The organism is Pseudomonas sp. p99-361, assembly GCF_003935475.1.
Classification (GTDB): domain Bacteria; phylum Pseudomonadota; class Gammaproteobacteria; order Pseudomonadales; family Pseudomonadaceae; genus Aquipseudomonas; species Aquipseudomonas juntendi.
In genome coordinates this window covers 1-53,521 of sequence record NZ_RHQO01000036.1, presented here as the reverse complement: position 1 = coordinate 53,521, position 53,521 = coordinate 1, and the positions used below count along the sequence as shown (strand labels likewise).

Annotated in this window: 43 protein-coding genes; 23 read left to right on the top strand and 20 right to left on the bottom strand. The window is 63.7% G+C overall.

The features are described from left to right. Positions 1–191 precede the first annotated feature (191 nt). Positions 192–1,256, bottom strand: coding sequence for a 23S rRNA (cytidine(2498)-2'-O)-methyltransferase RlmM (rlmM, locus tag EGJ22_RS16615; protein ID WP_029886189.1), 1,065 nt, complete (start codon positions 1,254–1,256; stop codon positions 192–194). Positions 1,257–1,480: 224 nt separating this feature from the next. Here rlmM and acnA point away from each other — a divergent pair, with 224 nt between their 5' ends. Then, on the top strand, positions 1,481–4,222 hold the full coding sequence (gene acnA, locus EGJ22_RS16610; RefSeq protein ID WP_029886188.1) for an aconitate hydratase AcnA: 2,742 nt from the start codon (positions 1,481–1,483) through the stop codon (positions 4,220–4,222). A gap of 180 nt (positions 4,223–4,402) precedes the next feature. Continuing rightward, the gene (locus EGJ22_RS16605; protein ID WP_029886187.1) at positions 4,403–5,968 is read left to right on the top strand and encodes a PAS domain-containing methyl-accepting chemotaxis protein; all 1,566 of its coding nucleotides are present in this window, start codon (positions 4,403–4,405) and stop codon (positions 5,966–5,968) included. A gap of 67 nt (positions 5,969–6,035) precedes the next feature. Here EGJ22_RS16605 and EGJ22_RS16600 read toward each other — a convergent pair whose 3' ends face one another. The 5 genes from EGJ22_RS16600 to EGJ22_RS16580 all read right to left on the bottom strand — a co-directional run bounded on the left by EGJ22_RS16600 (position 6,036) and on the right by EGJ22_RS16580 (position 9,399). Beyond that, positions 6,036–6,920 (bottom strand): pseudouridine synthase, encoded by an 885-nt coding sequence (locus tag EGJ22_RS16600; protein WP_029886186.1) that lies wholly within the window; start codon positions 6,918–6,920, stop codon positions 6,036–6,038. A 51-nt stretch (positions 6,921–6,971) separates the two neighbouring features. After that, entirely contained in the window at positions 6,972–7,280 is a 309-nt protein-coding gene (locus EGJ22_RS16595; RefSeq protein WP_009683997.1) for a hypothetical protein, read from the bottom strand. A 65-nt stretch (positions 7,281–7,345) separates the two neighbouring features. Then, a complete protein-coding gene (locus EGJ22_RS16590) occupies positions 7,346–7,777 on the bottom strand; it encodes a D-Ala-D-Ala carboxypeptidase family metallohydrolase (protein ID WP_029886185.1) in 432 nt (143 codons plus the stop codon). 108 nt (positions 7,778–7,885) lie between these two features. Next, positions 7,886–8,125 (bottom strand): glutaredoxin family protein, encoded by a 240-nt coding sequence (locus EGJ22_RS16585; protein ID WP_009683999.1) that lies wholly within the window; start codon positions 8,123–8,125, stop codon positions 7,886–7,888. Positions 8,126–8,190: 65 nt separating this feature from the next. Further along, entirely contained in the window at positions 8,191–9,399 is a 1,209-nt protein-coding gene (locus EGJ22_RS16580) for an ammonium transporter (RefSeq protein ID WP_029886184.1), read from the bottom strand. 324 nt (positions 9,400–9,723) lie between these two features. Between EGJ22_RS16580 and EGJ22_RS16575 the strand changes: the two genes are divergently transcribed. From EGJ22_RS16575 to dacB, 8 genes are all read left to right on the top strand, one after another. Then, positions 9,724–10,038, top strand: coding sequence for a YqjD family protein (locus tag EGJ22_RS16575; RefSeq protein ID WP_009684001.1), 315 nt, complete (start codon positions 9,724–9,726; stop codon positions 10,036–10,038). 9 nt (positions 10,039–10,047) lie between these two features. Next, the gene (locus EGJ22_RS16570; protein WP_009684002.1) at positions 10,048–10,422 is read left to right on the top strand and encodes a phage holin family protein; all 375 of its coding nucleotides are present in this window, start codon (positions 10,048–10,050) and stop codon (positions 10,420–10,422) included. Next, the gene (locus tag EGJ22_RS16565; protein ID WP_009684003.1) at positions 10,419–10,748 is read left to right on the top strand and encodes a hypothetical protein; all 330 of its coding nucleotides are present in this window, start codon (positions 10,419–10,421) and stop codon (positions 10,746–10,748) included. The genes EGJ22_RS16570 and EGJ22_RS16565 overlap by 4 nt, the downstream gene beginning before the upstream one ends. Positions 10,749–10,904: 156 nt before the next feature. Next, positions 10,905–12,236 (top strand): deoxyguanosinetriphosphate triphosphohydrolase, encoded by a 1,332-nt coding sequence (locus EGJ22_RS16560; RefSeq protein ID WP_009684004.1) that lies wholly within the window; start codon positions 10,905–10,907, stop codon positions 12,234–12,236. Between the two features lie 284 nt (positions 12,237–12,520). After that, positions 12,521–13,138 carry a response regulator transcription factor gene (locus EGJ22_RS16555; protein WP_009684005.1) on the top strand — a complete coding sequence of 206 codons (618 nt, stop codon included), beginning with the start codon at positions 12,521–12,523 and terminating at the stop codon, positions 13,136–13,138. Positions 13,139–13,146: 8 nt separating this feature from the next. Next, positions 13,147–16,779: an ATP-binding protein gene (locus EGJ22_RS16550; RefSeq protein ID WP_064314451.1), complete on the top strand. Its 3,633-nt coding sequence runs from the start codon at positions 13,147–13,149 to the stop codon at positions 16,777–16,779. A gap of 41 nt (positions 16,780–16,820) precedes the next feature. Continuing rightward, on the top strand, positions 16,821–17,165 hold the full coding sequence (locus tag EGJ22_RS16545; RefSeq protein ID WP_009684007.1) for a YggL family protein: 345 nt from the start codon (positions 16,821–16,823) through the stop codon (positions 17,163–17,165). Between the two features lie 186 nt (positions 17,166–17,351). Next, the gene (gene dacB / locus EGJ22_RS16540; protein ID WP_029887788.1) at positions 17,352–18,809 is read left to right on the top strand and encodes a D-alanyl-D-alanine carboxypeptidase/D-alanyl-D-alanine-endopeptidase; all 1,458 of its coding nucleotides are present in this window, start codon (positions 17,352–17,354) and stop codon (positions 18,807–18,809) included. 75 nt (positions 18,810–18,884) lie between these two features. Here the strand turns inward: dacB and EGJ22_RS16535 are convergent, their stop codons facing one another. Together EGJ22_RS16535 and rlmKL are read right to left on the bottom strand one after the other, a co-directional pair. Continuing rightward, positions 18,885–21,275: a GGDEF domain-containing protein gene (locus EGJ22_RS16535; protein ID WP_029887789.1), complete on the bottom strand. Its 2,391-nt coding sequence runs from the start codon at positions 21,273–21,275 to the stop codon at positions 18,885–18,887. 94 nt (positions 21,276–21,369) lie between these two features. Then, a complete protein-coding gene (gene rlmKL / locus EGJ22_RS16530) occupies positions 21,370–23,562 on the bottom strand; it encodes a bifunctional 23S rRNA (guanine(2069)-N(7))-methyltransferase RlmK/23S rRNA (guanine(2445)-N(2))-methyltransferase RlmL (RefSeq protein WP_029887790.1) in 2,193 nt (730 codons plus the stop codon). 558 nt (positions 23,563–24,120) lie between these two features. Here rlmKL and rmf point away from each other — a divergent pair. Continuing rightward, positions 24,121–24,336, top strand: a complete 216-nt coding sequence (rmf, locus tag EGJ22_RS16525) for a ribosome modulation factor (protein WP_003248687.1) — start codon at positions 24,121–24,123, stop codon at positions 24,334–24,336. A gap of 106 nt (positions 24,337–24,442) precedes the next feature. On the opposite strand, the gene EGJ22_RS16520 is transcribed toward rmf, so the two are convergent. Beyond that, positions 24,443–25,465 (bottom strand): quinone-dependent dihydroorotate dehydrogenase, encoded by a 1,023-nt coding sequence (locus EGJ22_RS16520; RefSeq protein WP_029887791.1) that lies wholly within the window; start codon positions 25,463–25,465, stop codon positions 24,443–24,445. A gap of 158 nt (positions 25,466–25,623) precedes the next feature. On the opposite strand from EGJ22_RS16520, the gene EGJ22_RS16515 reads away from it, so the two are divergent. The 5 genes from EGJ22_RS16515 to cobA all read left to right on the top strand — a co-directional run bounded on the left by EGJ22_RS16515 (position 25,624) and on the right by cobA (position 31,275). Then, positions 25,624–26,838 carry a CmpA/NrtA family ABC transporter substrate-binding protein gene (locus EGJ22_RS16515; RefSeq protein ID WP_064314444.1) on the top strand — a complete coding sequence of 405 codons (1,215 nt, stop codon included), beginning with the start codon at positions 25,624–25,626 and terminating at the stop codon, positions 26,836–26,838. Between the two features lie 12 nt (positions 26,839–26,850). Further along, complete coding sequence (locus EGJ22_RS16510) at positions 26,851–27,426, top strand: ANTAR domain-containing response regulator (RefSeq protein WP_009684013.1); 576 nt, start codon at positions 26,851–26,853, stop codon at positions 27,424–27,426. Positions 27,427–27,615: 189 nt separating this feature from the next. Next, positions 27,616–28,827 carry a NarK/NasA family nitrate transporter gene (locus tag EGJ22_RS16505; RefSeq protein WP_029887899.1) on the top strand — a complete coding sequence of 404 codons (1,212 nt, stop codon included), beginning with the start codon at positions 27,616–27,618 and terminating at the stop codon, positions 28,825–28,827. Positions 28,828–28,836: 9 nt separating this feature from the next. Next, positions 28,837–30,507 (top strand): bifunctional protein-serine/threonine kinase/phosphatase, encoded by a 1,671-nt coding sequence (locus EGJ22_RS16500; RefSeq protein ID WP_029887898.1) that lies wholly within the window; start codon positions 28,837–28,839, stop codon positions 30,505–30,507. Positions 30,508–30,534: 27 nt separating this feature from the next. After that, positions 30,535–31,275 carry a uroporphyrinogen-III C-methyltransferase gene (gene cobA / locus EGJ22_RS16495; protein ID WP_029887897.1) on the top strand — a complete coding sequence of 247 codons (741 nt, stop codon included), beginning with the start codon at positions 30,535–30,537 and terminating at the stop codon, positions 31,273–31,275. Between the two features lie 81 nt (positions 31,276–31,356). Here cobA and EGJ22_RS16490 read toward each other — a convergent pair whose 3' ends face one another. From EGJ22_RS16490 to ppsA, 8 genes are all read right to left on the bottom strand, one after another. Beyond that, positions 31,357–32,394 (bottom strand): OmpA family protein, encoded by a 1,038-nt coding sequence (locus EGJ22_RS16490; RefSeq protein WP_009684019.1) that lies wholly within the window; start codon positions 32,392–32,394, stop codon positions 31,357–31,359. Between the two features lie 111 nt (positions 32,395–32,505). Continuing rightward, positions 32,506–33,072 (bottom strand): RNA polymerase sigma factor SigX, encoded by a 567-nt coding sequence (gene sigX / locus EGJ22_RS16485; protein ID WP_016500791.1) that lies wholly within the window; start codon positions 33,070–33,072, stop codon positions 32,506–32,508. A gap of 113 nt (positions 33,073–33,185) precedes the next feature. Beyond that, positions 33,186–34,010, bottom strand: a complete 825-nt coding sequence (locus tag EGJ22_RS16480) for a mechanosensitive ion channel domain-containing protein (protein WP_029888071.1) — start codon at positions 34,008–34,010, stop codon at positions 33,186–33,188. 2 nt (positions 34,011–34,012) lie between these two features. Beyond that, the gene (locus tag EGJ22_RS16475) at positions 34,013–34,285 is read right to left on the bottom strand and encodes a hypothetical protein (RefSeq protein ID WP_009684021.1); all 273 of its coding nucleotides are present in this window, start codon (positions 34,283–34,285) and stop codon (positions 34,013–34,015) included. 112 nt (positions 34,286–34,397) lie between these two features. After that, positions 34,398–35,393, bottom strand: coding sequence for a zinc transporter ZntB (locus tag EGJ22_RS16470; RefSeq protein ID WP_029888070.1), 996 nt, complete (start codon positions 35,391–35,393; stop codon positions 34,398–34,400). Positions 35,394–35,420: 27 nt separating this feature from the next. Beyond that, positions 35,421–35,912 (bottom strand): ribonuclease E activity regulator RraA, encoded by a 492-nt coding sequence (rraA, locus tag EGJ22_RS16465; RefSeq protein ID WP_009684023.1) that lies wholly within the window; start codon positions 35,910–35,912, stop codon positions 35,421–35,423. A 219-nt stretch (positions 35,913–36,131) separates the two neighbouring features. Continuing rightward, positions 36,132–37,124 (bottom strand): alpha/beta fold hydrolase, encoded by a 993-nt coding sequence (locus EGJ22_RS16455; protein WP_029887869.1) that lies wholly within the window; start codon positions 37,122–37,124, stop codon positions 36,132–36,134. A 101-nt stretch (positions 37,125–37,225) separates the two neighbouring features. Continuing rightward, entirely contained in the window at positions 37,226–39,601 is a 2,376-nt protein-coding gene (ppsA, locus tag EGJ22_RS16450) for a phosphoenolpyruvate synthase (RefSeq protein WP_029887870.1), read from the bottom strand. Between the two features lie 191 nt (positions 39,602–39,792). On the opposite strand from ppsA, the gene EGJ22_RS16445 reads away from it, so the two are divergent. Further along, positions 39,793–40,611 carry a pyruvate, water dikinase regulatory protein gene (locus EGJ22_RS16445; RefSeq protein WP_012271263.1) on the top strand — a complete coding sequence of 273 codons (819 nt, stop codon included), beginning with the start codon at positions 39,793–39,795 and terminating at the stop codon, positions 40,609–40,611. A gap of 149 nt (positions 40,612–40,760) precedes the next feature. Here the strand turns inward: EGJ22_RS16445 and EGJ22_RS16440 are convergent, their stop codons facing one another. Beyond that, the gene (locus EGJ22_RS16440; RefSeq protein WP_029887871.1) at positions 40,761–45,626 is read right to left on the bottom strand and encodes an NAD-glutamate dehydrogenase; all 4,866 of its coding nucleotides are present in this window, start codon (positions 45,624–45,626) and stop codon (positions 40,761–40,763) included. A gap of 273 nt (positions 45,627–45,899) precedes the next feature. Between EGJ22_RS16440 and EGJ22_RS16435 the strand changes: the two genes are divergently transcribed. Beyond that, positions 45,900–46,253 carry a hypothetical protein gene (locus tag EGJ22_RS16435; protein WP_009684028.1) on the top strand — a complete coding sequence of 118 codons (354 nt, stop codon included), beginning with the start codon at positions 45,900–45,902 and terminating at the stop codon, positions 46,251–46,253. A 28-nt stretch (positions 46,254–46,281) separates the two neighbouring features. Here the strand turns inward: EGJ22_RS16435 and EGJ22_RS16430 are convergent, their stop codons facing one another. After that, a complete protein-coding gene (locus EGJ22_RS16430; protein WP_029887872.1) occupies positions 46,282–47,187 on the bottom strand; it encodes a LysR family transcriptional regulator in 906 nt (301 codons plus the stop codon). 132 nt (positions 47,188–47,319) lie between these two features. Between EGJ22_RS16430 and lysA the strand changes: the two genes are divergently transcribed. Next, complete coding sequence (gene lysA, locus EGJ22_RS16425) at positions 47,320–48,552, top strand: diaminopimelate decarboxylase (protein WP_029887873.1); 1,233 nt, start codon at positions 47,320–47,322, stop codon at positions 48,550–48,552. A gap of 15 nt (positions 48,553–48,567) precedes the next feature. Here lysA and EGJ22_RS16420 read toward each other — a convergent pair whose 3' ends face one another. Further along, entirely contained in the window at positions 48,568–49,476 is a 909-nt protein-coding gene (locus EGJ22_RS16420; protein WP_156326592.1) for a LysR substrate-binding domain-containing protein, read from the bottom strand. A 199-nt stretch (positions 49,477–49,675) separates the two neighbouring features. On the opposite strand from EGJ22_RS16420, the gene EGJ22_RS16415 reads away from it, so the two are divergent. The 4 genes from EGJ22_RS16415 to EGJ22_RS16400 all read left to right on the top strand — a co-directional run bounded on the left by EGJ22_RS16415 (position 49,676) and on the right by EGJ22_RS16400 (position 53,353). Then, entirely contained in the window at positions 49,676–50,497 is an 822-nt protein-coding gene (locus EGJ22_RS16415) for an AraC family transcriptional regulator (protein ID WP_029887875.1), read from the top strand. Positions 50,498–50,568: 71 nt separating this feature from the next. Then, entirely contained in the window at positions 50,569–50,949 is a 381-nt protein-coding gene (locus EGJ22_RS16410; RefSeq protein ID WP_029887876.1) for a cupin domain-containing protein, read from the top strand. A gap of 171 nt (positions 50,950–51,120) precedes the next feature. Then, positions 51,121–51,831: a helix-turn-helix transcriptional regulator gene (locus EGJ22_RS16405; protein WP_029887877.1), complete on the top strand. Its 711-nt coding sequence runs from the start codon at positions 51,121–51,123 to the stop codon at positions 51,829–51,831. 103 nt (positions 51,832–51,934) lie between these two features. Continuing rightward, positions 51,935–53,353, top strand: a complete 1,419-nt coding sequence (locus EGJ22_RS16400) for an efflux transporter outer membrane subunit (protein WP_220464479.1) — start codon at positions 51,935–51,937, stop codon at positions 53,351–53,353. Positions 53,354–53,521: the final 168 nt, after the last annotated feature.

Here is a 53,521-nt window from a genome sequence, read left to right as displayed (position 1 = left end):
CTTTTTGTCGCGTTTGACAAAAAGTGACTCGCCGTAAGGGCGAAAAGGTGACTATGCGTCGCTATCGCAGCTGGAGTGATCGCGCCACCAAAAACCAGCGCCCAGGATTCCAAGCTCTGCACCAGTGTGGGCGTTGAAACCGCATAGGTATTCGTTGCCATCGGCCCCACCCTCAAGCACCAACCACCGATTCAACGAGGTTTCAGATCAAGCCGCCGCAAATGGCATGTCACTTCCTCACGGTCGTGATACAGCTGCTTGCACGCAATCGAAACCCGTACCTTGCGCGCCTTGAACGTCGCCTCCATGCGCTCGAGCAGCCGCCGTACCTCGGCATAACGCTGCTTCATCGGCAACTTCAGGTTGACCACCGCCTCCCGGCATAGCCCCTCACCCAACCAGGTTTCGATCAGCGAAGTCGTCCGCGCCGGCTTCTCGACGATATCGCAAACCATCCAGTCCACCGGTTGCCTGGGTTGCCAGGTAAAGCCATCGGCCATCAGGTGCTGGACCAGGCCGGTATCCATCAGGCTCTCGGCCATCGGCCCATTATCGATAGCCGTCACCAACATGCCACGACGCACCAGCTGGTAAGTCCACCCCCCCGGCGAAGCCCCCAGGTCGACGCCGGTCATATCATCGCCCAAGCGCTGCTCCCACTGCTCACGCGGGATGAAATGGTGCCAGGCCTCTTCCAGCTTGAGGGTCGAACGGCTGGGCGCCTCGCGGGGGAACTTGAGACGCGGGATACCCATGGGCCACAACGCGCTGTTGTTGGCCGCAGCGATACCCGCAAATACCCGCCGGCCACTGATGAAGGTCAGCAGCAAGCGTGGGCGGCTGGCGTCGTCAACCAGGCGCCCGGCCTTTTCCAGGGCCTTGCGCAAAGGCACTTCGAACTTGCGGCAGAACGTCGATAACGCCTTGCCCTCGTTGCTGTCCAGCACTTCCAGCCACAGGCTGCCGAACACCGGAAAACCAGGCAACTGCGCCAGCAGCACACTGATACGGTCACTTTCCGGCAGCTCGACAAACGCACCCCGGGCCCATTGCCGCGGGAAGATCAGCTGATTGAAACGCAGCTCCCCCATCAACCGCTCGGCACCGCCCTCCTCGCTACAGACAAACTCGGCGCTGGCACTTTGCGGCTTGCCTTTGGCATAGCCCGCGACACCCAGGCGGGCGGCATGTTCGCTGATCTCGGCGCACACCTCACCCTCGAAACCGGGCCGGCAATGCATGAACAGGGTATTCATCTCTCACTCCACTACGGCGGGCGCGTCACAGGCGCCGGCAGGGCGGCGATGATAAAGGAAGTTCGGAACCTGCGACACGCCCCGCCGGTCCAGAAAAGGGTCAGGTGGCTTAAACCGGTCTAACCTGACCTTTCAGCCAGGTCCGTGCCGTGCGGGCCGATACATAACGGTGCTACCGGCAAACCGCAATTCAATGCCGGGCACCGGCGCAGAAGGAGTTGGCAATGCCCTCGCTCGATAGCCTGAACACCCTCAAGCCGCTCAAGGTCGGCGACCAGACCTACCACTATTTCAGCCTCACCGAAGCCGCCCGCCAGCTGGGTGACCTGCAACGCCTGCCCATGTCCCTGAAGGTGCTGCTGGAAAACCTGCTGCGCTGGGAAGACGGCAAAACCGTGACCGGCGACGACTTGCGCGCCCTCGCCCAATGGCTGGGCGAGCGGCGCTCCGATCGCGAAATCCAGTACCGCCCCGCACGCGTACTGATGCAGGACTTCACCGGCGTACCGGCAGTGGTCGACCTGGCCGCCATGCGCGCCGCCATGGCCAAGGCCGGCGGCGATCCGCAACGCATCAACCCGCTGTCACCGGTCGACCTGGTGATCGACCACTCGGTGATGGTCGACCGCTACGGCACAACGCAAGCCTTCAGCGAGAACGTGGAAATCGAAATGCAGCGCAACGGCGAGCGCTATGCTTTCCTGCGCTGGGGCCAGAACGCCTTCGACAACTTCAGCGTGGTACCGCCGGGCACCGGCATCTGCCACCAGGTCAACCTGGAATACCTGGGCCGCACGGTATGGACCCGTGAAGCCGATGGCCGCACCTATGCCTTCCCCGACACCTTGGTCGGCACCGACTCGCACACCACCATGATCAACGGCCTGGGCGTGCTCGGCTGGGGGGTCGGCGGTATCGAGGCCGAGGCGGCCATGCTCGGCCAGCCCGTATCGATGCTGATCCCGGAAGTGATCGGCTTCAAGCTGACCGGCAAGCTGCGCGAGGGCATCACTGCGACCGACCTGGTGCTGACCGTGACCCAGATGCTGCGCAAGAAAGGCGTGGTCGGCAAGTTCGTCGAGTTCTATGGCGACGGCCTGGCCGAGCTGCCGCTTGCCGACCGCGCCACCCTCGCCAACATGGCCCCGGAGTACGGCGCTACATGCGGGTTTTTCCCGGTCGATGACGTCACCCTGGACTACCTGCGCCTGTCTGGGCGGCCAGAAGCGACCGTGCAACTGGTCGAGCAGTACTGCAAAACCCAAGGCATGTGGCGCTTGCCCGGCCACGAGCCGCTGTTCAGCGACACCCTGGCGCTGGACATGCACGACGTCGAAGCCAGCCTGGCCGGGCCCAAGCGGCCGCAGGACCGGGTCGCACTGGGCCAGGTCAGCCAGGCCTTCGACCACTTCATCGAACTGCAACCCAAGCCGCTGGCCAAGGAAGTCGGCCGCCTGGAAAGTGAAGGGGGTGGCGGCGTGGCCGTTGGCAATGCCGACCAGGCCGGCGAGATCGACTACAGCCACCAAGGCCAGACCCACACCCTGCGTGATGGCGCCGTGGTGATCGCCGCCATCACCTCGTGCACCAATACCTCCAACCCCAGCGTGATGATGGCTGCCGGGCTGGTAGCCAAGAAAGCCCTGGAAAAAGGCCTGCAACGCAAACCCTGGGTGAAAAGCTCGCTGGCACCGGGCTCCAAGGTGGTCACCGACTACTTCCAGGCCGCCGGGCTCACGCCATACCTCGACGAACTGGGCTTCGATCTGGTTGGCTATGGCTGCACTACCTGCATCGGCAACTCCGGCCCGCTGGATGAAGCCATCGAGAAAGCCATTGCCAGCGCGGACCTCACCGTAGCCTCGGTGCTGTCGGGCAACCGCAATTTCGAAGGGCGCGTTCACCCGCTGGTCAAGACCAACTGGCTCGCATCGCCGCCGCTGGTCGTGGCCTATGCGCTCGCCGGCAGTGTGCGCGTGGACCTGACGCGTGACCCGCTGGGTACGGGCAAGGACGGCCAACCGGTGTACCTGCGCGATATCTGGCCCAGCCAGCAGGAGATCGCGGCGGCCGTGGCCAAGGTCGACACGGCCATGTTCCACAAGCAATATGCCGAAGTGTTCGCCGGCGATGCCCAGTGGCAGGCCATCGAGGTACCCCAGGCCGCTACCTACGTGTGGCAGGCCGACTCCACCTATATTCAGCACCCTCCCTTCTTCGACGACATCGGCGGGCCGCCACCGGCCATCACCGATATCCGCGGCGCCCGCGTGCTGGCGCTGTTGGGCGACTCGGTGACCACCGACCATATTTCGCCTGCCGGCAACATCAAGGCCGACAGCCCAGCGGGGCGCTACCTGCGCGAAAAAGGTGTGGAGCCACGCGACTTCAACTCCTATGGTTCGCGGCGCGGCAACCATGAAGTGATGATGCGCGGTACGTTCGCCAATATCCGAATCCGCAACGAAATGCTGGCGGGCGAGGAAGGCGGCAACACCTTGCACGTGCCCTCGGGTGAAAAACTGTCGATCTATGACGCAGCCATGCGCTACCAGCAGGACGGAACCCCGCTGGTGGTGATCGCCGGGCAGGAATACGGCACCGGCTCCAGCCGCGACTGGGCGGCCAAGGGCACCAACCTGCTGGGCGTGAAGGCAGTGCTGGCGGAAAGCTTCGAGCGTATCCACCGCTCCAACCTGGTGGGCATGGGCGTGCTGCCGCTGCAGTTCACGGCCGGGCACGACCGCAAGGCGCTGGGGCTGACCGGCAAGGAGCAGATCGACGTGCTGGGGCTGGACGGCGCACCGATTCACCCCGGCATGCCGCTACAGGTGCGCATCACCCGCGAGGATGGCCAGCAGGAACAGATCGAGGTGCTGTGCCGGATCGATACCGTCAACGAGGTGGAGTACTTCAAGGCAGGCGGGATTCTGCATTATGTGCTGCGCCAGCTGATTGCGGGTTGAGGGCGCAGCCGCACTGGAAAACCTGCGACACCTGCCAATCGAGCGCCGCCCACACGGCGTTCGATTGCTCAGGCACCCTTGCACCAAAATCGAACACCTTTTGTCACGCATGTTAAATAATCACTCAATAATCCCGGTGGCTTGCCGATACCCATCCAAAGCCCTGCGGACTATCACCCCATGCGTAACAACCAGCCGATTACCCAGAGAGAACGGACTTTCCCTGCCCAGCAGCGGTTGATCTCCACCACCAACGCCAAGGGCGTGATTACCTACTGCAATGATGCCTTCATCGACATCAGTGGGTTCACCCGCGAAGAACTGACCGGTGCGCCGCACAATCTGGTGCGCCACCCCGACGTGCCGCCTGCTGTGTTTGCCCATATGTGGCAAACCCTCAAGCAAGGCCAGCCGTGGATGGGTATCGTCAAGAACCGCTGCAAGTCGGGCGATCACTACTGGGTCAACGCCTACGTCACACCGATTTTCGACAACAACCAGGTGGTCGGCTTCGAGTCTGTGCGGGTCAAACCCACCGCCGAGCAGATCCGCCGCGCCGAGGCGCTGTACCAGCGCATCAACCAGGGCAAGCCGCCGGTACCGCGCCGTGACAAGTGGCTGCCGGTGCTGCAGGACTGGTTGCCGTTCATCCTGATCAGCCAGGCGGGCTTCCTGATTGGCAACTGGCTGGGCCATTCCTGGGGCTTCGCGTTGGCCGCCGCGCTTTCCGTACCGCTTGGGCTGATCGGCCTGAGCTGGCAGCAACGAGGCCTCAAGCGCTTGCTGCGGCTGGCTGAACAGACCACCTCCGACCCGCTGATCGCGCAGATGTACACCGACAGCCGTGGCGTGCAGGCCCGCCTGGAAATGGCCATGCTCAGCCAGGATGCGCGCATGAAAACCTGCCTGACCCGCTTGCAGGACAGCGCCGAGCACCTCAGCGACCAGGCGCGGCAGTCCGACGCCCTGGCACACAAGAGCTCTTCGGGGCTGGAACGCCAGCGGGTCGAAACCGAACAGGTCGCCGCCGCCGTCAACCAGATGGCTGCGACCACCCAGGAAGTTGCCAACCACGTGCAACGCACAGCCGATGCCACCCAGGAAGCCAACCGCCTGACCAGCCAAGGCCGGCAGATTGCCGGGGAAACCCGCGAGGCCATCGAACGCCTGTCGACAGCAGTGGGCGAAACCGGCCAGACCGTCACGCAACTGGCCAAGGACAGCGACGAAATTGGCGGTGTCGTCGATGTGATCAAGGGCATTGCCGACCAGACCAACCTGCTGGCATTGAATGCCGCCATCGAGGCGGCGCGGGCTGGGGAAATGGGCCGTGGCTTTGCCGTAGTGGCCGACGAAGTGCGCCAGCTGGCTCAACGCACCGCCGAGTCCACCGGGCAGATCCACAGCCTGATCGCCAAGCTGCAGCAAACCGCCAGCAACGCCGTACTGACCATGGAAACCGGCCACCGTCAGGCGCAGGAAGGCGTTGATCGTGTGATGCAGGCTGACGAAGCGCTGGTCGGCATCAGCGAAGCGGTCGCCAACATCACCGACATGGCGACCCAGATTGCCGCCGCGACCGAAGAGCAGACCGCCGTGGCCGATGAGATCAGCCGTAACATCAGCACCATCGCCGAACTGGCCGACCAGACCGCCGAGCAGGCACAGCACTCGGCGCTGTTGAGCGAAGAGCTGACCACTACGGCCGGGAGCCAGTACTCACTTGTGGAGCGCTTCAACCGCTGACCGCAGACCTGCGCGCCGCGAGGGGTTGCACAGCAGCCCCTGGCTGGCAACGCATGCCCAGGCAGGGTTACCAGTCCAGGCTCAAGCGGCTCTCGAAATAGCGCTCTTCGCCGCTCAACGGGTCGGTGAAACGCAGGCTCTGCGCCAGCAGTTTCAATGGCCGCTGGTAATCGTCTGCGGTGTCGAGCAACTGCGGATAGAACGGGTCATTGCTGATGCCCGCGCCCAACGCAGCCATGTGCACCCGCAACTGGTGGGTCTTGCCGGTGACCGGCGACAACCCGTACCGCCACAGCGCTCCACGCTTCTCCAGCACCTCGGCCAGGGTTTCACTATTGGCTTCACCCTCTACCTCATGCATGCGGAAAAAGGGCTCGCCATGCACCAGGCGGCTTTTGTGCACCAACGGAAACGCGTGTTGCGGCAAAGCGGCCGCGATGGCCTGGTAGCGCTTGTCGATACGTCGCTCGGGGAACAGCCGCTGATAAGCGCTACGCGTATGCGGGTTGGCAGAGAACAGCACGAGCCCGGCGGTATGCCGATCGATGCGATGCAACGGCACCAGGTGAGGGTTATCCAGCCTGCGGATCAGGCGGCGCAGCAAGGTGTGCTCAACGTACTCGCCAGTCGGTGTCACCGGCAGGAAATGCGGCTTGTCCGCCACCACCAAGTGCTCGTCCACGTGCAGCACGTGCTCCTGCACCGGGATCGGTCGCTCGTTCGGCACTTCGCGAAAATAGTGCAAGCGCATGCCCGGTTTGTAAGGCAGCTCGGCAGCCACTGCCTGCCCCTGGGCGTCCAGCACCCGCCCCCTGGCAAAGCGGTCGAGCCACTGGGCACGGTCGATGGCCTTGAAATGGTCACACAGGCAATCGAGCACCGTTGCCCAGTGACCGGGTGGCAGGCACACGGTGCTGGCTTGCTGGCGGGCGGGGTCGAAAGGCGTGGACATGGCAGGGCTCGGAACAGAAACGGCCGCGCATTATCACCCAACCCCGCCCCATCAACCAGCCTGGGCCAGCGCCTCGCTGCGTTCCTTCAACCAGCGCAGCACCTGCACAGGCTCCCAGCGGCCAGGGTCGTAAAGTGCGTAGAGCGCCCCTTGGTACCCGACCACATCGAGCCCACGGTGGTAGCCGGCCCGCTGGAACAAGGCTTCGATCTCGGCAAAGCAGGTATTGAAGTGCACCTTGCCGAAGGGGGTGCGGTCATCGGTCACCAGGCCCTCGAGGCGCAGTTCCAGAACGGCGTCGGCCACCCGCTCCACAGGCATGCGGTTGACGCTGTACTTGAGTTGCTCGACGTTGAGCATGGCTTTACCTCGATACTGTATTTATATACAGCATACGAACATCCTCGCGTCGCAGTCAATGCGCTTCATTGCAGCCCCGCCAGATAGCCGCTGCCCTTGCGGATGGTCAACACCTGGCGCCGCGGGGTGCCCCGCGCCACCGACAGGTGCACCCACTTGTCGAATTCCAGGATGAGTTGATCGAAGGGCACCGTACTTTCGCTGATCCGTTGCACGGTCTCGCGCGGGCTGACCTCGATGACCGTGAAGTCAGCCGCCAGCCCTTGTACATGCTGGCTGTTGGCGGCACCGCCAATCAAGCGGTTGACTTTCTCGCTACGGTAGCCACTGCTGACAATGATGGGCACGCCGAACAGCGCGCGCACCTGCTCCAGGGCACAACACAGCAATTGCAGGTTGGCCCTGGCTTCAGGTGGCGGGGTGTTGTCGAACCCATCCCTGGCCGCGAGCTGGGAAACGGTCAGTTCAGCGAGGGTGAAATGTGGTGTGATCAACATGGCAAGCGGTTCCGATGATGGCTAGGGGCACCGGCACTGGTGCGCCGGCGCCTGATCATCAGCGCGCATCACCTGCCATGGAGCAGGGTTGTACCTCCCCTGTCGGTGTCATTGCCCCAGGAACGCCACCACCTGCTCGGCATCGAACGGCCAGTGCAACTCGGCACCGTTGTCACAGCGCCGGAGCACCGGAATGACCAGCCCATAGCGTTCGAACAAAGGCTGGCTTTCGGCAACATCGACCAGCTCCACCAGCAGGCCATGATCGACGAAGGGCATCAGCACCGACTCGGCCACTTCACACAGGTGGCAGCCGAGGGTGCCGAACAGTTGGCATTCAGGCAGCATGGGGCGGGTCCCGATGTGGCATGCAGAGAAACCTATTCTAGGACCACCACGGCCATCGTGCACCTTCAATCCTGGCTGGTGGCGCCGATACGGTGCAGCGACAGGTCAGCGCCCTGGAATTCCTGCTCATGGCTCAGCCGCAGGCCATGCACGGCGCGCAGCGCACCATACACGGCAAAACCACCGGCGAGTGCCACCACCACCCCCATCAGGCTCCCCAGCAACTGGCTGACCAGGCTCACGCCGCCCATGCCGCCCAGTGCCGCCTGGCCGAAGATGCCGCAGGCAACCCCACCCCACACGCCACACAGACCATGCAACGGCCAAACACCCAGCACGTCGTCGATTTTCCAGCGGTTCTGGGCCGCGGTGAACGTCCACACGAACAGCCCGCCCGCCACCAGGCCGGTAGCCAGCGCACCGATCGGGTGCATCAGGTCAGAGCCGGCGCAAACCGCCACCAACCCGGCCAACGGCCCGTTATGCAGGAAGCCAGGGTCGTTGCGCCCGGCCAGCAACGCCGACAACGTGCCGCCAACCATGGCGAGCAGCGAGTTGATCGCCACCAGGCCACTGAGCCCCTCCAAGGTCTGGGCGCTCATCACGTTGAAACCGAACCAGCCAATGATCAGGATCCACGAGCCCAGGGCGAGAAAGGGAATGCTCGAGGGCGCAAAAGCCACCAGCCGACCATCGCGATAGCGACCGCGGCGCGGGCCGAGCAGCAGCACCGCCGCCAGCGCCAGCCAGCCGCCCATGGCATGCACCACTACCGAGCCGGCAAAGTCATGGAACGGCGCGCCAAAGCGGTCCTGCAACCAGGCTTGCAGGCCCAGGTTGCCGTTCCATACCACGCCCTCGAAGAAGGGGTAGACGAATGCCACGATCAGTGCGGTGGCACACAGTTGCGGCACGAAACGCGCACGCTCGGCGATGCCCCCGGAAATGATCGCCGGAATGGCTGCAGCGAAGGTCAACAGGAAGAAGCACTTGACCAGCGCGTAGCCATGGTCGGCAGCCAGCGTTGCAGCAGGCTGGAAGAAGTTGACCCCATAGGCGATCCAGTAGCCTATAAAGAAATACACCAGCGCCGAAATGGCGAAGTCGCTGAGGATCTTCGACAAGGCATTGACCTGGTTCTTGTGGCGTACGGTGCCCACTTCGAGAAACGCGAAGCCGGCATGCATGGCCAGCACCAGAATGGCGCCCATGAGAAGGAACAGGGTGTTGGAACCGTGGACCAGGGAGTCCATCGCGCTGTGCATGTTATCCATGAAATAGGCAGACCTGCTGAAAAAGGCACCAGGACAGTTCAAGAACCTGCATCCCTGCACCGAATCGGTGCCAGCCATCACCCTGTTTCAGTTGCGTGGGCGCGACCTGCGTGGTTTTTTCTTGGGTTTGTCGAGGATTGCGTTAAGGTTTATCGATATTCGCCGCGTGGGCGCCCCGAATCGGCGCAAGAACAGCCCGAGGTGCCCCGCAACGTGGCAAACACATAGCAAGGCGCATACCAGCACACGCGGGTGTACGGTCACTTGAACCTTCCGCGCCTGCTATCACTCGAACTACCAACATTCATCGACAGGGAGAGACACATGGCCAGCAATTCGGCAAAGACTGCACAAGAGATATTGATGGCTGACTTCCAGGCTTTGGTGCGCGACACCGAAAAGCTGCTGGCCGACACCGCCAACCTGGCAGGCGACCAGGCCGAGGAGTTGCGCGGGCAGATTCACGAGCGCCTGGCCCAGGCCCGCGAAACCCTGCAGTTGACCCAGGAGTCGGTACGCGACCGCGGCCAGGCTGCGCTGGGCAGCGCCGAGCAGTACGTACAGGAAAACCCATGGCAGGCCATCGGCATCGCTGCCGGCGTCGGCCTGTTGATCGGCCTGCTGGCCAACCGGCGTTAAGGGGTTCCCATGGAGAACGAAGCCAACGGCGCCGGCGCATCGGGCAGGCGCCTGGGCGCAGCCGCGCTGGGGCTGCTGCACAGCCATATCGAGCTGTTCGGTATCGAGCTGCAGGAGCAGAAAGGCCGCACGCTGAGGTTGCTGTTGTTCGCCGGCCTGGCACTGGTGTTCGCCCTGCTGCTGCTCACTGCACTGTCGGGCTTGCTACTGGTGCTGCTGTGGGACAGCTATCGACTTGCCGGCATCATCGGCCTGTGCGTGTTCTATAGCCTGGCTGCACTGTATTGCGGTGTACGGTTGAAGGCAGCGGTGTTCGACGAGTCATCTCCCTTCAACGCCACCCTCGAAGAACTCGCCAAGGACCGGGAGCGCTTGTTGCCATGAACCTGCCACAACTGCCGAACACACGAAACCCACGCGAGCTGCGCAAGGCGTTGCTGCGCCTGCGCATGGAAATGCACCGCCAGGAGATCCGCCACGAATCCGGGCAACTGCTGGCACCTTTGCAGCGCATGCGCGGCATGGGCAGCTCGCTGCACGACGGCTTGGGCATCAAACACGCGCCGCTGTGGGGCATTGGCGCTGTGGTAGCCCTGGGCTTCATGACCGGCAAGGGCGTGCGCAGCGGCAACCTGGGCAGGCTTGTGCGCCTGGGCACCAGCCTGCTGCCGCTGGTGCGCCTGTACCTGCAAGGTAGCCGTCGCCGCTGAAGGCGGTGCATGGGCGCAGGCTCGACCGCGAATGTGTCGGTGCCGCCACCGGCCATTCGCGGGTAATGCATGCCAGCGGCCAGCGTTGCCCCTGCCACTTGCGCGCAGGCACAGCACACCAGAAGCTATAGCCTTTGACCCCCTGGAGACCGCGCCTTGGACTGGCACACCCTGCTCACCCGCGAACGTCTGGGCAAAGCCCTGTATAGCGCCGAAGAACTCGGGCGCAGCCCCTTCCACAAAGACCACGACCGCATCATTTTCTCGGGCGCCTTTCGCCGCCTGGGGCGCAAGACCCAAGTGCACCCCGTCACCAGTAACGATCACATTCACACGCGCCTGACCCATTCGCTGGAAGTCAGTTGCGTGGGGCGTTCGCTGGGCATGCGCGTGGGTGAAACCCTGCGCGAAAGCTTGCCAGACTGGTGCGCGCCCAGCGACCTGGGGATGATCGTGCAGTCGGCCTGCCTGGCCCACGACATCGGCAACCCGCCATTCGGCCATTCTGGCGAAGACGCCATACGTCACTGGTTCCAGCAGGCGGCCGGGCGCGGGTGGCTGGACGACATGGGTGATGACGAGCGTGCCGACTTCCTCAATTTCGAGGGCAATGCGCAGGGCTTCCGCGTGCTTACGCAACTGGAGTACCACCAGTTCGACGGTGGCACCCGGTTGACCTATGCCACCCTCGGCACCTACCTCAAATACCCCTGGAGCGCCCGCCATGCCGACGCCCTGGGCTACAAGAAGCACAAGTTCGGCAGTTATCAGAGCGAGCTGCCACTGCTGGAACAGATCGCCCGCAAGCTCGGCCTGCCACAGCTGGAGCACCAGCGCTGGGCGCGCCACCCGTTGGTGTACCTGATGGAAGCGGCCGATGACATCTGCTACGCGCTGATCGACCTGGAAGACGGCCTGGAGATGGACTTGCTGCAATACGGCGAAGTCGAAGCCTTGTTGCTCGACCTGGTCGGCGACGATCTGCCAGAAACCTATCGCCAACTGGGCCCCGGCGATTCCCGCCGGCGCAAGCTGGCCATCCTGCGTGGCAAGGCCATCGAGCACTTGACCAACGCTGCCGCCCAGGCTTTTGTCGAGCAGCAGCAAGCGTTGCTGGCCGGGCAACTGCCAGGCGACCTGGTCGAACACATGCACGGCCCGGCCAAGCGCTGCGTGCTGCAGGCCAAAGACATGGCGCGCAACAAGATCTTCCAGGACAAGCGCAAGACCCTGCACGAAATCGGCGCCTACACCACACTGGAAATCCTGCTCAATACCTTCTGCGGCGCGGCGCTCGAACAACACGGCGGGCGCACACCCTCGTTCAAGAGCCGGCGCGTCATGGACCTGCTCGGCAACAGTGCACCAGACCCACACGGCTCGCTGTACAACGCGTTCCTGCGCATGATCGATTTCATCGCCGGCATGACCGACAGCTACGCCAGCGAAATGGCCAGGGAAATGACCGGGCGCTCGGGCCCGGGCTGAGCCATGGCGGTGCAGACCGGCCAGCGTGCCGTTGCTGCACCTGGGTTACAGGAAACTTCCTACATATACCGAGGGCAAATTAAACAACACGTTTAATTTGCCAACGAAAAGTTACCAAATGCACTTTGACATTGGGTCGCGCACGATTATCTCGTAGCCCGTTTTGCTTTATCTTGTAAGCCATTTCCCATATGGGGCAAACAGCCCTTCCTTGCATGCCCGTTGACTTCCAACTGCGATAAGGTGCCGCCTGTCACCCACAATTGACCGCAGGCAAGTTGAACATGCATTCCATATTTATTGTTGACGATCATCCGGTCATCCGCCTTGCCGTCCGCATGCTGCTGGAAAACCAGAATTACAAGATTGTCGGTGAGTCGGACAATGGCGTGGACGCGATGCAGATGATCCGCGAGAGCCACCCCGACCTGGTCATCCTCGACATCAGCATCCCCAAGCTAGACGGGCTGGAGGTGCTTGCGCGCTTCCAGGCCATGGCGCTGCCCATGAAAGTGCTGGTGCTGACTGCCCAGGCCCCGGCGTTGTTTGCCGTGCGCTGCATGCACTCGGGTGCTGCCGGTTATGTGTGCAAGCAGGAGGACCTCGGTGAACTGCTGAGTGCAATCAAGGCCGTGCTGGCCGGTTATAACTACTTCCCCAGCCAGGCAATAAAGCATGACCAGGTAACCACGAGCGACCTGCAACTTTTCCGCCAGGTAAATGATCGCGAACTGATGGTGCTGCAACTCTTCGCCCAAGGGCGCAGCAACAAGGAAATTGCCAAGGGCATGTTCCTCAGCAGCAAGACCGTGAGTACCTACAAGAAGCGCCTCATGCAAAAGCTGCAGGTCAGTACGTTGGTCGACCTGATCGAGATGGCCAAGCGCAACGCGCTGGTCTGAGCATGTTCATGGCCCGCCCTTTCGCCCGCCTGCTGCTCGCGCTGCTGCTGTTCAGCAGCGCGGCACTGGGCACCCACCACGAAACTGCATCGTACACGCTCCTGGCGCGTTCATCGGCCAGGCCAGCGCCACCGCAACTCACCGCCGAGCAACGGCAATGGCTTGCAGGGCGCCAGGAACTGGTACTGGGAACATCGGCCCCCGACTACCCGCCATTCGACATCTCCAGTGGCGGCCATGACTACCAGGGGCTCACCGCCGAATATGCAAACCTGATCGGTACGGCCCTGGAGTTGCCGGTACGCGTGCTGCGTTTTCCCAGCCGCCAGGCCGCTGTAGAATCACTCCGGCAAGGCGACATCGACCTGCTGGGCAGCGCCAATGGCTACGAAGCGGCCAGCGACGGCCTGGCCCTGTCGCACCCCTATGCCGTTGACCAGCCGGTGCTGGTCACGCGCGAAGACGAAACGCGGGCACTGGACACAGGCCTGGCCGGCATGCGCCTGGGCATGCTCTATCACTACCTGCCCGAGGCAGAAATGCTCAACGCCTACCCCAAGGCCGAGCTGCTGACGTTCGAGTCTTCAAGCCAGGCGTTGAACGCCGTAGCGTTCGGCCAGGCCGACGTGTTCATCGGCGACACCATTTCCACCCACTACCAGCTCAACCGCGGCCACCTGCCACGCCTGCGCATGGCCAACTTCGGCAAGCACGAAGCCATCGGCTTCGGCTTTGCCCTGCGCCAGCAGGACACCGTACTGAGGGAACTGGTCGATACCATCCTCGATAGCCAGCCCCCCGCCATGCGTGCCAGTATCTTCAAACGCTGGAGCGCCGGCAGCGACCTGCTGTTGACCGACCGCAACCTGCAATTGAGCGCAACAGAGCAACAATGGCTGCAACAGCACCCCGTGATGCGTGTGGCCATTGACGACACCGCTGCGCCCTTGTCCTACTTCGATGGCTCGGGGCATTTTCGCGGCATCACTGCTGACCTGCTGGAGCTCATTCGCCTGCGCACCGGCTTGCGCTTCGAGGTACAGCGGGCCAGTGGCATTGCCGACATGATCGCCCGCTTGAAGGATGGCCGCGCAGACGTGATCGCCGCCCTGGCCATCGCCGGGTTGGTCGACAAGGACCTGCAGATCAGCCGGCCGTACCTGGAAAGCGCCTATGTTCTGGTTAGCCGCAAGGACAAACCGGCCCCAGGGTCCCTGGAGCAGTTGCAGGGCCACCGCATCGCCTTTACCCGCCACAGCGCCATGCATGCCACGTTGCCGCAGCATTATCCGCACATTGGCTGGGTCGAGAGCGCCAGCGCGTTCTATTCCATGGCGTTGCTCAACAGCGGCGCCGTCGATGCGGTGATCACCACCCTGATCGATGCCAACCACGCCCTGGCCAGCAACCCCGACCTGGTCATCCGCACCTCGGTCGGCGGCGAGCCCGCCAACTACGCCATGGCCACCAACGCGTCTTCACCGGCTTTGGCCTCGATTCTCGACAAGGCCCTGCAGAGCATTTCGCCCGAGGAACTGGGGGTCATCAACAACCGCTGGCGCAGCTTTGGCCCGCACGAAGACAGCAAGAGCCAGAGCTACCGCCGGCTGGCGCTGCAGGTGGTACTGGCCACGGCGGTGCTGCTTCTGCTGGCGTTGCTCTGGAACGCCCGCCTGCGCTTGCAGATTCGCCAGCGCCAGCGCGCCGAAAGGGCGCTGAACGACCAACTGGCATTCATGCGCGCACTGCTCAACGGCACCCCTCACCCCATGTACGTGCGCGACCGCGATGGCCGCCTGCAAAGCTGCAACTACAGCTACCTGGAGGCGGTGCAGGCCCGCTCCGAGCAGGTTATCGGCAAACAGCTGAGCGCCAGCCTGTTCGCCGACGCCGAACAGACCCGGCAGATCCAGGCGGATTACCACAAAGTGATGGCTGCCGGCTCCCCCCTGATCATGGACCGCCCGTTGCGGATCAAGGGCCGGGAGATGACCATCTACCACTGGATCCTGCCCTACCGTGATTCGCTGGGTGAAGTGCAGGGCATCATCGGCGGCTGGATCGACATCAGCGACCGCCGCCAGCTGGTCACGGAACTGCGCCAGGCCAAGCAGCAGGCCGACAATGCCAACCGCGCCAAAAGCACCTTCCTGGCCACTATCAGCCACGAAATCCGCACCCCCATGAATGCCGTCATCGGCATGCTCGAACTGGCGGTCAAACGCGCCGATCAAGGGTGGGTGGACCGCAGCGCGCTGGCCTTGGCGCACCATTCGGCCAAAGACCTGCTGGGCCTGATCGGTGACATTCTCGATATCGTGCGCATCGAATCCGGGCATCTCTCTCTGGCCCCCGAGGTGGTCGACCTGGCAGCGTTGGTCGAGTCGGTGGGGCGCATGTTCGATGGCCAGGCACGGCAAAAAGGCCTGGCGCTGGAAGTGATCATCGAACCGGCCGCACGTTGCCACGCGTTGCTCGACCCCCTGCGTTTCAAGCAAGTGCTGTCCAACCTGGTGAGCAACGCCATCAAGTTCACCGAGCATGGCCAGGTACGCATCTGCGTCAGCCTGCTGGACGAAGCCCCTGGCAGGCCTGCAATGCTGGACCTGGAGGTGCGCGACAGTGGTATCGGCATCCATCCCGACGACCTGGAACGCCTGTTCAACCCGTTCATCCAGGCCAACCCGCACAGCCAGGGTGCCCGCGCGGGCACCGGGCTCGGTCTGGCCATCTGCCGCAACCTGTGCGACATGATGGGGGGGAGCCTGACCATCAAGAGCCTGGAGGATGTCGGCACCCAGGTGCGCCTGAAGATGCCGTTGCAACGGGTCGATGCTGCAGCGCAACCCGCCCAGTTGCCGGAATGCCTGGACGTTCCCGACCCCGGTCTGCGCGTGCTGGTGATCGACGATCACCCGGCCAACCTGGAACTGATGGCGCAGCAGCTCGGTTACCTGGGCCTGCAGCATGCCAGCGCCCGGGATGGCCGGGAAGGCCTGGCCGCCTGGCGCGCCGGTGATTTCGACGTGCTGGTGCTGGACTGCAACATGCCGCACATGAACGGCTACCAGCTGGCAACCGCCGTGCGCACCGAAGAACGCCATGGCCAGCGGCCGCGCTGCACCATCCTGGGTTATACCGCCAACGCCCAGCCAGAGGTCCGCCGCAAGTGCCTGAGCGCCGGCATGGACGACTGCCTGCTCAAGCCCATCAGCCTGAGTACGCTCAGCCAGTGCCTGGCGGGCATTCACCCGCGCCGCCAGCAATGCCCCCCGGGCAGGTTGTACGAACTGGACGGCCTGGCGGCCGTGACCGGGCCAGCACCCGACGACCGCCAGCGTTTTCTGCAAGCGCTACTGCAGAGCCTGCAGGCCGACCTGCTCAGCTTGATGGCGCTGGACCCGCAGCACGACAGCACGGCCATCGCCGACCAGGCCCACAAGGTGCTGAGCGCCGCACGCATGCTCAAGGCACCCGCCCTGATGGCGGCATGCGAAGCGCTGGAAGCCGGCACCCTCACCCCTGCCCAGCTACGCTTGAAGCGCCAGGCACTGGCACGCCACATGCGCCGGGTGGAGCGCGCCCTGGCCAGGGAGTTGGCGCCACCCGCCGACACTCAGGCAGGCAGCCACGCGTGTTAACTGGTAGACTGCGCGGCGTTATTACCTAAGAGGATTGTTTCATGGCCACAAACCGCTCCCGTCGTCTGCGCAAGAAGCTGTGTGTCGACGAGTTTCAGGAATTGGGCTTCGAGCTGAACCTGGAATTCAAGGAAGATCTGGATGACCAGGCAATCGATGCTTTCCTCGACGCGTTCCTGGCTGAAGCCATGGACGCCAACGGCCTGGATTATGTAGGCGGTGACGATTACGGCCTGGTGTGCTCGGTCAAACGCGGCTCGGTCAGCGAAGAACAACGCGCCGCCGTCGAAGCCTGGCTCAAAGGCCGCAGCGAACTGACCAAGATCGAAGTCAGCCCGTTGCTGGACGCCTGGTACCCGGAAAAGCCGATCAACAAGGCTGAGTAACCCTCAGCCCGGTTCGATCGAAGAAAGGCCACCTCTCGAGGTGGCCTTTTTATTGGCGATGGTTTTCCGTCGAACGTGGCGCATCGTCGCTACGCTTGGGGCATAATGCGGTTTCTTTAGCTCGTGGGGCCATCATCGCTTACAGCCCCAATGTCCTTTTCCCTCGCTGCAGGGTATTTGCTCACCATGATCAAAACGCTTCGTCCCCTCGTACTCGCCGGCCTGCTATTGCCCTTCGCCTTGCCCAGCCAAGCCGCAGCCGTCAACACCACCTTGCCTGCCAAAGTGCAGCAGGCGCTCAAAGCCAACAAACTGCAAGACACCGCACTGTCGCTGGTCATGCTGCCCCTGGATGGCCCCGGTGTTCCCACCGTGTTCAATGCCGACGTGTCGGTAAACCCGGCCTCGACCATGAAACTGGTTACCACCTACGCAGCCCTCGAGCTGCTTGGCCCGACCTTTCAGTGGAAGACCGAGTTCTACACCGACGGCACCCTGAGCAACGGGGTGCTCAACGGCAACCTGTACCTCAAAGGCGGCGGTGACCCCAAGCTGAACATGGAAAAGCTGTGGCTGCTGATGCGTGACCTGCGCGCCAATGGTGTGCGCACCGTCACCGGTGACCTGGTACTGGACCGCAGCCACTTCGTGCAACCCAACCTGCCCCAGTTCAACGACGACGGCGGTGACGAAAACAAGCCGTTCCTGGTCAAGCCCGACTCGCTGCTGGTCAACCTCAAGGCCCTGCGCTTTGTTGCCCGCAACGATGGCGGCAAGGTCACCATTGCGGTGGAGCCACCGATTGCCAGCATCCGCATCGACAACCAGGTCAAGCCTGTGGCCTCGAAACAATGCAGTGGCGATGTGCGCTACAACCCAGTGCCTCAGGCCAACGGCATCAGTGTGACGGTCAGCGGCCAACTGGGTGACGGTTGCAACTCGCAGACTTACCTGGCCCTGCTTGACCACCCGACTTACGCGGCCGGTGCCGTACGTGCCATCTGGAACGAGCTGGGCGGCACCATCCAGGGCGGCGACCGTGTCGAGAACGTGCCCAAGAGTGCCCGCCTGCTGGCACGTGCCTTCTCCCCAGACCTGGTCGAAGTGATCCGCGACATCAACAAGTACAGCAACAACACCATGGCCCAGCAGTTGTTCCTCAGCCTTGGCGCACAGTTCCGCACCGATGCCGATGGCGACGATGCGCGTGCCGCACAGCGCGTGGTACGCCAGTGGCTGGCGAAAAAAGGCATTACCGCGCCGCACCTGGTGATGGAAAACGGTTCTGGCCTGTCGCGAGCCGAGCGCGTCAGCACCCGGGAAATGGCCGAGATGCTGCAGGCAGCCTGGAAGAGCCCCTACGCTGCCGAATACATGAGTTCGATGCCGCTGGTGGGCATGGATGGCACCATGCGCAAGCGCCTCAAGCGCACCGCCATGGCCGGTGAAGGGCACATCAAGACCGGCACCCTGAACACGGTGCGCGCAATAGCCGGTTTCAGCCGCGACAGCAATGGCCACACCTGGGCAGTGGCGGCGATCCTCAACGACCCGAAACCATGGGGTGCCTCGCAGGTGCTGGACCAGGTGCTGCTGGACCTGTACCGCCAGCCGAAGCTGGCCGGCAGCACCGCTGCCAATTGATGCATCGAGCGCCGCCCGCGCGGCGCTCGATCTCACAGGCGCTGAAGATGCAGTGGCCAGCACCTGGCAGCGCGGTCAGGCAGACTCCCCCTCAACCCGGTCCCGCCCGGCCTGCTTGGCCGCATAAACCCCGGCATCGGCGCGCAACAGCAACGCGTCGGCGCCCTCCCCCGGCCGCCACCCGGCCACGCCGAAACTCGCGGTCACTTGGCCCACGCCGTCTACCGGGTCATTGCGCACGCCTTGCCAAAGCTCCAGCGCCAGCACACGCGCCTGCTCGGCATCAGTGCCCGGGCACAACACCATGAACTCCTCCCCGCCCAGCCTGCAGAACACATCGGTACGCCGCAAGCGCTGGCCGATGCGCTGGCACAGGCTACGCAGCACCCGGTCACCGACCGCATGGCCGAAACGGTCGTTGATGCGTTTGAAGTGATCAATGTCGAGCATGATCACCGCCAGCGCCTGGCCACCTCGCTGGGCACGCTCCAACTCGCTCTTCAGCCGTTCCTGGAAGTAACGGCGGTTATGGATGCCGGTCAGTGAATCGGTCACCGACAGCCTGCGCAACTCGTGTTCCACACCCTTGAGATCGGAAATATCGGTCAGGTAGCCATGCCACAAGGTGCAGCCCTGCTCGCCCACTTCCGGCGTTGCCTCGCCACGCACCCAGCGCAAGCCCGCCCGGGGCAGGCACACGCGGTACTCCTCGCGCCATGGCGTCAGGTGCTCGGCCGAGTAGCGCACCGAACGGCTCACCCGCTCCAGGTCATCAGGGTGAATGCGCTCGTACACAGCGGCGGCATCCTCGCGCAGCTGCTGCAGGTCAAGCTCATAAATGTCGTACAGCCCCTTGCTGGCATAGGGGAAACACGAATGGCCGTTTGCATCCAGCCTGTACTGGTAGATGCCGCCCGGTACTTCGGCACTGAGTTTTTCCAGCAACCGGTCACGCGCAGCCAATGCCTCATGTACCCGACGCCGCTCAGTGACGTCGATGCAGATGGCCAGGTAACCCACCCATAAACCCTGGTCGTCCAGCATGGCGGTCACCAGCATGTTGGCTACCAGTTGGCTGCCGTCGGCGCGTACCAAGGTCCACTCACCTGGCTCGGCGCCCTGTTCGTATACGGTTTCGGCAAACAGTGCATGGCCCCCCGCAATGGCGCGGCCAAAGCGCAAACTCAAGGCATGCGCACGCTGGCTCAGCTCCTCGGCCAGCACCAGTTGCTCAAGGCGCAGGCGGCCAATGGCTTCACTGGCCGGGTAACCGAGCATGCTTTCGGCACCGGCATTGAAGGTGCTGACCACCCCTTTGAGGTTGGTGGCGATGATCGCAACCTGGGTCGCGGCATCCAGCACGCTGCGCAGCTGGTTGTGGGTGCCACGCAGCGACTGTTCGCTGACCTGCAGCGCTGCGGTGCGCTGTGCAACCAGGGCCAAGGCCCGTTGACGCTGGCTGAACAGGTTGAACAACAGCACGCTCAGCAGCAGGCTCAACAAACCGCCCAGTGCACCGACTGCCAGCACCGCCGAAGAACGGTTGGCCTGCAGGAATGCCAGGCTGGGGCGGATACTCAGCAGCAGCTGGCGGTCCGCCAGGTGCAACACCTGATCGCTGACCAGCGACAGGGGCGCCACGGGGTTGTTGGAGTCGTACAGAACTTCTGGGCCCTGCCGCCCGGACGGGTCAACCAGGCGCGTTACCAGGTTATCGTCAGGCGCCACTGGCCGGCCATCGCCGATCAGCTCAGGCATGCTCAACAGGGCCAGCACATAACCCGCTGCCACGCCGTGGGGCGTGGCAACGGCGAATACCGGGGCCACCATCATCAGGCCGCGCACGCCCGGTTCGCTGGCATTCAACTTCAGCGGCTGCGACACCGCCATGCTCCCCGGCACCAGCGCCCGCGCAAGCACTGCCCGGGCCGCATCCTGCGCAGCCAGGTCGAGACCAGATGGCAGCCCCGGCAAGGTGCCTGACGCGCTATACAGCACGGGAAAATACTGGTCGCGCGCGGGGGCGCGGCGCCACTGCCCCTGCGGGCCCTGATCGCGAATCATAAAGCCTGGGCCAGCAAGGGTGCTGGCCTGGCGTTCGAATATGGCGCGCTGCGCGGCCTCTACACGCGGGGCCCAGGCATAGGCCTGGGTACGGTGCAGCAGCGGCCGGGCATAACCGGCAAATTCCCGGGGGGTTATTTCATCGGAATAGCTGAAAAACCAGCGCAGCCCATCCAGGCGCTGCTGCTGTTCGGCAAAACGCTCGGCGATGCGGCCAAAGCGCTCGCCCGCCAGCAACTCGAAGCGCTGGCGCAGCTGCTGGTTGTACAACGACTGCGTGGCCAGGGCCAGGGCGGCCGTCAGCAGGCCGCCGGCCAGCAGCGCAATCAAGGCCATCACCCAGGCGGACATCGCCTCTGCGCGCAGGCCAGGCACCCGCGCAAGCACGCCACACTTTGACATACACACGTCTCGTCACGTCAGCGTCCTGCGGATTATCCAGCCATGAACCAAGTTATAGCTATTGGCCACTACCCGCGCAATGTACCCCGTCGGCTCAGCGCAGCTGCAAGCGCCAGGCGCGGTGGATGCGGTTGTTGCGGGCGAAATCCGGGTCCAGGGTCTGGGCCGTTATGTCCTCCACGGCGTAGCGCGCCATCAGGTGTTCGTCCAGCTGGAACTTACGGAAGTTGTTGGAGAAATACAGCACGCCACCGGGCGCCAGGCGGGCCATGGCCAAGTCCAGCAACTGCACATGGTCACGCTGCACGTCGAACACACCTTCCATCCGCTTGGAGTTGGAGAAGGTTGGCGGGTCGATGAAGATCAGGTCGTAGCTGTCGCGGTTACCCTCCAGCCAGGCCATGACATCACTCTGCTCCAGCCGATTACGCTCGGAATAACCATTGAGCGCCAGGTTGCGTCGCGCCCAGTCCAGGTAGGTTTTCGACAGGTCGACGCTGGTGGTGCTGCGCGCCCCACCCTTGGCCGCGTGCACGGTGGCCGTGGCGGTGTAGCAGAACAGGTTGAGGAAGCGCTTGCCGGCTGCTTCGCGCTGAATACGCATGCGCATCGGACGATGGTCGAGGAACAGGCCGGTGTCGAGGTAATCGGTGAGGTTGACCAACAACTTCACGCCGCCTTCGTTGACTTCCTGGAAACGGCCCTCGGTAGCCTGACGCTCGTACTGGCGGGTACCGCTTTGCCGCTCGCGGCGCTTGAGCACCACGCGCTGCGGGGCAATGCCCAATGCCTGCGGAATGGCCGCCAGGGCATCGAGCAGGCGCGCCTGGGCCTTGTCCGGGTCCACCGAGCGTGGTGCGGCATATTCCTGCACGTGTACCCAGTCGTGGTACAGATCGACTGCCAGGGCATACTCAGGCATGTCGGCATCGTACAGGCGATAGCAGTCGACCTGCTCGCGTCGGGCCCATTTGCCCAGTTGCCTGAGGTTTTTCTGCAGGCGGTTGGCAAACATCTGTGCCCCTTCCGACAGGCGTGCCGGCTCGCTGGTGACGGGCACCTGCTGGCCGACCTCACGGGTGTCGGCCGGTGCCTCGCGGCGCTCACCGGTGACGAACTGGTCAGGCTGCACCTTGAACAACAGCAGCTTGCACGGCAACGCGCCGTTCCAGAACGCGTACTGCTTGTGGCTGCGAATGCCCATGCGCTTGCCCAGTTGCGGCGCCCCGGTGAATACCGCAGCCTCCCAACCCATGCACGCCTGGCGCAGACGCTCACCCAGGTTCTGGTAGAGGTACAGCAGGCTGGCTTCGTCGCCCAGGCGCTCACCGTAGGGCGGGTTGCTGATGACCAGGCCTTTCTGGTTCTGGTCCGGGCGCGGCTCGAAGGTGCTGACCTCGCCCTGGTAGATTTTCACCCAGTCACCCAGGCCTGCGCGCTCCACGTTGTTACGGCCCGGCTGAATCAGCCGCGGGTCGGCCTCGTAGCCACGGATCCACAGCGGGGGTTTGGCCAGGCCAGCCTGGGCCCGTGCCTGCGCTTCTTCATGCACCTTGCGCCAGAGCGCCGGCACATGCCCGAGCCAGGCGCTGAAACCCCAGCGTTCACGCTTGAGGTTGGGCGCAATGTCGGCAGCAATCATGGCGGCTTCCACAAGGAACGTACCTACACCGCACATCGGGTCGGCCAGCGCGCCACCTTGCGCGGCAATACGCGGCCAGCCGGAGCGGATCAGCACAGCGGCCGCCAGGTTTTCCTTGAGCGGCGCGGCGCCCTGCTGCAGACGATAGCCACGCTGGTGCAGGCTGTGCCCGGACAGGTCGAGGGACAGGATCGCCTCGCCGCGCTCCAGGCGCAGGTGCACGCGAACGTCAGGATCGATTTTTTCCACCGACGGGCGCAGGCCTTCGCGGTTGCGCAGCTTGTCGACGATAGCATCCTTGACCTTCAACGCACCGAAATGGGTGTTGTCGATGCCCGAGCCATGGCCGCTGAACTCGACCGCCAGGGTGCCATCGGCCGCCAGGTGGTCCGCCCAGTCGACGGCGTGCACGCCGTCGTACAGGTCGTCGGCGTTCTTCATGGAAAAACGCTTGAGCACCAGCAGCACACGGTTGGCCAGACGCGACCAGATGCACAGGCGGTAGGCGGTTTCCATGTCGGCGGCGCCGCGGATGGCCGAGGTGTGCTCACGCACTTCGTCCAGGCCAAGGCTTTTGGCCTCTTCGGCAAGCAGGCCTTCAAGGCCTTTGGGGCAGGTGAGGTAGAGTTCGAAACGGTCCGACATGAATATTCCAGAGCCTTGGGCTATTGACTGACGAGGCGACGCATCGCCCCGCGATGTTTGCCCGCACGCCTTTCCAGCAGGCGTGCAGGTGGCCGGTTGGGCACAACGTGTGCCGCAGCGGGCCGGGCCACCTGACAGATCTGCACTTTGCCGGGTGGCAAAGACAGCTTAGATCATCAGGCAGTACGAAAAATTCTGGCGACGTAGAGCCCTGTGTAACCCTTCGTCGCATTTCAAATTATTTCTCTGTTCCTTGAGTGACGCTGGCAAAATGACGTCAATGATCGGCAAACCCCGATCGTAGCGGGCTCAACGCTAAACAAGGTTGAGTCGCATTTCTTTACTTATCCCCACACCCTCACAAACGTTACGTCCTTATGACAAATCGATCATTCACACCGTGACTCGCATTCGATAGAACTGGTCTCAGGCCGCTTCGCAACGAGGCGGCACATTCAGCTCGCGACGCCGGCAGCGAGCGCAAACCGGCAGAAAGACTCTGCCCGGCCTCGGAGAGGCCGACGGGACATTACAGTCAACAAGTGAGGGCAACACCCTATGAGAAGACTTAAGCGTGATCCGTTGGAAAGAGCATATTCACGTGGCTACCAATACGGGGTCACCGGCAAATCCCGCGAACTTTGCCCGTTCAATCTTCCTTCTGTTCGCCAAGCCTGGATCAACGGCTGGCGTGAAGGTCGCGGCGATAACTGGGACGGAATGACTGGCACCGCTGGCATCCATAGACTCAACGAAAATCACGCCGTAGGCTGATCGAGGACACTGAATTCGATTTACATGCACGCCCCAATCGGGCGGCGGGCGTAGGCCCAGGGGCCCCTTCAAGGGGCCCTTTTTAATGGGCTGGCAAAGCGCCAAACTAGCGCGGCATCGCCGCGATAGCATCCACCGCTTCGCGAATCAGTGCCGGCCCCTTGTAAATGAAGCCCGAATAGATCTGCACCAGGCTCGCCCCGGCAGCGATCTTCTCGGCAGCGTGGCGCCCTTCGGTGATGCCACCGGCGGCAATGATCGGCAACTTGCCACCCAGCTCACCCGCCAGCACCTTGACGATATGGGTGCTCTTCTCCAGCACCGGCGCGCCTGACAGGCCACCTGCCTCGCCCCCATACGGCAGCGCTTCGACACCCTCACGGCCCAGCGTGGTGTTGGTGGCAATCACCGCATCCATGCCCGACTCCATCAATGCAGCCGCCACCAGGGCGGTTTCTTCGTCGCTCATGTCCGGGGCGATCTTGATCGCCAGCGGCACGCGCTTGCCATGTTCAGCAGCCAGCTGCTCACGGCGCTCGGCCAGGGCATCGAGCAGTTGCTTGAGCGAATCGCCGAACTGCAGGCTGCGCAGTCCCGGGGTGTTCGGCGAACTGACGTTGACCGTGATATAGCTGGCAGCGGTGTACACCTTGTCCAGGCAGATCAGGTAGTCGTCGACCGCGCGCTCGACCGGGGTGTCGAAGTTCTTGCCGATGTTGATACCCAGCACACCGCTGCAGCGCGACGCACGAACACGACCCAGCAGGTGGTCGACACCCAGGTTGTTGAAGCCCATGCGGTTGATGATGGCGGTGGCTTGCGGCAGGCGGAACAGCCGAGGCTTGGGGTTCCCCGGCTGCGGGCGCGGCGTGACGGTGCCGATTTCGACGAAACCGAAGCCCAACTGGGCAAAGCCGTCGATGGCCGCGCCATTCTTGTCCAGGCCGGCGGCCAGGCCGACCGGGTTGGCGAAGTTCAAGCCCATGACCGAAACCGGCAACGCCGCCGGTTGCTTGCACAGCATGCCGTTGAGGCCAAGACGGCCACCGGCACCGATCAGGTCCAGGGACAGGTCGTGGGAAGTTTCCGGGGAAAGCTTGAACAGCAGCTGGCGGGCCAGGGTATACATGGGCGGGCAAGGCTCAGGGTGAGTGAGGGGGCGATTATAGCCAGCGCGGCGCCGGCATGACAGCACATCGTGGGGCCATGGGGCGAGGTGGTCGCGTAAATGGCACATCGGTTGCACCCCAACTGCCCACAGCCTTATCAGTATGGGCGAGGAACCTTGTGAACACTGCACCCCGAGCAACGCCCCTGGCCTGGGTCAACGGCAGCGACGCGCCGGAGAAACCCAGCCTCAACATCGGTTTCATGGGCCTCACCGACTGCGCCTCGGTCGTGGTCGCCGCCACCCAGGGCTTCGCCCAGCAGCACGGCCTGACCCTCAACCTCAAGCGCCAGGGCTCGTGGGCCGGCCTGCGGGACAAACTGGTCAGTGGCGAACTGGACGCCGCGCACTGCCTGTATGGGCTGGTCTACGCCGTGCACCTGGGCATCGGTGGCGTGCCGGGCAGCGACATGGCCGTGCTCATGGGGCTGAACCAGAACGCCCAGGCCATCAACCTGTCCCCAACCCTGCAACGCAAAGGCGTGACCAACCCTGAAGCACTGGCGCGGCTGGTGCACCAACATGGCCCACGGCTGACCTTTGCCCAGACCTTCCCCACGGGCACTCACGCCATGTGGCTGTATTACTGGCTGGCCAGCCAGGGCATCCATCCATTGCGTGACGTCGACAGCGTAGTCGTACCGCCTGCACAGATGGCCGCACACATCCAGGCCGGGCGCATCGACGGCTTCTGCGTCGGCGAGCCGTGGGCCGCTGACGCGGTCGCCAAAGGGCAGGGCTTCACCCTGGCCACCAGCCAGTCGATCTGGCCCGACCACCCGGAAAAGGTCCTGGCCTGTGCCCGCGCCTTCGCCGAACAATACCCCAACAGCGCGCGCGCATTGATCAAGGCGATCCTCGCTGCCAGCCGGTTCATCGAGCAAAACCCGGACAACCGCCGCAGCGCCGCGCAACTGCTCAGTGGCAGCGCCTACCTGGACACCGCGCTGGCCAGCATCGAGCCACGCCTGCTCGGCCACTATCAGGACGGCCTGGGCAACCACTGGCAAGACCCGCACGCCCTGCGCCTGTTCGACCAGGGCCGAGCCAACTTCCCCTACCTGTCCGACGGAATGTGGTTCATGACCCAGTTTCGCCGCTGGGGCCTGCTGCGCGAAGACCCGGATTACCTCCAGGTCGCGGGCCAGGTCCAGCACCTGGCGCTGTACACCGAGGCCGCCCAGAGCCTGGGCGTGGCATGCCCGGCGCACCCCATGCGCAGCAGCCTGCTGATAGACGGTGGCCGCTGGGACGGCAGCGACCCCTACGGCTATGCCCGTAGATTCAGCCTGCATGCGTTGGGCGAGCTGCCCGACGCCCAGCTTGGCAGGTAAGGGGGGACGACCATGCTGCGCATCCTGCTGATCGACGACACCCAGAGCAAACTAGGCCGCCTCAAGGCCGCTTTGACCGAGGCCGGCTTCGACGTCACCGAAGCCCCAGGCCTGACCATCGACCTGCCCGCCTGCGTCGAAACGGTGCGCCCGGACGTGGTGCTGATCGATACCGATTCACCGGACCGCGATGTGATGGAGCATGTGGTGCTGGTCAGCCGTGACCAACCCCGACCGATCGTGCTGTTCACTGACGAACACGACCCCGGGGTGATGCGCCAGGCGATCCAGGCAGGGGTCAGTGCCTATATCGTGGAAGGTATCCATGCGGCGCGGTTGCAGCCGATTCTGGACGTGGCCATGGCTCGCTTCGAGAGCGACCAGGCCCTGCGCGCCCAATTGCTGGCACGCGACCAGCAACTGGCCGAACGCAAGCGTATCGAGCAAGCCAAGGGCCTGCTGATGAAAATGAAAGACTGCAACGAAGAACAGGCCTACACCCTGATGCGCCGCCAGGCCATGAGCCGCCAACAGAAGCTGATCCAGGTGGCCGAGCAGATCATCGCCATGCACGAGATGCTCGGCTGAGGGGCCGGTGCACTGCCTGGCCACCCTGCCCAGGCACAGTTGGCCCATCTCTTGCTGAACAAAACGCACCGGTAACCAACGGCGGTTGCCCCACTTAAATTCCGACAAAGACGTCGCTCACCCCTCCACAGCCGTGGAGCGGGTGGCGGCGTCTTTTTCGTTCCGTTGCATGACCGAGTGAGGTGTTCGATGAGTACCAGCTTCTGGAAATCCGGGCATGTGCCCACGCTGTTCGCCGCGTTCCTGTACTTCGACCTCAGCTTCATGGTCTGGTACCTGCTGGGCCCGCTGGCGGTGCAGATTGCCGCCGACCTGCAATTGAGCGCACAACAGCGGGGCTTGATGGTGGCGGTGCCGATCCTGGCCGGCGCCATCCTGCGCTTTGCCATGGGCGTGCTGGTGGACCGCCTGTCGCCCAAGACTGCCGGGCTGATCGGCCAGGTAGTGGTCATCGTCGCGCTGGCCGCTGCCTGGCGCCTGGGCGTGCACAGCTATGAACAGGCACTGCTGCTGGGCGTGTTCCTCGGTTTTGCCGGCGCCTCGTTCGCCGTGTCGCTGCCACTGGCTTCGCAGTGGTACCCGCCACAGCATCAAGGCAAGGCCATGGGCATCGCCGGGGCCGGCAACTCGGGCACGGTGTTCGCGGCCCTGCTCGCCCCGGCACTGGCAGCCGGCTTTGGCTGGAACAATGTCTTCGGCTTTGCACTGCTGCCACTGTCGCTGGCGCTGGTGGTCTTCGCCTTGCTGGCACGTAACGCCCCACAACGGCCCAAGCCCAAAGCCATGGCCGACTACCTCAAGGCACTGGGCGACCGCGACAGCTGGTGGTTCATGTTCTTCTACAGCGTCACGTTCGGTGGTTTCATCGGCCTGGCCAGCGCCCTGCCCGGCTACTTCAGCGATCAGTACGGCCTGAGCCCGGTCACCGCCGGCTACTACACGGCGGCCTGCGTGTTCGCCGGCAGCCTGATGCGCCCGCTCGGTGGCGCCCTGGCCGACCGCTTTGGCGGCATCCGCACGCTGCTGGGCATGTACAGCGTAGCGGCCGTCTGCATTGCTGCCGTCGGCTTTAACCTGCCCTCCGCGGCAGCCGCCCTGGCCCTGTTCGTCAGCGCCATGCTCGGCCTGGGTGCCGGCAATGGCGCAGTGTTCCAACTGGTGCCGCAACGCTTCCGCCAGGAAATCGGCGTGATGACCGGGCTGATCGGCATGGCCGGTGGTATGGGTGGCTTCCTGCTGGCGGCGGGGCTGGGCACCATCAAGCAGCACACTGGCGATTACCAACTGGGGTTGTGGCTGTTCGCCAGCCTGGGCCTGCTGGCCTGGTTCGGCCTGCACGGCGTGAAACAACGCTGGCGCACCACCTGGGGCTCGGCGGCCGTGACCGCAGCGCGGGTCTGAGGCCCACCCATGAGCCTGCAATTGAGCTTTGCCCAGGCCAGCGCCACCGGGCCGCGCGCGGAAAACCAGGATGCCTTGCGCCTGGTCACCCCGGCCCCGGAGCTGGCCGCCAGCAAAGGCTACCTGTTCGCCCTGGCCGACGGGGTCAGCCAATGTGCCGACGGCGGCCTTGCCGCGCGGGCCAGCCTACAGGCGCTGGCCCTGGACTACTACGCCACGCCGGCCACCTGGGGCGTGGCCCAGGCCCTCGACCGCCTGCTGCTGGCACAGAACCGCTGGCTGCGCGCCCAAGGGAATGGCCAGCCGTTGCTGACCACCCTCAGCGCGCTGGTGCTGCGCGGGCGGCGCTTCACCCTGGCCCACGTAGGCGACTGCCGGGTGTATCGCTGGCACGCCGGCCAGCTGCAGTGCCTGAGCGAAGACCATGTCTGGGATCAGCCCGGCATGCAGCATGTACTCAAACGCGCGCTGGGCCTGGACCAGCATCTGCTGGTGGATTACCTGGAAGGCGAATTGCAGCCGGGTGAATGTTATCTGCTGGTCAGCGACGGTGTGTGGGCCAGCCTGGGCGACCAGCACATCCAGGCGGTGCTGCGCGAGCAACCCGACCTGCAGCTGGCCGTGGACACGTTGGTTGCCAGCGCCCACCTCAACGGTAGCCAGGATAACGCCAGCGCCATGCTGGTGCAGGTCGAACAACCGGGCACGGCGAACCTTGGCGACACCTTGGCCCAACTGCAGCACTGGCCCGTGCCCGAGCCGTTACGGGCAGGCCAGTCGATCGATGGCTGGCAGGTCGAACAACTGCGCGCACACAGCCGTCAGTCGTTGTTGTACCGGGTGCGCGATGGCCAAGGCCAGGCGTGGCTGCTCAAGACCTTGCCGCCCGAGCGGCGGCAGGAGCCTGGTGCGGCGCAGGGCCTGCTGCTCGAAGAATGGTTCATGCGCAGGGTCGCCGGCCGGCACTTTCCCGAGCTGCACGCCTGCAGCCAGCGCCAGCAGTTGTACTACGTGATGCGCGAATACCCGGGCCAGAGCCTGGCCGCGCTGCTGGCCGAAAATGGCCCACTGCCGTTGGCCCAGTGGCTGGAGCTCGCCCGGCAGTTGCTACAGGCGGTGGGGGTGCTGCACCGGCGCAACCTGCTGCACCGCGACATCAAGCCCGACAACCTGCACCTGGGCGGCGATGGCCAGTTGCGCCTGCTGGACTTCGGCCTGGCGTACTGCCCCGGGCTCTGCGAAGACCCGCAACATGCCTTGCCCGGCACCCCGTCCTACATCGCCCCTGAAGCCTTCGACGGCCAGCCGCCCAGCCCCCGCCAAGACCTGTATGCCGCAGGCGTGACGCTGTATCACCTGCTGACCGGGCACTACCCCTATGGGGAAGTGGAAGCCTTTCAGCGGCCGCGCTTCGGCCAACCGGTCAACCCGGCGCGCTACCGGCCCGACCTGCCGGAGTGGCTGCAGCACAACCTGCAGCAGGCCGTGGCCGCCGACCCGGCGCAGCGCTTCGAAACCGCCGAACAGTGGTTGCTGCTGCTCGAACGGGGCGACCGCCAGGAATTGCCCGGCCGCCCGCGGCCATTGCTGGAGCGCGAGCCACTGATAGTCTGGCGCACCCTGGCCGTGCTGTCGTTACTGATCAACCTGATATTGCTGCTCACCCTGCTCAAGGGCTGAATGCACCTTGCCAATGAGGAAACGCGAATGAATGCAAAAGTGTGGCTGGTCGGTGCCGGCCCGGGTGACCCGGAACTGCTCACCCTCAAGGCTGTACGCGCCTTGCAGGAAGCGGCAGTGGTGATGATCGACGACCTGGTCAACCCGGCAGTGCTGGAGCATTGCCCGCAGGCGCGGGTTATTGCAGTGGGCAAGCGTGGCGGCTGCCGCTCGACGCCGCAGGCGTTCATCCAGCGCCTGATGTTGCGCCACGCCCGCCAAGGGCGCTGTGTGGTGCGGCTCAAGGGTGGCGACCCGTGCATCTTCGGCCGCGGCGGCGAGGAGGCCCTGTGGCTGCAGGGGCATGGTATCGAGGTGGAAATTGTCAACGGCATCACCGCAGGCCTGGCAGGCGCCACGCAGTGCGGTATTTCCCTGACCTCGCGGGGCGTTAGCCGCGGGGTAACGCTGGTGACCGCGCATACCCAGGATGACAGCGCACTGAACTGGGCAGCATTGGCCCAGGCTGGCACCACGTTGGTGGTGTACATGGGCGTGGCCCGGCTGGAGCAGGTCCGCCAAGGGTTGCTGGACGGGGGGATGGCACCCGGCATGCCGGTGGCCATGATCGAGAATGCCTCGCTGCCCGAGCAACGCGAGTGCAGGAGCGATGTGCAGGGGATGGTCGAGGATGCGCGTGGGTTCGCCTTGCGTAGCCCGGCGATCCTGGTGATTGGCGAGGTGGTTGGGGCGCAGGTGGCTCAGCAGTGGGTGGCCGCTACCGGCTGACAGCCACGGCCCGCCGGCCGGTAAAACCCAGCCAAAGAAAAACCCGGCCGAGGCCGGGTTTTTCGTGAAGCTTCAAACCAATTACTTGGCCTGAGCTTCTACCTGAGCTTCAACGCGACGGTTGATAGCACGGCCTTCTTCGGTGGCGTTGTCAGCAACCGGACGGGTTTCGCCGTAGCCAACCGAGTCAACACGGCTGGATTCTACGCCGTACTGCTGGGTCAGGACTTGCTTGACAGCGTTGGCACGACGCTCGGACAGCTTCTGGTTGTAAGCGTCTGGACCCACGGAGTCAGTGTGACCTTCAACCACGGTGGTGGTTTGTGGGTACTGCTTCATGAAGTCAGCCAGGTTCTTGATGTCGCCGTAGCTGTTTGGCTTGACGACCGACTTGTCGAAGTCGAACTTCACGTCCAGCTCAACACGAACGACTTCGGCAACAGCCGGGCAGCCGTCGGCGTCAACGGTAACGTTGGCCGGGGTGTCTGGGCACTTGTCGACGTTGTCGCACACGCCGTCGTTGTCGGAGTCGGAGCAAACTTCAGCAACAGGTGCTGGAGCAGGGGCTGCGGTTTGCTTCGGGCTACCGCCGAAGTTCAGACCAACACCAACGCTTGGGGCCCACTCGGTGTCGCCCTGGTCGATGTTGTACTGGGCTTCAACGCCAGCACGGGCGTAGAACATGTCGGTGATGTACCACTTGGCACCAGCGCCAACGTTGGCGAAGGTGGAGTGGTCACGACCGCCACGGCCGGTCTGGCCCAGCGACTGGTGGGAGAAACCAGCGGAAACGTACGGACGGATAGCGTCGTACGGGTTGTTGAAGTGGTAAACGGCGTCCAGGGCGGTGTTCGAGCCCTTGATGTTCTTGCCGTCATCGCCACGAGCGTTGTGCACTTCGTCGTAGCCCAGACGCAGTTCAACGTCGTCGGTCAGGAAGTAACCGATCGAACCGCCGAACAGGTTGCCGTCGTTCTTGAAGTCGCGCTGGCTGTCGAAGAATTCTTTCTTGTAGAAGATTTCAGTCTCGACGGCGCCTTGACCTTGTGCCATAGCGCCAATCGAGGTGGCGGCTACGAGCGAACCAATGGCCAAGCCCAAGGTGTTTTTCAATTTCATCCGTTAAATCCCCATCTGGTGATAGTTAAGCAGTCCCACCATAAACAAGGGGGACAACTCGACGGCAAGTCTAGCAGAACTCGCCGATTCGTTAGAGATATTTGCAGACGACTAAGTTTCATCGAGGCCCGCAAATTTCTCACGAAGCTTGTCTAGCGCACGCTTGTATCGCATCTTCGTCGCGCTCAGGCCCATGTGCATGATGTCGGCGATCTCCTGGAACTCCAGCTCTGCGACAAAACGCAGCACCAGGATCTCGCGGTCGATCGGGTTCACATGCACCAGCCACTTGTCCAGCCCGCCTTTTTCTTCCGGCTTCGGTGCCTTGTCCTCGGACGCCTCTTCAATAGGGTCAAGGCTCAGGGCATCCATCAACCGCCGTTTGCGGCGCTCCTTGCGGTACTGGGTAATGCACTCGTTGTAGGTGATGCTGTAGAGCCAGGTCTTGAACTTGGATTTACCCTCGAAGTTCTTCAGGCCATATAGCACCTTCAGCATCACTTCCTGACAGACATCGTCCGCGTCACGGTCGTTCCCTAAATAACGTGCACAAACGTTGAACAGGGTCCGCTGGTAGCGCCGCATGAGCTCCTCATAGGCGCGGGTGACGTGGTACAGCTCCTCATGCGAACGCGCCACCAACTCTTCGTCGGTGAGCTCGCGAGGGTCATAACGCATGGGCGGCGTAGGAACTTTATTCAAAACGGATCTGGCCGACAGTCAGGTCAATGTCGCCGCGCGACCCCTTGGGTCGAATTTCGCGGCGGCATACATTAACAGCTTTCACGCGGTTAGCGGCTATTGACTCGCTGTTCCAGCAGCTCGCGGTTGGACAACGACACCAGCTCCCCCTCATCGGTCAGCAGGGTGGTTTTCACCGTGCCGATTTCCTCGATGAGCCCTTCGACCTCTCCAATCCGCACCTGCTGGCCTACCTGGTACAACTCGCGAACATAAATGCCGGCCAGAATCTGCCCGGCAATTTCGCGGCTGCCCAGGCCCATGGCCAGGGCAACCGCCAGACCAACGGTAATCAAGCCGATGACGATCACATGGTTGAGCAGGTCGGTTTTCACCTCCAGCTGGCTGATGGCCACCGAAATGCTGATGATGATGACCAGCCCTTGCGCGATACGCCCCAGGCCTGCCGAATACTCCAGGCCAATGCCTTCTGCAGCACCGCGCACCAGGCCATTGGCCACCTGTGCCAGCAGCACGCCGGCCAGCAACACCAGGGCCCCGCCGAACACCTTCGGCAAGTACAGGGCAAGCATGTCGAGGGTCGCCGAAACCCGCTCCAGGCCCAGCGATTCAGCGGCGGAAACCAGGAAGATGAGCAGTACGAACCAGTAGACGATCTTGCCGATCAGGGTGGAAATGGGCACCTGTATGCCGACCCGGCCCAGCATTTTGGTCAGGCCGGTACCGGCCATGAGGCGGTCCAGGCCGAATTTGGCCAGCAGTTTGGACAGCAGTGTATCGAGCAGCTTGGCTACCACGAAACCGAGCAGCACCACGACCAGTGCGCCGAACAGGTTAGGGATGAAGTTCGCCACTTTGGTCCAAAGGGCGGTCATCGCGGTGACCAGGCTCTGGGTCCAGAGATCGAGTTCCATATTCAATCGGCCTTATCTGCTTTGCTGCCAGTGGCAGCGTTGCGGGAAGTGTGTCGACGCACCGGCGCGACATGCGCCGAGCCATTGTTCACGGCAATCAGCAGCGCCTGGCTCCAGCGGCCAAGCAAGCTGAACAGATCACCCGCACCGACCTGGCGGTTGGCGGTTTTCAGCACGCGGCCCAAGCAGGCAGCGTCATCCCGGTCGTCCCGGTCGTTGCCGGAGGGTGACGCCTTGAGCAGGTCGCGCAGGGATTCTTCAAACGGATCGTGCATGTGCACCTCGCGCAGTGTCAGCTAGAGACGAGATGGCCCGGCGATGGGTCACACATCCGATTGGCACGAATGTTTCGAATGGTGTGATGTTCGCCTGCAGCCCACCCACGCGTCATACCCACCGCAACCGGCGGAACAACCACCACTGCCCCACCGCCAGCCCCAGCACCACAATGCAGGCGAACAGGAAGCCGTAGGGGTTTTGCGCCCCCGGAATGCCACCGACATTGATGCCCAACAGCCCGGTGATGAAGCTCATCGGCAGAAAGATGCAGGTGATGATGCCAAAGCGGTACATGGTGCGGTTCATCCGCTCGCTACGGCGCCGGTCTTCGCTCTCCAGCACCAGCGCGGCGCGCTCGCGGGTCAGCTCCAGCTCCTCCAGGTAGCGGATCAGGCTGTTGTTAAGCTCGTTCCAGTAATCGGCATCGGCATAGGCGAACCAGCCCCACTTGCTGCGTGACAACTGGGCATAGATTTCCCGTTGCGGGGCCAGGAACCGGCGCAACCCGGCGGCCCGCCGACGGATCTGCTGCAGGCTGCCTTGTTCGGGTGTATACCGTTCGTCGGATTCAACCTTTTCTTCTTCCAGGTCGACCAGTTCGGCGAGATCACTGACCAGGCCCTGCACCTTTTCGGTCAGCAGCTCCCCCATCAGCAGCAGCAGTTCGGATGCGGATGTGGGCCCCCTGCCCTGTTCCAGTAGCTGGAGCACCTCGTCGCTGGCGCGCAGGGGCCGCAAGCGCAGCGAGATGACCCGCTGCGCCTCGGCGAAAATGCGCACCGAGACCATGTCTTCCGGCTCGGCACCCGGGTTCAGGTTGACCCCACGCAAGAACAGCAGCAGCTGTTCATCGGCCATGGGCAGCAAGCGCGGGCGGGTGTTTTCCTCCAGCAGCAGCTCGCAGGCGAACTCGCTGAGGCCGCTTTCATTCAGCAGCCAGGTACGGGTTTGCGGGTGGCTGCGGTCCCAGTGCAGCCACAGGCTCTGCTGGGGCTGCAATTGCAGGTCGGCCAGTTCGGTACGGGCAATCGAGCGCGCGCCGCCTTTGCCATCGAGCACCAGGGCATGCACCAGCCCCCACTGCGCGTTGTCTTCCTCGAACATCAAAGCTCCATCAGCGCGTGCGGCGCATCACTCCGGCATTTTCAACGGGCTTGGCGACACCAGCACGCCATTGTTGTCGGCGTACACATACTCGCCCGGGCGGAACGTCACGCCGGCGAAGGTCACTGCCACGTTGAGGTCGCCGATGCCGCGCTTGTCGGTCTTCATTGGGTGGCTGGCCAGCGCCTGCACGCCGACGTCGGTCTGGATCAATACATCGACGTCGCGTACGCAGCCGTAGATCAACAAGCCTTCCCAGCCGTTCCTGGCAGCCTTTTCGGCAAGCATGTCACCCAGCAATGCGCGACGCAGCGACCCACCGCCATCGACTACCAGCACCTTGCCTTTGCCGTCGAGTTCGACCTGCTCCTTGACCAGCGAGTTGTCCTCGAAGCACTTGATGGTGACGATCTGGCCGCCAAACGAATCACGGCCACCGAAGTTGCTGAACATCGGTTCCAGCACCTGAACCAGGTCCGGGTAGGCGTCACACAGGTCGGGCGTTACGTAATGCTGCATGGGAAGCTCCTGTCAGTCACAACGAAAGCGGGTATCGGCCAAGGCTACACCGTAGAGCCCATTGCAGTCATCCGGGACTAGGTAGTCATGTGTGTTTTGCCTGTGCCGGCCCTATCGCCGGCAAGCCGGCTCCCACAGGATTGTCACAGGTTCGCAGGCTTGTGCAGTACCTGTAGGAGCGGGCGCGCCCGCGAAGAGGCCAGCACAGGCGACGCAAACTCAGCTGACCGGCACAGGCTCTGCAACCACTGTGGACGCATGCACCGGCAACAGCGGGTTACGCAGCCAGCGCTCCACCAGCGGCCACACTTGCACCTGCGCAGCCTTGCTCACCAGCATGTCGACATGCCCGAAGGCTTCAAAACCTTCTTCACGCCCCAGCCGCAGGAACTGCTTGCGCTCGCCCCCCACCTGCTCGAACAGCTTGCGGCAGGCCCACACCGGGTCCTGGAAGTCACCGGCGCCGGCCACTGCCAACAGCGGCACATCAACCTCAGCCAGCCCTGCCCACCAATCCTGCTTCTTGTCGCCAAAACGCCCGAACAAGCCATGCCAGCGCAGGCTTTCCAAGGCCAGCCCCAGGGGTTCGTCCTCTGGCCCACGCTTGAAGCGCGGCCCGGAAATCTGCCCCCAGCGCTTGAGCAGCCACTTCGCGCCCCAGGCCACTGGCGGGACTTTCAACGGCCAGTACACGCGGCTGACCTGTGTGCCGAACAGTGCCACGCTCGCGACCTGGTCGGCGGTCAGAAAACCGCCACCCAAGGCTGCCACCAAGGTTGTTCCACCCAGTGAGTGGCCCACCCAGTGCGGCGCCTGGCCGGCTTTTTCGCGCACGAAGGCGTTGATGGTTGGCAGGTCGTCACGGGCGTAGCCGGCTACGCTGTTGTGTCGCCAGGCTGCATTGCGTGGCGACAGGCCGTGGCCACGCATTTCCGGGATCCATACGTCGAAACCGGCCCGAGCCAGATAGGCCCCCAGGCCGATGCCCTTGGGCGAATACCAGAAACGCCGGTTGGAAAAACTGCCATGCAGCAGAATCACCGGCACGCCCTGGGCGTGCTCCTGGTCGGCCAGCCCCAGGCGGGTAACGGCCAACTCCACACTGGGATCAGGGCTGTTGCCGGCCTTGATCCGGTACACGTCTTCACTGAGGTCGCCGCGGCGCTCGGCACTGAGCAAGGCCACGGGAAATAAACGGCTACTGCTTTGCATAAGGTTGCTTGGTGCACAAAAAAGGGCGGGATCCATTGCTGGAACTCGCCCTGGAAAAAACCAGGCGGGGGCACGCCAGACGCCCCCCGCGTTTTATTGCGTCAGGCTGCGCCCTGGCCTTCGGCGAGGAAGAACCAGGTTTCGAGTACCGAGTCGGGGTTCAGCGACACGCTTTCGATGCCCTGCTCCATCAGCCACTTGGCCAGGTCCGGGTGGTCCGAAGGGCCCTGGCCGCAGATGCCGATGTACTTGCCAGCCTTGTTGCACGCGGCAATGGCGTTGGCCAGCAGCTTCTTCACGGCCGGGTTACGCTCGTCGAACAGGTGGGCAATGATGCCCGAGTCACGGTCCAGGCCCAGGGTAAGCTGGGTCAGGTCGTTGGAGCCGATCGAGAAGCCGTCGAAGTACTCCAGGAATTCCTCGGCGAGAATGGCGTTGGACGGCAGCTCGCACATCATGATCACGCGCAGGCCGTTGTCGCCACGGGCCAGGCCGTTTTCGGCGAGCAGGTCGACGACCTGGCTGGCCTCGCCCAGGGTACGCACGAAGGGCACCATGATTTCGACGTTGGTCAGGCCCATCTCGTTGCGTACGCGCTTGAGCGCGCGGCACTCGAGTTCGAAGCAGTCACGGAACGACTCGCTGATGTAGCGCGAGGCACCGCGGAAGCCCAGCATCGGGTTCTCTTCTTCCGGCTCGTACAGCTTGCCGCCGATGAGGTTGGCGTACTCGTTGGACTTGAAGTCCGACAGGCGCACGATGACCTTTTTCGGGTAGAAGGCCGCGGCCAGGGTGCTGATGCCCTCGACCAGTTTCTCGACGTAGAAGCCGACCGGGTCGTTGTAGCCGGCAATGCGCTTGTCGACACTGTCCTTGAGGTCGGCAGGCAGGCCTGCGTAGTTCAGCAGTGCCTTGGGGTGCACGCCGATCATGCGGTTGATGATGAATTCCAGGCGCGCCAGGCCCACGCCTGCGTTGGGCAACTGGGCAAAATCGAAGGCCCGGTCCGGGTTGCCGACGTTCATCATGATCTTGAACGGCAGCTCGGGCATGGCATCGACCGAGTTCTGCTTGACGTCAAAGCCCAGTTCACCCTCGAAGATGAAGCCGGTGTCGCCTTCGGCGCAGGAAACCGTGACGCCCTGGCCGTCTTTGAGCACCTGGGTGGCGTTGCCGCAACCGACCACGGCCGGAATACCCAGCTCACGGGCAATGATCGCCGCGTGGCAGGTACGCCCACCGCGGTTGGTGACAATGGCGCTGGCGCGCTTCATTACCGGTTCCCAGTCCGGGTCGGTCATGTCGGAAACCAGCACGTCGCCTGGCTGCACCTTGTCCATTTCCGATACATCGTGGATCACGCGGACCTTGCCGGCGCCGATGCGCTGGCCGATGGCACGGCCTTCGACCAGTACCGTGCCCTTTTCCTTCAGCAGGTAGCGCTCCATGACATTGGCGCTGGAGCGGCTTTTCACGGTTTCGGGGCGGGCCTGGACAATGTACAGCTTGCCGTCGTCACCGTCCTTGGCCCATTCGATGTCCATCGGGCGCTGGTAGTGCTGCTCGATGATCATCGCCTGCTTGGCCAGTTCGCTGACCTCGGCGTCGCTCAGGCAGAAGCGCGCACGTTCGGCGCGGTCGACTTCCACGGTTTTCACCGAACGGCCGGCCTTGGCTTCATCGCCATAGACCATCTTGATCGCCTTGCTGCCCAGGTTGCGGCGCAGGATAGCCGGGCGGCCAGCCTGCAGGGTGTTCTTGTGCACGTAGAATTCGTCAGGGTTGACCGCACCCTGTACCACGGTTTCACCCAGGCCATAGGCGCCGGTGATGAACACCACGTCGCGGAAGCCCGATTCGGTATCGAGGGTGAACATGACACCGGCGGTGCCGGTTTCGGAACGAACCATGCGCTGCACACCGGCAGACAGGGCGACCAGTTTGTGATCGAAGCCCTGGTGCACGCGGTAGGCAATGGCACGGTCGTTGAACAGCGAAGCGAACACTTCCTTGGCCGCGCGGATCACGTTGTCCACGCCGCGGATGTTGAGGAACGTTTCCTGCTGGCCGGCGAACGAGGCGTCCGGCAAGTCTTCAGCAGTGGCAGAGGAGCGCACGGCAACGGCCATGTTGTCGTTGCCAGCGGCCATTTCGGCAAACGCCGTACGGATTTCCGAATCCAGACGCGCCGGGAAGTCGGCTTCCATGACCCACTGGCGGATCTGCGCGCCGGTCTTGGTCAGGGCGTTGATGTCATCCACGTCGAGGGCGTCGAGCGCCGCATGGATTCGATCGTTGAGGCCACTCTGCTCGAGAAAATCGCGGTACGCCTGCGCCGTAGTGGCAAAGCCGCCCGGCACCGATACACCAGCACCGGCAAGGTTGCTGATCATCTCGCCCAGGGATGCGTTCTTGCCCCCCACATGCTCCACATCATGGACGCCGAGCTTATCGAGGGAAACTACGTACTCTACCAAGGTGATCTCTCCACTAACTGTGTTGGAAAAGCTCAAAGGGCGCCCGCCTGTCCGCTATGACTTGGCCGGGCGTTTGTGGCCTGTACCTGGAAAATAGGCTTTGCAAATGTGGCAGAATGTCGACAGCCGCATTCGGCAAACCGAACTTATCATATCCAAGAATCTTCATCAGCTTAAGGCCCAGGTCGCAAATGAAACGAACCGCGTTCTTCATCTCCGATGGCACCGGTATCACAGCCGAAACCCTGGGCCAGAGTCTGCTCGCGCAATTCGAGAGCATCCCGTTCAACAAATTCACCCGGCCGTATATCGATTCGCCCGACAAGGCGCGGACCATGGTCCAGCAGATCAATGCCGCGGCCGAGCGTGACGGGGTGCGCCCGATCATCTTCGACACCATCGTCAACCAGGACATACGTGAGATCCTGGCCACGTCGAATGGCTTCATGATCGACATCTTTTCGTCGTTTTTATCCCCACTTGAGCAGGAATTGACCGCCCATTCGTCGTATTCCGTGGGTAAGTCCCATTCGATCGGCGGCAATTCCAACTACATGGAACGCATCGAGGCGGTGAACTTCGCCCTGGACAACGACGACGGCGCGCGCACGCACTACTACGACAAGGCCGACCTGATCCTGGTGGGTGTGTCGCGCTGCGGCAAGACCCCAACCTGCCTGTACATGGCCATGCAGTTTGGCATCCGCGCCGCCAACTACCCCCTGACCGAAGACGACATGGAACGCCTGCAGTTGCCGGCAGTGCTGAAAAAGCACCACAACAAGCTGTTCGGCCTGACCATCGACCCTGACCGCCTCACGGCCATCCGCCACGAGCGCAAGCCCAACAGTCGTTACTCAAGCTTTGCCCAGTGCGAGTTCGAGGTGCGCGAGGTGGAGAGTTTGTTCCGCCGGGAGAACATTCCCAACATCAATTCCACGCATTTTTCGGTGGAAGAGATTTCGGCGAAGATCCTGGTGGAGAAAGGCGTGGAGCGGCGGTTCAAGTAGGAAAGCTTCAAGCTTCAAGCTTCAAGCTTCAAGAAAAAGCGGGGGCTGTGTACGCGATCTAAACAGTGCTAAAGCCAGAAGCTGCAAGCGAAACCAGTGAGCTCCGCTTGCAGCTTGTAGCTTGTAGCTTGCAGCTTGCAGCTTGCAGCTTAAGAAGGCACCACCGCGGCCTGCCCGCTCATGGCCAGGTCGACCAGCTCGCGGTTGGCCACCGCATACATCGCATAGTCGTTGCCGCTGGCATTGCGCAGGTCATCGAGCATCGCGCGCCAGCGCTCTACCATCACCCGGTGCTGCTCGGCCCACAGCGCCACACGGGCGTCCATGTCTTGCGGCCCGTCGGCCATTTGCAGGACCGAAATGGTGATCGCCCGCTGCTGCAAGTCGATGTCGTCACGGAAGGCCTCGCGGGCCAGCGCCTGCCAGTTGTTTTCCACCGGCAGGTTGCTGATTTCCTGCAGGTACCAGGTCAGGTCCAGCGCGCTGCCCACGGCGAAGAACGCCTTGGCCACCTGCGCCGGCTCATGCCCGGTAACGTCAGCCGCTTCGATGATCGGCAGCAACGTGTACAGGTGGCTGGTACCCGCCACCATGCGCGCCAGCAGTTCCGGCACGCCAGCCTCGACGAAGCCCTGGTAGCGCACCATCCAGCGTTCGCGGGTCGGGCCTTCGAGCAACTCATCGAGCTTGAGCCCGAGCTGCGCGATTTTCGGCCCGAAGTGCGCGGTGTCGCGCCCGGCGTCCTGCTCGTTGCGGCGGCTGCGCAGGAACCAGCGGGTTGCACGGCGGCCCAGGCGCATCAGCTCGTCCATCAAGGTCAGCTGGACCTCCGCCGGCACCTGGTAGTCGAGGGCCTCGATCTGGCGGAACCAGTGCGGCAGGTGGAAGATGTCGCGCACGATCACGTAAGCCCCGGCCACGTTGGCTGGGCTCATGCCAGTCGACTCCTTCAGGCGCTGGACGAAGGTGATGCCCATATTGTTGACCAGGTCGTTGGCGATCTGGGTGCTGACGATTTCACGCTTCAGGCGGTGGCGGCGCATGGATTCGGCGAACTTGCTGACCAGCGACGGCGGGAAGGCGGTTTCCATGTCGCGGGTCAGGTAGTCGTCGTCGGGCACCTGCGACTTCAGCAACTGCTCCTTGAGGTCGATCTTGCTGTACGAGATCAGCACCGACAGCTCGGCACGGGTCAGGCCATGGCCGGCGGCCAGGCGTTCGGCCAGTTGCTCCTCGGACGGCAGGAACTCGATGGCACGGTCCAGTTTGCCCCGCGCCTCCAGGTCAGCCATCAGGCGCTTGTACTCGGCAATGCGTTCACGGGCGCGGCGGGCGGCCAGCGACAGCGCCTGGGTCTGCTTGTAGTTGTTGCCCAGCACCAGGCTGGCGACTTCATCGGTCATGCTGCCAAGCAGCTGGTTACGCTGCTTCTCGGTCATGTCGCCACCCTGCACCACTTCATTGAGCAGGATCTTGATATTGACCTCGTGGTCAGAGCAGTCCACGCCGCCGGCGTTGTCGATGAAGTCGGTGTTGGTCGCCCCGCCGTGCAGGCCGAACTCCACCCGGCCAAGCTGGGTCATGCCCAGGTTGCCACCCTCGCCCACCACCTTGCAGCGCAGCTCGTTGCCGTTGACCCGCAGCGCGTCGTTGGCCTTGTCGCCGACGTCGGCGTGGCTTTCGCTGCTGGCCTTGACGTAGGTGCCGATCCCACCATTCCACAGCAGATCGACCGGGGCCTTGAGCAACGCGTTCAGCAACTCGGTCGGGGTCAGGCGGTCGGCTTCGATGGCGAAGCGTTCCTTCATCTGCGGGCTGATGGCAATGCTCTTGGCGCTGCGCGGGAAGATGCCACCGCCTTCGGACATGATGCTGGTGTCGTAGTCGGTCCAGGCCGAGCGCGGCAGGTCGAACAGGCGCTTGCGTTCGGCGAAGCTGGAAGCCGGCTCGGGGTTGGGGTCGATGAAGATGTGCAGGTGGTTGAACGCGGCCACCAATTGCAGTTTGTCGGACATCAGCAGGCCGTTGCCGAATACGTCGCCGGCCATGTCCCCCACACCGATGACGGTGATCGGGTCTTCCTGCACGTTGATGCCGCGCTCACGGAAGTGCCGCTGCACGCCGACCCAGGCGCCGCGCGCAGTAATGCCCATTTTCTTGTGGTCGTAGCCGGCCGAACCGCCCGAGGCGAAGGCGTCGCCCAGCCAGAAACCGTAGTCGATGGCAATGCCGTTGGCGATGTCGGAGAAGGTCGCGGTACCCTTGTCGGCCGCCACCACCAGGTACGGGTCGTCATCGTCGTGGCGCACCACGTTGGCCGGCGGAACCACGCCGCCATCCTTGAGGTTGTCGGTAATGTCGAGCAAGCCGGAAATGAAGATGCGGTAGCACGCCACGCCTTCGGCCGCGATCTCGTCACGGCTGCCACCCAGCGGCAGGCGCCGCGGCAGGAAGCCGCCCTTGGCACCCACCGGCACGATCACCGAGTTCTTCACCTGCTGGGCCTTGACCAGGCCGAGCACTTCGGTGCGGAAGTCTTCTTCGCGGTCGGACCAGCGCAAGCCACCACGGGCCACGTTGCCAAAGCGCAGGTGCACGCCCTCGACCCGCGGCGAATAGACGAATATCTCGAACTTGGGCACCGGCTTGGGCAGCTCGGGAATTAGACGCGGGTTGAACTTGAAGCTGAAATACGACTTGTTCTGGCCGTTGGCGTCCGGTTGGTAGAAGTTGGTGCGCAGGGTGGCCTTGATCAGGTCCAGGTAGCGGCGCAGGATGCGGTCTTCGTTGAGTACCTGCACCTCGTCCAGCGCGGTCAGAATGGCCTGTTCCAGGCGCTGCTGCTTGTCGTCCAGGTCGTCCTGGGTCAGCTTGCGCGCCAGGTAGAAGCGGGTCTTGAACAGCCGGGTCAACTCACGGGCGATGTCGGTGTGGTTGTTCAGGGTGCTGGCGATGTAGCCAAGGTCGAAGCCCAGGCGGATCTGCTTGAGGTAACGGGCGTAGGCACGCAGCAGTGCCACGTCGCGCCAAGGCAGGCCGGCGGTCAGCACCAGGCGGTTGAAGGCATCGTTCTCGGCATCGCCGCGCACGATATGGATGAACGCGTCCTGCAGGGTGTCATTGAGCTGCTGGATATCCAGGCTAAGGCCTTCGCTGTAGGTGAAGGCGAAGTCGTGGATCCAGTACTCACGGCCACTGGCATGGCGCAGCCGGTACGGGAACTCGCCGAGTACGCGCAGGCCGAGGTTTTCCAGAATCGGCAACACATCGGACAGCGCCAGCGGCGTGTCCACGTGGTACAGCTTGCAGTGCAGGATGCGCTCGCCGACCTGGGTCAACGGCTGGTAGAAGCTCATCGCCAGGGGCTTGCTTTCCGACAGGTTGAGCACGTGCTGCAGGTCGACCACCGCCGAGTGGGCGGCGAAACGCTCGCGGTAGCCCGCCGGGAAGCCGGTGGGGAAGTCGGCCAGGATGTTGGTGCCCTGGGCTTCGCCGAAGTTCTCCACGACCAGCGCAGAATAGTCGTCGCGCCACGAGCGGCAGGCCTGCACCACTTCGCGCTCCAGCTGCTGCGGGTCGATGTCGATGCGGTTTTTCGGGTCGACCCGCAGAATCAACTGCACGCGGGCCAGCACCGACTCGGAGAAGAACGTCCAGAACTCGCAGTCGCTGGCCTTCAGGCGCTCCATCAATACCTGCTGGATCTTCTGCCGCACTTCGGTGGAGTAGATTTCCCGCGGCACGTAGGCCAGGCAGTAGCAGAAGCGGCCGTACGGGTCCTTGCGCAGGAACACGCGGATCTTGTTGCGCTCCTGGATCTGCACGATCGCCATGACCGTGGTGAACAGCTCGTCGATTGGCGTCTGGAACAGGTCGTCGCGCGGCAGCACCTCCAGCACCTGGGCCAGCTCCTTGCCCAGGTGAGCCTTGGGATCGAAGCCCGAGCGGCGCTCCACTTCCGCGACCTTGCCGCGGATATACGGAATGGCATGCACGCTTTCGCCGTACACCGACGAGGTGTACAGGCCCATGAAGCGGTGCTCCTTGATGACCTTGCCGTCGGCGTCCAGCTGGCGGATCGAGACGTAGTCCGGGTAGGCCGGGCGGTGCACGCGGCTGGGCAGCGCGGCCTTGGCGAACGACAGCAGCAGCGGCTCGTTGAGGTAAGCCACGGCGTAGTCTTCGATGCGCAGTTCGTCGGCCGTCAGGCCCACACGCAGGCGGCGCGGCAGGCCGAGGAACGACTGTTCGTCGTAGACCATCTGGCCGCCATCGGCGGTGCTGGCAACGGTGAATTCCTCATAGCCGAGGAAGGTAAAGTGGTTGTCCAGCAGCCACTCGAGGAAGGCCTTGACCTCGCCCTTCTCGTTTTGCGCCGGGCCGAACGCGGTTTGCTCCACCTTGGCGAGCACTTCCTGCAGCTTGGCTTTCATCGGCTCGAAGTCGGCAACCGCCACCCGAACCTCAGCCAGCACCTGTTCGATCTCGCGGGTCAACACGGCCAGTTCGGCGGCGTTGGCGCAGCGGTCGATCTCCAGGTACATCAGCGACTCGTGCTGCACCCCCTCGCCCCGGCTGCCCTTGGGCAGCAGCTCCAGCAGCTCGCCGTTGGCGCCCCGGCGCACGCTGAGCACGGTGGTTTGCAGGGTGTGGATGCTATAGCCGCGGCGGTTGAGCTCGGTACGTACCGAGTCGACGAGGAACGGCAGGTCGTGGTGCAGCACCTCGACCACGGTGTGGGTCGACTGCCAGCCGTTGCGTTCGTAATCGGGGTTGTACACGCGTACTTGCGGGGACTGGGGGTCGAAACGCTCGATGATGCGCCAGGCCGACAGGGTGCAGCCGGCCAGGTCGGAAAGCCTGCGCTGGGTGAGTTCGTCCAGAGAGATGATGCCGAAGAACTGATCGGCGAACAGCGCCACTTGTGGCAGGGACTGTTCGCTGATGTGCTGCGCCAGGGCCGCTTGCAGTTGGTGCTGGAAGTCGGCTTTGCTGGCTGCGGTGAAGAACGCCATCTGTGGTACTCCGCTTGGGCTTTGTAATAGTTGAAGCGTCGCTGCGTGCGCCATTTACGGATCAACGATAGCCAACCCGTGGCAAGGCGGACGGTAAAAACCAGAGGTGGAACGTGCGCAGGCACGCCCGGGCTTGGCGAAGCTTAACGACTGATCGGTCATCAAGGCTTGCAGCGCTGCGACAATTTCGGTCAAGGGGCGGTAACTTTACGTTTATGCATGTAGCCAAGACTGTCAGAATTCCCTTCCGTTTCCTTTGATCCGAGCCTGCTCATGCAAATCAACACCGCCCTGCTGTTCGCCACCCCTTGCGATGACGAGGAAGACAACATGGCGACCCTGTGCTGCCACAGCGACAAGGGCCAGATGTTCCTGCTTACCCGCTACCCGGACGAAGACACCGTCGACCTGACCCTGGATGACGAGCCGTCGACGCTGGACGGGCTGAAAGTGACCTTGAGTGCCAAGCGCCTGCTGATCGAAGTGGCGGCCGGTGACCGCGATGCGCTGAAGGGGGATGAGGTGCTGGAAATCAACCTGACCAGCGACCTCAGTGACCTGGATGAGGTGAAGGAAACCCTGGAGAACATCCTGGCCGGCACTGGCACCTTCGTCTGCGAGCTTTAGGGCTTCATACGCCGCGCGTCGCCCCTGCTCATGCCAGCGCTTGTTGCATTGCTTTAGCCTGCGCCCGCAATGCCTCACAAAACGGCTCCACCGCAGCCGAAGCCGGCCGATGATCCGGGCGGATCAGCATCACCTGGTATGGCACCGATACCCGCAACGGCCGGATCGGCAGCCCGCCCTGCGCGGCCTCCAGGCCGCTCAGCGGATTGATGATGGCAACCCCCAGGCCCTGGCGCACCATGGCGCAGACCGAGGCCGCACTGGTCGTCTCGATCACCGTGCGGCGGTTCACACCCGCCGCGCGAAAGTGCTGGTCCAGTTGCTGGCGGTAGGTGTCCAGGCTGGCCAGGTTGATGAAATCGACTTCGTGAAAATCGCTCAACGCCAGCTCGGCCTTGGCCTGCAACGGGTGGTGTTCGGGCAGCACGCACACCATGTTGGCGCTGAACAGCCGCTCCCCATACGCCCCGCGCGGTATCTGCTCGACCTCGGTCAGGCCCAGGTCGTGCTGCTGGGCCACCAGTGACTCCTCCAGCAACGGCGATTCCTGGGCCAGAATGCTCACACTCACCCCCCGGTGCTGCTGGTGAAAGCGCTGGCAGGCCTTGGGCAGCAGGGTTTGCGAGAACAGCGGCAGGCAGGTGATGGCCAACCGGCCCTGCTCGAAATTGCGAATGGCCTGGGCAAAGCGGTCGATCCGCTCCAGCCCGACATAGGCGCGCTCCACCTCTTCGATCAACAGCAGTGCCTGGGCTGTAGGCACCAGCCGCCCACCTTCGCGCTGGAACAGGTTCAGCCCGGTGACCTGCTCCAGCCGGGCCAGCTCGCGGCTGACGGTGGGCTGCGAAGTGAACAGCAGGCGAGCTGCGGCGGTGACGCTGCCCGCCGCCATGATGGCGCGGAACACTTCGATATGGCGGACGGACAATTTCACGGCAACGCCCTGCGTAATAACAGTGGCCATATCAGATATGAATGGCCGACAGAAAAAAAGCTATTTTTCTGAATTCCTCCTTTATCGTATCCTGCTTTCCTTCCTGGTATCACCTGAGCGAGTAGCGCCAACATGACAACACCCTTCACCCTCCTGGCCGAGGCAGTGCGCCGACATGGCTCGCCGTTGTGGGCCTACGACACCGGCACCATCGCCGAGCGTGTCGAACAGCTGAAGGTGTTCGACACCGTACGCTTCGCCCAGAAAGCCAACCCCAACCTGCACGTGCTGCGCCTGATGCGCGGCCACGGCCTGGTGCTGGACGCCGTGTCGCTGGGCGAGATGGAGCGGGCCTTCGCTGCCGGCGCCAGCGTTCAGGGCGACCCGGCCGGCGTGGTGCTGACCTGCGATGCACTGGACCGGCCTACCCTGGAGCGGGTGGTGGCAGAAAAGATCGAAGTGAACGCCGGCTCCATCGACATGCTGCGCCAGCTGGGCGAGCGCTCCCCTGGCCACCGCGTGTGGGTCCGCATCAACCCCGGCTTTGGCCACGGCCATAGCCGCAAGACCAACACCGGCGGTGAAAACAGCAAGCACGGCATCTGGCATGAGCAGCTGGACGAAGCGCTGGGCGTGATCAAGGCACACGGCCTGCACCTGGTCGGCGTGCACATGCACATTGGCTCGGGCGTGGATTACCAGCACCTGGAACAGGTAGCCCGCTCGATGATCGAACTGGTCGGCCGCCTGGGGGTGGACATCGAGGCGTTTTCCATCGGGGGCGGGCTTTCCACCCCCTACCGCAGCAGCGACAAGCCGGTCGACCTGCAGCGCTACGCCCAGACCTGGGCAGTGGCACGCAAGGAAATCGAAGCGATGCTCGGCCACCCGGTGCGTATGGAGATCGAACCCGGCCGCTTCCTGGTGGCCGAGTGCGGCTACCTGGTGGCCGAGGTGCGGGCGGTGAAACAGGTGGGGCGCAATACCTTCGTGATGATCGACGCCGGCTTCAATGACCTGATGCGCCCGGCCATGTACGGCGCCTACCACGGCATGACCCTGCTCGATGCCAACGGCCAGCCGGTGGAGCGCCCACGCCAGCCAACCGTGGTGGCCGGGCCGCTGTGCGAGTCGGGTGACGTATTCACCCAGGACGACCAGGAACTCACCCCGCAAGACCTGCCGCAAGCACAGGTGGGCGACCTGCTGGTGATCCACGATGCCGGGGCCTATGGCGCATCAATGTCGTCCAACTACAACAGCCGGCCACTGCTGCCAGAGTTCCTGATCGAGAACGGTGCACTGCGGATGATCCGCCGGCGGCAGACCGTGCAGGACCTGCTGGACCTGGAAGCGGGCCTTTAAGCACCCTTCTGCCGGCTAGGCCATACCGCCCATGTAGTGCTCCAGGCGGCCGCGCAGCCAGCGCTCGGCCGGGTCATTGTCGGTAGTGCTCAGCCAGACCATGGCCAGCTCCAGCGCCGTGGCGGCGAACGGCAGTTGCTCGGCCTGCAGGTTGCCCCAGCGCTCCATCCCCTGGGCCGCGTAATCGGGGCAGCAGGCCAGCAGTTCGGTACCGGCCAGGATCGCCGGCAGCGTACTGAATTGCGGCACCGACAACACCACCTGGCGTTCGCGCCCCAGCTCCTTGAGCCAGTCATCGACTACACCGTGGGTATTGGCCGTAGGCGAAACCTGAACGTGCGGGCGGGCGCAGAACTCATCCAACGTCAACGCCGTGGTGGATTTGTCGGCGCGCACCACCCTGGCCTGCATGCAGCGCAATACCTTGCGCTTGGCATTGGCCGGCAGGCCCCGGGTCTGGCTGATGCCGACCGTGACATCCCCCGCCGCCAGCAAGTCGGGAATGCGCCAGTAATCCACGTGCTGCACGACCACCACCACGTTCGGCGCCTCGACCCGCAGCGCCCGCAACAAGGGCGGCAACAGCCCGGACTCGACGTCATCGGACAAACCGATGCGAAAGGTCATCTTGCTGGAAAGTGGGTCGAAATCGTGGGTCAGGCTAAGGGCCACAGACATCGCATCCAGGGCCGGGGTGAGGTGCTTGATCACTTCCTGGGCGCGGGCCGATGGCTCCATGCGGTTGCCCACACGGATCAGCAACGGGTCATTGAACATCGCCCGCAACCTCGCCAGCGCAGCGCTGACCGTAGGTTGGGCGACGAACAGCTTTTCTGCGGCGCGGGTAAGGTTGCGCTCCTGCATCAGCGCTTCGAACACCACCATCAGGTTGATATCGGCTTTGCGCAGTTCGTTGCGGTTCATTGGCGCTCCCGGCCCATTGTAGTTGTGCTTGCTCGATTTCAGCATCGACAAGCACCCTGGTCGAGTCAACGTTGGTAGATAACCTGGCAGGGCGGCCCTTGGCGGCGACCCGATTGCCCGACAGCGGACAGTCCGGTTACCCTTCCTTCTCCTCCCCTCACGGCCGCCCCAGCCGTGCTCCGCCCAGGCTCCCACCGCGATGAACCGTAAAGCTGACCCGCCACCGTCCGACTGGGTAATCCGCAGCGACCAGCCGGGCGGCATCGAGCGTATCGAAGCCTGGTTCGGCAGCCACGGTTACGACCCGCATCGCCACGATACCTACTCGGTCGGGCGAACCCTGGCCGGCGTGCAAAGCTTCCATTACAAGGGCTCGCTGCGCCACGGCATACCCGGCAACACCCTGGTGCTGCACCCGGACGAGCTGCATGACGGCATGGCCGGCACCAACGCAGGCTTTCGCTACCGCATGGCTTACGTAGACCCGGCCCTGATCCAGAACGTGCTGGGTGGCCAGCCACTGCCCTTCATCGCTGGCGGGCTGTCCAGCGACCCACGGCTGTACCAGGCCAGCGAGGCACTGGTACAGGCCGTGGACCACCCGTTGGAGCCAATGGAGCAGCAGGACGCCCTGTACGACCTGGCCATGGCCTTGTTGGCGGTCGGCGGCAAACCACGCGGGCGCAAGCGCCTGGACTACCAAGCCGCCGAGCGGGCCCGGGCTTTCATCATGGCGCACCTGCACCAGAGCATTACCCTGGACATGCTCGAACAGGCCAGCGGCCGCGAGCGCTGGAGCCTGTCGCGTGATTTTCGCACGCTGTACGGCACCAGCCCCTACCGCTTCGTCACCTTGCGCCGCCTCGACTGTTTGCGGCGCATGGTGGTCGACGGCTTCAGCCTGGTCGATGCGGCCCTTGCTGCCGGCTTTCATGACCAGAGCCACATGACCCGGCATTTCACCCGTTGCTATGGGGTGCCGCCCTTGCGTTGGCTGGAGCGCCTGCGCCCCACCCGCTGACTTGCAGGATCGTACAAGATGCGCCTGTTGCAGACCGTTAGGCTGGCCACTCCACTCAACGAGGAATTGTCATGTCTGAAGCCCGTATCCCCTCCCAGCCTGCCAACCTGCTGTACAAAGCGTCGCTGATCGAGCAGCAGTGGAGCCCCAGGGTCGTTGCCGAAATGAACGACTACCAATTCAAGGTGGTGCGCATTGAAGGCGAATTCATCTGGCATGCACACCCGGAAACCGACGAAGCATTTCTGGTGCTGGAGGGTGTTTTGCGCATCGATCTGCCCGGTGACTGTGTGTACGTCAACCCCGGTGAGCTGTACGTCGTGCCGCGCGGTATCGAACACAGGACAGCCGCAGAGGGCGAAGCAAAACTGATGATGATCGAGCCCCGCGGCATTCTGAACACCGGGCATGAGGGCGGCGAGCGCACCGCCGTCAATGATGTCTGGATCTGACAACAGAAGCCGCTTTACTTGTTGTGCGTAGCACTCGCTTGGCAATAATTCACCACGTTCAACTGCCAAACAGCCATTTTGCGTCTTGGTCACCCCTTTTCCATGCCTACCATCGCAACCCGATGAAAATCCACCGCCGTATAATTGGATCCAATATCGAGGATGCCTTGAATGCGAACACTGGAAATGGACTACGGCCACGGCGACCAGGTCGCCAGCCATTGCCACGCTGAAGACCAGCTGATCTATGCCGCCAGCGGGGTAATGCGCGTCAGCAGCGCGGGAGGCGACTGGGTGATCCCCGGCGGGCATGCACTGTGGGTGCCTGCCGGGGTCAGCCACGCCATCCGCATGCAGGGCGTGGTGAGCATGCGCACGTTGCTGCTCGACGCCGGCATCGCGTGCTGCCAGGTCATCGTGGTATCCGGCTTGCTGCGGGAACTGATCCTGGCCGCGTCACGCATGCTCGACCGGCGTGACGGCGAGCATGCACGGGCATTGATCCTGAACGAGTTGTCCGCCGCTCGGCGCATCCATGCCTTCGTGCCCACGCCCTCGCACCCGCGCTTGCGTGCCTGGTGCGAGGGCTTTCTCCAGTACCCGGCCCAGGACCTGACGCTGGCGCAGTGTGGCGCGCAGTTGAACCTGAGTGCGCGCAGCGTGGCGCGGCTGTTTCAACGCGAACTGGGCATGTCGTATGGCGAGTGGCGCGCCCGCGCACGGGTAATGCTCAGCCAGCAATGCCTGGCGCAGGGGCAGCCGATTCTCAACGTGGCGCTGGAGCACGGTTACCAAAGTGCAAGCGCGTTCACCGCCATGTTCAAGCGCATCCTCGGCTACGCGCCGAGTGACTGGCAGCACAACCTCACACGCGGTCACTGAACAGCAGGTTGTCCCGCTTGCGCGCAGGCTTGTCCTGCTTGCGACAGCGCCGCTTCCCCATCCCTGGTTAACCTCGCATCACCCCCTTCAAGTGACCTGTGTGATGCCTTTACTGCACTTTTCTCCCTTCGCTGCCCGGCTGGGCGCCACGCTCGCCGTGCTCGGTGCCCTCACGGCGTGCACGCGGCAGCCGGCCCCCGCCGCGCCGCCACCCGTGCTGCAGGCAAACCCGTTGGCAGACCTGCCGGCGGGGGTCAGCCAGCAGCCGTTACCCGCGCAATGGTGGGCGCTGTTCCAGGACCCGCAACTCAACCGCTGGGTACAGCTGGCCCTGGCGCATAACCAGGACCTGGCCCAGGCAGATTCCACTGTGCAGGCCATGCTGGCGGGTATCGGTGAATTCGACGCGCGCCGCTGGCCCGCCACTGCGGTGGAGGTTGGCGCAACCTATGGCAAGAGCGCCGATGACCAGACCCTGGCCGAGGCCACTGAAAGCCATGCGCCGTCACAATGGCAATTCAGCCCCGGCATCGAGCTGGCCTACCAGGTGGATGTCTGGGGCCAGGTACGTGCGGCCATCGAGCGTGCCCGCGCTCAAGCCGATGCCAGCGCTGCAGCACGGGACTTGGTACGCCTGCAGGTGGTCACCCAGACCAGCCGCGCCTACCTGGCTCAATGCGTGTATGGCGCACGCCTGGCCCAGGCCAGGCAGTCGTTGCAAAGCCTCGAGCGCAGCGTGCAACTGGGTGAACGCCAGCAACAGGCCGGCGTGGCAACGGCGCTCGACAGCGAGCGCCTGCTGGGCTTGCGTGAGCAGGTGCGGGCGCAACTGCCGATGCTCGTTGCCAGGCGGCAGATGGCGCTTTACGAACTGGCCATGCTCAGTGGCCAGGCGGCTGCGGCACCGGTAGGCGACTGTAGCGCCATCCCCACGGTGTCGGTGCCGCTACCGCTTGGCGATGGGTGGCGCCTGCTTGAGCGAAGGCCGGATCTGCGCCAGGCAGAACGGGAACTGCGGGCTGCTGCGCTGGAGACCGAAATCGCCCGGGCGGACCTGTACCCGAAGGTCAGCTTCGGCGCCTCGTTGACCTCCTCCGCCGCTCACCTGGCCGACCTCGGCGACAGCCGCGCGGTGATGTTCGGGATCGGCCCGCTGATTCACTGGCAGTTTCCCAACCTGAAGGCCAATCGCGCGCGGGTTGGCAAGGCCCGAGCATTGCAGCAGGCGCAGATCGCCCGCTACCAGGGCGTAGCGTTGAATGCGCTAAAGGACGTGCGCCAGGCCCTGGCGCGTTACGCCGGTGAGCGGCAGCGCCAGCAGGCACTGGAGGCAGCGCTTGGCCATAGCGAGCGGGGCTTTGCCCTGGCCCAGAACAACTACCGCGCCGGCACGGTGGACGGCCTGGCATTGCTCGACAGCGAACGCGAACTGATCCGCCTGCGCGCCAGCCAGGTCGAGGCCCAAGGGCGCCTGGCGCAGGCACAGGTCGACCTGTTCCGCGCGCTGGGTGGTCGGTGGTAGCGCGCAGCAACAACCCACAGGGACCGCGCTGGGCCGAGAGCCTTTTCAATGATCAGGGAGTCGCTGCCCTGTAACAAACGCCAAGGCCAGCGCGGTCCCTGTGGGAGATTCTATGGTTCCTGGCAAGGGTAGCCGGAGCATCTTCAGCGCCTGTGAGATCGAGCGCCG

What these genes read in the sequence shown, in the direction of transcription:
- lysA (WP_029887873.1), top strand. Translation starts at nt 47,320, where the DNA reads ATGACAACACCCTTCACCCTCCTGGCCGAGGCAGTGCGCCGACATGGC.
- cobA (WP_029887897.1), top strand. Translation starts at nt 30,535, where the DNA reads ATGAATGCAAAAGTGTGGCTGGTCGGTGCCGGCCCGGGTGACCCGGAA.
- EGJ22_RS16410 (WP_029887876.1), top strand. Translation starts at nt 50,569, where the DNA reads ATGTCTGAAGCCCGTATCCCCTCCCAGCCTGCCAACCTGCTGTACAAA.
- EGJ22_RS16600 (WP_029886186.1), bottom strand. Translation starts at nt 6,920, where the DNA reads ATGTCCACGCCTTTCGACCCCGCCCGCCAGCAAGCCAGCACCGTGTGC.
- EGJ22_RS16550 (WP_064314451.1), top strand. Translation starts at nt 13,147, where the DNA reads ATGGCCCGCCCTTTCGCCCGCCTGCTGCTCGCGCTGCTGCTGTTCAGC.
- sigX (WP_016500791.1), bottom strand. Translation starts at nt 33,072, where the DNA reads ATGCGTTATGACCCTCGCGAGCTCACCGACGAAGAGTTGGTGGCGCGT.
- EGJ22_RS16535 (WP_029887789.1), bottom strand. Translation starts at nt 21,275, where the DNA reads ATGTCAAAGTGTGGCGTGCTTGCGCGGGTGCCTGGCCTGCGCGCAGAG.
- acnA (WP_029886188.1), top strand. Translation starts at nt 1,481, where the DNA reads ATGCCCTCGCTCGATAGCCTGAACACCCTCAAGCCGCTCAAGGTCGGC.
- rraA (WP_009684023.1), bottom strand. Translation starts at nt 35,912, where the DNA reads ATGCAGCATTACGTAACGCCCGACCTGTGTGACGCCTACCCGGACCTG.
- EGJ22_RS16420 (WP_156326592.1), bottom strand. Translation starts at nt 49,476, where the DNA reads ATGAACCGCAACGAACTGCGCAAAGCCGATATCAACCTGATGGTGGTG.
- rlmM (WP_029886189.1), bottom strand. Translation starts at nt 1,256, where the DNA reads ATGAATACCCTGTTCATGCATTGCCGGCCCGGTTTCGAGGGTGAGGTG.
- rmf (WP_003248687.1), top strand. Translation starts at nt 24,121, where the DNA reads ATGAGAAGACTTAAGCGTGATCCGTTGGAAAGAGCATATTCACGTGGC.
- EGJ22_RS16555 (WP_009684005.1), top strand. Translation starts at nt 12,521, where the DNA reads ATGCATTCCATATTTATTGTTGACGATCATCCGGTCATCCGCCTTGCC.
- EGJ22_RS16505 (WP_029887899.1), top strand. Translation starts at nt 27,616, where the DNA reads ATGAGTACCAGCTTCTGGAAATCCGGGCATGTGCCCACGCTGTTCGCC.
- EGJ22_RS16565 (WP_009684003.1), top strand. Translation starts at nt 10,419, where the DNA reads ATGAACCTGCCACAACTGCCGAACACACGAAACCCACGCGAGCTGCGC.
- EGJ22_RS16585 (WP_009683999.1), bottom strand. Translation starts at nt 8,125, where the DNA reads ATGCTGCCTGAATGCCAACTGTTCGGCACCCTCGGCTGCCACCTGTGT.
- EGJ22_RS16570 (WP_009684002.1), top strand. Translation starts at nt 10,048, where the DNA reads ATGGAGAACGAAGCCAACGGCGCCGGCGCATCGGGCAGGCGCCTGGGC.
- EGJ22_RS16435 (WP_009684028.1), top strand. Translation starts at nt 45,900, where the DNA reads ATGCAAATCAACACCGCCCTGCTGTTCGCCACCCCTTGCGATGACGAG.
- EGJ22_RS16470 (WP_029888070.1), bottom strand. Translation starts at nt 35,393, where the DNA reads ATGTTCGAGGAAGACAACGCGCAGTGGGGGCTGGTGCATGCCCTGGTG.
- EGJ22_RS16455 (WP_029887869.1), bottom strand. Translation starts at nt 37,124, where the DNA reads ATGCAAAGCAGTAGCCGTTTATTTCCCGTGGCCTTGCTCAGTGCCGAG.
- EGJ22_RS16510 (WP_009684013.1), top strand. Translation starts at nt 26,851, where the DNA reads ATGCTGCGCATCCTGCTGATCGACGACACCCAGAGCAAACTAGGCCGC.
- EGJ22_RS16520 (WP_029887791.1), bottom strand. Translation starts at nt 25,465, where the DNA reads ATGTATACCCTGGCCCGCCAGCTGCTGTTCAAGCTTTCCCCGGAAACT.
- EGJ22_RS16440 (WP_029887871.1), bottom strand. Translation starts at nt 45,626, where the DNA reads ATGGCGTTCTTCACCGCAGCCAGCAAAGCCGACTTCCAGCACCAACTG.
- EGJ22_RS16490 (WP_009684019.1), bottom strand. Translation starts at nt 32,394, where the DNA reads ATGAAATTGAAAAACACCTTGGGCTTGGCCATTGGTTCGCTCGTAGCC.
- EGJ22_RS16445 (WP_012271263.1), top strand. Translation starts at nt 39,793, where the DNA reads ATGAAACGAACCGCGTTCTTCATCTCCGATGGCACCGGTATCACAGCC.
- dacB (WP_029887788.1), top strand. Translation starts at nt 17,352, where the DNA reads ATGATCAAAACGCTTCGTCCCCTCGTACTCGCCGGCCTGCTATTGCCC.
- EGJ22_RS16475 (WP_009684021.1), bottom strand. Translation starts at nt 34,285, where the DNA reads ATGCACGATCCGTTTGAAGAATCCCTGCGCGACCTGCTCAAGGCGTCA.
- EGJ22_RS16580 (WP_029886184.1), bottom strand. Translation starts at nt 9,399, where the DNA reads ATGGATAACATGCACAGCGCGATGGACTCCCTGGTCCACGGTTCCAAC.
- EGJ22_RS16605 (WP_029886187.1), top strand. Translation starts at nt 4,403, where the DNA reads ATGCGTAACAACCAGCCGATTACCCAGAGAGAACGGACTTTCCCTGCC.
- EGJ22_RS16400 (WP_220464479.1), top strand. Translation starts at nt 51,935, where the DNA reads ATGCCTTTACTGCACTTTTCTCCCTTCGCTGCCCGGCTGGGCGCCACG.
- EGJ22_RS16415 (WP_029887875.1), top strand. Translation starts at nt 49,676, where the DNA reads ATGAACCGTAAAGCTGACCCGCCACCGTCCGACTGGGTAATCCGCAGC.
- EGJ22_RS16500 (WP_029887898.1), top strand. Translation starts at nt 28,837, where the DNA reads ATGAGCCTGCAATTGAGCTTTGCCCAGGCCAGCGCCACCGGGCCGCGC.
- EGJ22_RS16595 (WP_009683997.1), bottom strand. Translation starts at nt 7,280, where the DNA reads ATGCTCAACGTCGAGCAACTCAAGTACAGCGTCAACCGCATGCCTGTG.
- EGJ22_RS16480 (WP_029888071.1), bottom strand. Translation starts at nt 34,010, where the DNA reads ATGGAACTCGATCTCTGGACCCAGAGCCTGGTCACCGCGATGACCGCC.
- EGJ22_RS16405 (WP_029887877.1), top strand. Translation starts at nt 51,121, where the DNA reads ATGCGAACACTGGAAATGGACTACGGCCACGGCGACCAGGTCGCCAGC.
- EGJ22_RS16590 (WP_029886185.1), bottom strand. Translation starts at nt 7,777, where the DNA reads ATGTTGATCACACCACATTTCACCCTCGCTGAACTGACCGTTTCCCAG.
- EGJ22_RS16575 (WP_009684001.1), top strand. Translation starts at nt 9,724, where the DNA reads ATGGCCAGCAATTCGGCAAAGACTGCACAAGAGATATTGATGGCTGAC.
- rlmKL (WP_029887790.1), bottom strand. Translation starts at nt 23,562, where the DNA reads ATGTCGGACCGTTTCGAACTCTACCTCACCTGCCCCAAAGGCCTTGAA.
- EGJ22_RS16545 (WP_009684007.1), top strand. Translation starts at nt 16,821, where the DNA reads ATGGCCACAAACCGCTCCCGTCGTCTGCGCAAGAAGCTGTGTGTCGAC.